Source organism: Sinorhizobium sp. GQ132 (genome assembly GCF_059758575.1).
Window position 1 is genome coordinate 112402 of the sequence record NZ_JCAXDX010000006.1, and the last position, 56577, is coordinate 168978.

General features: G+C 62.8%; 50 protein-coding genes and 1 pseudogene (2 of these 51 cut by a window edge). 25 read left to right on the forward strand and 26 right to left on the reverse strand.

From position 1 onward, the window contains the following. The 3 genes from ehuB to ehuR form a co-directional block, all read right to left on the reverse strand. Window positions 1-148, reverse strand: the beginning of a protein-coding gene (gene ehuB / locus AC6CIG_RS17115; RefSeq protein ID WP_498323119.1) for an ectoine/hydroxyectoine ABC transporter substrate-binding protein EhuB. 704 nt of this gene lie to the left of the window's left edge; 148 of the gene's 852 nt are visible here — the first part of the coding sequence; it begins with the start codon at window positions 146-148; its stop codon lies beyond the left edge, outside the window. Between the two features lie 58 nt (window positions 149-206). After that, entirely contained in the window at window positions 207-992 is a 786-nt protein-coding gene (gene ehuA / locus AC6CIG_RS17120; protein WP_018098470.1) for an ectoine/hydroxyectoine ABC transporter ATP-binding protein EhuA, read from the reverse strand. Window positions 993-1162: 170 nt separating this feature from the next. Beyond that, the gene (gene ehuR / locus AC6CIG_RS17125) at window positions 1163-2548 is read right to left on the reverse strand and encodes a MocR-like ectoine utilization transcription factor EhuR (RefSeq protein WP_498323121.1); all 1386 of its coding nucleotides are present in this window, start codon (window positions 2546-2548) and stop codon (window positions 1163-1165) included. A gap of 104 nt (window positions 2549-2652) precedes the next feature. Here ehuR and AC6CIG_RS17130 point away from each other — a divergent pair, with 104 nt between their 5' ends. The 4 genes from AC6CIG_RS17130 (at window position 2653) to AC6CIG_RS17145 (ending at window position 7382) form a co-directional block, all read left to right on the forward strand. Then, complete coding sequence (locus tag AC6CIG_RS17130) at window positions 2653-3147, forward strand: Lrp/AsnC family transcriptional regulator (protein ID WP_100672351.1); 495 nt, start codon at window positions 2653-2655, stop codon at window positions 3145-3147. 157 nt (window positions 3148-3304) lie between these two features. After that, complete coding sequence (locus AC6CIG_RS17135) at window positions 3305-4801, forward strand: NAD-dependent succinate-semialdehyde dehydrogenase (RefSeq protein WP_498323123.1); 1497 nt, start codon at window positions 3305-3307, stop codon at window positions 4799-4801. Window positions 4802-4920: 119 nt separating this feature from the next. Further along, a complete protein-coding gene (locus tag AC6CIG_RS17140) occupies window positions 4921-6297 on the forward strand; it encodes an aspartate aminotransferase family protein (RefSeq protein WP_498323125.1) in 1377 nt (458 codons plus the stop codon). An 11-nt stretch (window positions 6298-6308) separates the two neighbouring features. Beyond that, window positions 6309-7382 carry an alcohol dehydrogenase family protein gene (locus tag AC6CIG_RS17145; RefSeq protein WP_498323127.1) on the forward strand — a complete coding sequence of 358 codons (1074 nt, stop codon included), beginning with the start codon at window positions 6309-6311 and terminating at the stop codon, window positions 7380-7382. A 108-nt stretch (window positions 7383-7490) separates the two neighbouring features. Here AC6CIG_RS17145 and AC6CIG_RS17150 read toward each other — a convergent pair whose 3' ends face one another. The 5 genes from AC6CIG_RS17150 to ugpB all read right to left on the reverse strand — a co-directional run bounded on the left by AC6CIG_RS17150 (window position 7491) and on the right by ugpB (window position 12438). Beyond that, complete coding sequence (locus AC6CIG_RS17150; protein ID WP_437408160.1) at window positions 7491-8117, reverse strand: glutathione S-transferase family protein; 627 nt, start codon at window positions 8115-8117, stop codon at window positions 7491-7493. A gap of 123 nt (window positions 8118-8240) precedes the next feature. After that, window positions 8241-9290 (reverse strand): sn-glycerol-3-phosphate import ATP-binding protein UgpC, encoded by a 1050-nt coding sequence (locus AC6CIG_RS17155; RefSeq protein ID WP_437408161.1) that lies wholly within the window; start codon window positions 9288-9290, stop codon window positions 8241-8243. Further along, a complete protein-coding gene (ugpE, locus tag AC6CIG_RS17160; protein WP_018098462.1) occupies window positions 9290-10138 on the reverse strand; it encodes a sn-glycerol-3-phosphate ABC transporter permease UgpE in 849 nt (282 codons plus the stop codon). The genes AC6CIG_RS17155 and ugpE overlap by 1 nt, the downstream gene beginning before the upstream one ends. 8 nt (window positions 10139-10146) lie before the next feature. Continuing rightward, complete coding sequence (ugpA, locus tag AC6CIG_RS17165; protein ID WP_018098461.1) at window positions 10147-11028, reverse strand: sn-glycerol-3-phosphate ABC transporter permease UgpA; 882 nt, start codon at window positions 11026-11028, stop codon at window positions 10147-10149. A 117-nt stretch (window positions 11029-11145) separates the two neighbouring features. Beyond that, the gene (gene ugpB, locus AC6CIG_RS17170; RefSeq protein ID WP_437408162.1) at window positions 11146-12438 is read right to left on the reverse strand and encodes a sn-glycerol-3-phosphate ABC transporter substrate-binding protein UgpB; all 1293 of its coding nucleotides are present in this window, start codon (window positions 12436-12438) and stop codon (window positions 11146-11148) included. Between the two features lie 367 nt (window positions 12439-12805). Between ugpB and AC6CIG_RS17175 the strand changes: the two genes are divergently transcribed. Both AC6CIG_RS17175 and AC6CIG_RS17180 read left to right on the forward strand, forming a co-directional pair. Beyond that, entirely contained in the window at window positions 12806-14095 is a 1290-nt protein-coding gene (locus tag AC6CIG_RS17175) for an SDR family oxidoreductase (protein WP_437408163.1), read from the forward strand. After that, a complete protein-coding gene (locus tag AC6CIG_RS17180) occupies window positions 14095-14568 on the forward strand; it encodes a DUF2269 family protein (RefSeq protein ID WP_437408164.1) in 474 nt (157 codons plus the stop codon). The genes AC6CIG_RS17175 and AC6CIG_RS17180 overlap by 1 nt, the downstream gene beginning before the upstream one ends. A 140-nt stretch (window positions 14569-14708) precedes the next feature. Here AC6CIG_RS17180 and AC6CIG_RS17185 read toward each other — a convergent pair whose 3' ends face one another. From AC6CIG_RS17185 to AC6CIG_RS17195, 3 genes and pseudogenes are all read right to left on the reverse strand, one after another. Beyond that, on the reverse strand, window positions 14709-16949 hold the full coding sequence (locus AC6CIG_RS17185; protein WP_437408165.1) for a xanthine dehydrogenase family protein molybdopterin-binding subunit: 2241 nt from the start codon (window positions 16947-16949) through the stop codon (window positions 14709-14711). Beyond that, complete coding sequence (locus tag AC6CIG_RS17190; RefSeq protein ID WP_437408166.1) at window positions 16949-17446, reverse strand: (2Fe-2S)-binding protein; 498 nt, start codon at window positions 17444-17446, stop codon at window positions 16949-16951. Before AC6CIG_RS17190 ends, AC6CIG_RS17185 begins: the two co-directional genes overlap by 1 nt. A 2-nt stretch (window positions 17447-17448) precedes the next feature. After that, a pseudogene (locus tag AC6CIG_RS17195) lies at window positions 17449-18836 on the reverse strand (c-type cytochrome). A gap of 141 nt (window positions 18837-18977) precedes the next feature. Here AC6CIG_RS17195 and AC6CIG_RS17200 point away from each other — a divergent pair. After that, complete coding sequence (locus AC6CIG_RS17200) at window positions 18978-19151, forward strand: hypothetical protein (protein WP_100672369.1); 174 nt, start codon at window positions 18978-18980, stop codon at window positions 19149-19151. A 25-nt stretch (window positions 19152-19176) separates the two neighbouring features. After that, a complete protein-coding gene (locus AC6CIG_RS17205; RefSeq protein WP_102762793.1) occupies window positions 19177-19440 on the forward strand; it encodes a hypothetical protein in 264 nt (87 codons plus the stop codon). Window positions 19441-19451: 11 nt separating this feature from the next. Here the strand turns inward: AC6CIG_RS17205 and AC6CIG_RS17210 are convergent, their stop codons facing one another. Together AC6CIG_RS17210 and AC6CIG_RS17215 are read right to left on the reverse strand one after the other, a co-directional pair. Then, window positions 19452-20042: an alpha-ketoglutarate-dependent dioxygenase AlkB gene (locus tag AC6CIG_RS17210; protein WP_437408168.1), complete on the reverse strand. Its 591-nt coding sequence runs from the start codon at window positions 20040-20042 to the stop codon at window positions 19452-19454. A gap of 82 nt (window positions 20043-20124) precedes the next feature. After that, window positions 20125-20664 carry a metallophosphoesterase family protein gene (locus tag AC6CIG_RS17215; protein WP_437408169.1) on the reverse strand — a complete coding sequence of 180 codons (540 nt, stop codon included), beginning with the start codon at window positions 20662-20664 and terminating at the stop codon, window positions 20125-20127. A 126-nt stretch (window positions 20665-20790) separates the two neighbouring features. Here AC6CIG_RS17215 and AC6CIG_RS17220 point away from each other — a divergent pair, with 126 nt between their 5' ends. From AC6CIG_RS17220 to AC6CIG_RS17230, 3 genes are read left to right on the forward strand one after another with little or no spacing between them, the layout of a single operon-like run. Continuing rightward, window positions 20791-21357 (forward strand): (2Fe-2S)-binding protein, encoded by a 567-nt coding sequence (locus tag AC6CIG_RS17220; RefSeq protein WP_498323131.1) that lies wholly within the window; start codon window positions 20791-20793, stop codon window positions 21355-21357. Further along, entirely contained in the window at window positions 21354-22337 is a 984-nt protein-coding gene (locus AC6CIG_RS17225) for an FAD binding domain-containing protein (RefSeq protein ID WP_440853561.1), read from the forward strand. Before AC6CIG_RS17220 ends, AC6CIG_RS17225 begins: the two co-directional genes overlap by 4 nt. A gap of 1 nt (window position 22338) precedes the next feature. Next, window positions 22339-24630, forward strand: a complete 2292-nt coding sequence (locus tag AC6CIG_RS17230; RefSeq protein WP_437408171.1) for a xanthine dehydrogenase family protein molybdopterin-binding subunit — start codon at window positions 22339-22341, stop codon at window positions 24628-24630. A 38-nt stretch (window positions 24631-24668) separates the two neighbouring features. On the opposite strand, the gene AC6CIG_RS17235 is transcribed toward AC6CIG_RS17230, so the two are convergent. Both AC6CIG_RS17235 and oiaX read right to left on the reverse strand, forming a co-directional pair. Next, complete coding sequence (locus AC6CIG_RS17235; RefSeq protein WP_437408172.1) at window positions 24669-25997, reverse strand: four-carbon acid sugar kinase family protein; 1329 nt, start codon at window positions 25995-25997, stop codon at window positions 24669-24671. 23 nt (window positions 25998-26020) lie between these two features. Further along, complete coding sequence (gene oiaX, locus AC6CIG_RS17240; RefSeq protein WP_437408173.1) at window positions 26021-27277, reverse strand: 3-oxo-isoapionate-4-phosphate decarboxylase OiaX; 1257 nt, start codon at window positions 27275-27277, stop codon at window positions 26021-26023. A 137-nt stretch (window positions 27278-27414) separates the two neighbouring features. Here oiaX and AC6CIG_RS17245 point away from each other — a divergent pair, with 137 nt between their 5' ends. Then, complete coding sequence (locus AC6CIG_RS17245) at window positions 27415-28128, forward strand: transcriptional regulator NanR (RefSeq protein WP_437408174.1); 714 nt, start codon at window positions 27415-27417, stop codon at window positions 28126-28128. 34 nt (window positions 28129-28162) lie between these two features. Here the strand turns inward: AC6CIG_RS17245 and AC6CIG_RS17250 are convergent, their stop codons facing one another. Both AC6CIG_RS17250 and AC6CIG_RS17255 read right to left on the reverse strand, forming a co-directional pair. Next, window positions 28163-30157 carry a glycosyltransferase gene (locus AC6CIG_RS17250; RefSeq protein WP_018097870.1) on the reverse strand — a complete coding sequence of 665 codons (1995 nt, stop codon included), beginning with the start codon at window positions 30155-30157 and terminating at the stop codon, window positions 28163-28165. Next, complete coding sequence (locus AC6CIG_RS17255) at window positions 30139-31371, reverse strand: HlyD family secretion protein (protein WP_018097871.1); 1233 nt, start codon at window positions 31369-31371, stop codon at window positions 30139-30141. The genes AC6CIG_RS17250 and AC6CIG_RS17255 overlap by 19 nt, the downstream gene beginning before the upstream one ends. 322 nt (window positions 31372-31693) lie before the next feature. Here AC6CIG_RS17255 and AC6CIG_RS17260 point away from each other — a divergent pair, with 322 nt between their 5' ends. From AC6CIG_RS17260 to rpiB, 7 genes are all read left to right on the forward strand, one after another. Beyond that, a complete protein-coding gene (locus AC6CIG_RS17260) occupies window positions 31694-32719 on the forward strand; it encodes a sensor domain-containing diguanylate cyclase (protein WP_437408176.1) in 1026 nt (341 codons plus the stop codon). 16 nt (window positions 32720-32735) lie between these two features. Beyond that, window positions 32736-33716 (forward strand): NADPH:quinone reductase, encoded by a 981-nt coding sequence (locus AC6CIG_RS17265; protein ID WP_437408177.1) that lies wholly within the window; start codon window positions 32736-32738, stop codon window positions 33714-33716. Window positions 33717-34086: 370 nt separating this feature from the next. Continuing rightward, complete coding sequence (locus AC6CIG_RS17270; protein ID WP_018097874.1) at window positions 34087-34857, forward strand: FadR/GntR family transcriptional regulator; 771 nt, start codon at window positions 34087-34089, stop codon at window positions 34855-34857. Between the two features lie 23 nt (window positions 34858-34880). Further along, complete coding sequence (locus AC6CIG_RS17275; RefSeq protein WP_437408178.1) at window positions 34881-35873, forward strand: TRAP transporter substrate-binding protein; 993 nt, start codon at window positions 34881-34883, stop codon at window positions 35871-35873. A gap of 81 nt (window positions 35874-35954) precedes the next feature. Then, window positions 35955-36422 (forward strand): TRAP transporter small permease, encoded by a 468-nt coding sequence (locus AC6CIG_RS17280; RefSeq protein ID WP_018097876.1) that lies wholly within the window; start codon window positions 35955-35957, stop codon window positions 36420-36422. An 11-nt stretch (window positions 36423-36433) separates the two neighbouring features. Further along, a complete protein-coding gene (locus AC6CIG_RS17285) occupies window positions 36434-37711 on the forward strand; it encodes a TRAP transporter large permease (RefSeq protein WP_437408180.1) in 1278 nt (425 codons plus the stop codon). A gap of 23 nt (window positions 37712-37734) precedes the next feature. After that, the gene (gene rpiB / locus AC6CIG_RS17290; RefSeq protein ID WP_018097878.1) at window positions 37735-38181 is read left to right on the forward strand and encodes a ribose 5-phosphate isomerase B; all 447 of its coding nucleotides are present in this window, start codon (window positions 37735-37737) and stop codon (window positions 38179-38181) included. Window positions 38182-38226: 45 nt separating this feature from the next. Here rpiB and AC6CIG_RS17295 read toward each other — a convergent pair whose 3' ends face one another. Genes AC6CIG_RS17295 through AC6CIG_RS17305 form a run of 3 tightly spaced genes read right to left on the reverse strand, consistent with a single transcriptional unit; the run spans window position 38227 to window position 41173 of the window. Then, complete coding sequence (locus AC6CIG_RS17295; protein ID WP_018097879.1) at window positions 38227-38907, reverse strand: ABC transporter ATP-binding protein; 681 nt, start codon at window positions 38905-38907, stop codon at window positions 38227-38229. Next, window positions 38904-40145: an ABC transporter permease gene (locus tag AC6CIG_RS17300; protein ID WP_437408181.1), complete on the reverse strand. Its 1242-nt coding sequence runs from the start codon at window positions 40143-40145 to the stop codon at window positions 38904-38906. Before AC6CIG_RS17300 ends, AC6CIG_RS17295 begins: the two co-directional genes overlap by 4 nt. A 5-nt stretch (window positions 40146-40150) precedes the next feature. Further along, window positions 40151-41173 (reverse strand): efflux RND transporter periplasmic adaptor subunit, encoded by a 1023-nt coding sequence (locus AC6CIG_RS17305; RefSeq protein ID WP_164867013.1) that lies wholly within the window; start codon window positions 41171-41173, stop codon window positions 40151-40153. A 134-nt stretch (window positions 41174-41307) separates the two neighbouring features. Here AC6CIG_RS17305 and AC6CIG_RS17310 point away from each other — a divergent pair, with 134 nt between their 5' ends. Beyond that, a complete protein-coding gene (locus AC6CIG_RS17310) occupies window positions 41308-42000 on the forward strand; it encodes a TetR/AcrR family transcriptional regulator (RefSeq protein WP_018097882.1) in 693 nt (230 codons plus the stop codon). 635 nt (window positions 42001-42635) lie between these two features. On the opposite strand, the gene AC6CIG_RS17315 is transcribed toward AC6CIG_RS17310, so the two are convergent. Then, window positions 42636-43640, reverse strand: a complete 1005-nt coding sequence (locus tag AC6CIG_RS17315) for a LacI family DNA-binding transcriptional regulator (RefSeq protein ID WP_498323134.1) — start codon at window positions 43638-43640, stop codon at window positions 42636-42638. A 179-nt stretch (window positions 43641-43819) separates the two neighbouring features. Between AC6CIG_RS17315 and AC6CIG_RS17320 the strand changes: the two genes are divergently transcribed. The 5 genes from AC6CIG_RS17320 to AC6CIG_RS17340 all read left to right on the forward strand — a co-directional run bounded on the left by AC6CIG_RS17320 (window position 43820) and on the right by AC6CIG_RS17340 (window position 50062). Beyond that, the gene (locus AC6CIG_RS17320; RefSeq protein ID WP_498323135.1) at window positions 43820-44848 is read left to right on the forward strand and encodes an ABC transporter substrate-binding protein; all 1029 of its coding nucleotides are present in this window, start codon (window positions 43820-43822) and stop codon (window positions 44846-44848) included. A 171-nt stretch (window positions 44849-45019) separates the two neighbouring features. Next, on the forward strand, window positions 45020-47248 hold the full coding sequence (locus tag AC6CIG_RS17325; RefSeq protein ID WP_498323136.1) for an ABC transporter permease: 2229 nt from the start codon (window positions 45020-45022) through the stop codon (window positions 47246-47248). Next, window positions 47245-48306: an ABC transporter ATP-binding protein gene (locus AC6CIG_RS17330; RefSeq protein ID WP_102762830.1), complete on the forward strand. Its 1062-nt coding sequence runs from the start codon at window positions 47245-47247 to the stop codon at window positions 48304-48306. Before AC6CIG_RS17325 ends, AC6CIG_RS17330 begins: the two co-directional genes overlap by 4 nt. Window positions 48307-48336: 30 nt before the next feature. Beyond that, entirely contained in the window at window positions 48337-49137 is an 801-nt protein-coding gene (locus tag AC6CIG_RS17335) for an inositol monophosphatase family protein (RefSeq protein ID WP_018097887.1), read from the forward strand. A gap of 127 nt (window positions 49138-49264) precedes the next feature. Further along, window positions 49265-50062 (forward strand): potassium channel family protein, encoded by a 798-nt coding sequence (locus tag AC6CIG_RS17340; RefSeq protein ID WP_498323272.1) that lies wholly within the window; start codon window positions 49265-49267, stop codon window positions 50060-50062. Between the two features lie 89 nt (window positions 50063-50151). Here AC6CIG_RS17340 and AC6CIG_RS17345 read toward each other — a convergent pair whose 3' ends face one another. From AC6CIG_RS17345 to AC6CIG_RS17365, 5 genes are all read right to left on the reverse strand, one after another. After that, window positions 50152-50937: a COG3904 family protein gene (locus tag AC6CIG_RS17345; protein ID WP_498323138.1), complete on the reverse strand. Its 786-nt coding sequence runs from the start codon at window positions 50935-50937 to the stop codon at window positions 50152-50154. Beyond that, window positions 50924-52219 (reverse strand): hypothetical protein, encoded by a 1296-nt coding sequence (locus AC6CIG_RS17350; RefSeq protein ID WP_026168907.1) that lies wholly within the window; start codon window positions 52217-52219, stop codon window positions 50924-50926. Before AC6CIG_RS17350 ends, AC6CIG_RS17345 begins: the two co-directional genes overlap by 14 nt. A 122-nt stretch (window positions 52220-52341) precedes the next feature. Beyond that, window positions 52342-53904, reverse strand: a complete 1563-nt coding sequence (locus AC6CIG_RS17355; RefSeq protein ID WP_018097891.1) for an adenylate/guanylate cyclase domain-containing protein — start codon at window positions 53902-53904, stop codon at window positions 52342-52344. An 8-nt stretch (window positions 53905-53912) separates the two neighbouring features. Further along, window positions 53913-54278, reverse strand: a complete 366-nt coding sequence (locus tag AC6CIG_RS17360; RefSeq protein ID WP_018097892.1) for a response regulator — start codon at window positions 54276-54278, stop codon at window positions 53913-53915. A gap of 24 nt (window positions 54279-54302) precedes the next feature. After that, window positions 54303-56577 carry the 3' portion of a response regulator gene (locus tag AC6CIG_RS17365; protein ID WP_498323140.1) on the reverse strand. 479 nt of this gene lie beyond the right edge of the window, so 2275 of the gene's 2754 nt are visible here — the last part of the coding sequence; the start codon falls outside the window, past its right edge; its stop codon occupies window positions 54303-54305.

A 56577-nucleotide genomic window follows, 5' to 3' on the forward strand; every position in this document is an offset into this window, starting at 1 on the left:
GCGGCTCGTTGGCGATGGCGATGCGCGCGAAGCCCTGCTCTTTCAGTTCCTCGAGCTTGTTCTCGTCCGCGGCGGCTGGCGTCGCCGCAGCAACTGCCATCAACGCGGTGGCGCCTGCCGCCATTGCTATAAAATCTCTCAGTTTCATCGTTCCCAACTCCTCTGTTCTCTCGATGTTTTCCTTGAGGCAATGTCGGCCGTAAGGCTTAGACGCGGTGCCCTGCCGCTATGATCTTGCGCAGGAAAGTCTGTGTGCGCTCCTGCTTGGGATGCCGGAAAATGTCCTCCGGTTTTCCTTCCTCCACGATCTTGCCGCGGTCGAAGAAAAGCACCCGGTCTGCGAAATCATGGGCAAAGCCCATCTCGTGGGTGACGAGCAGCATGGTCATGTCCGTCTCGGATGCGAGCTTGCGCATGACGTTCAGGACTTCCTCCACGAGCTCGGGATCGAGCGCGGAGGTGACCTCGTCGAAAAGCATGATCTTGGGTGAGAGTGCCAGCGCCCGGGCGATCGCAACACGCTGCTTCTGCCCGCCGGAAAGCTGTGCCGGCATGCTCTTGGCCTTGTCGGCCAAGCCCACCATGTCGAGCAGTTCCATCGCGCGCTTTTCCGCCGCAGCGCGCGCCATGCCCTTGGTCAGCATCGGCGCCAGCGTAACGTTGTCGAGAACGCATTTATGAGGAAACAGGTTGAAGTGCTGGAAGACCATGCCGATCTTCTCGCGCATCTTATGAAGATGCCGCTCGTCGGCAGGGACGAGGTTGCCCGCCTTCTTCATGTGATAGAGATGCTCGCCGTCGACCTGGATGAAACCGTCGCTGATGGTCTCGAGGGTCATCAGAATGCGAAGGATGGTCGTCTTACCCGAACCGGACGGCCCGATGAGAGCCAGCTTCTCGCCCGGCATCACCTCCATCGACAGGCCGTCGAGCACGGTGAGGGAACCGTATCGCTTGACGATGTTGTCGATGCGAATGATCGGCTGGGACATTCACGCCTCTCCCTTTGAGACTGAAGCGCATGACGTCGCTCCAGACCGCTGCATACTTCTGGGCGCCATGCGTTAATGTCCTAACGATGATCCGGTTCCAAAATCATGTCAATCTGAATAATAATATCATGACAATTATTTGAAACATGCTCAAAAGCTGAGCATTCGCTTCAAATGACGAGGAGCAGCGCCTCGGGCTCACCGAGCGCCAGAGAGGCGACGATGCCGAGCCCGGACTTCAGCTCCAGCTCGGTCGTCGAGCCGAGCGATATCCTGACCGCCGGACGCCAGCCGCTGTCCGCCGTTCGGAAGGACGCGCCCGGCGCGATCGCGACCCCGCGCAAGCGCGCCTGGGAAACGAAAGCATCTTCCTGGTGCCCCTCGGGCAGCGGCAGCCAGACATGCAGGCTCTGCGGATGGGTGTGATGAGCAAGGCTTGCCAGAACTTCCTTGGCGATCGCATGGCGAGCGGCGAGCGCCCGGCGCTGCCAGTTCACCAGCTCGATCGCCGTTCCGTCGCTCACCCATTGCGTTACGATCTCTGCAATCGCGGGGGTCGCCATCCAGTTCGAAACCAGATGCCGGTTGGCGACGGCGGCCACGTAGCGGTCAGGCGCAACCAGATAGCCGATCCTGAGGCCCGGCACGGTAATCTTGGTGAAGCTCGTCACATAAAGGGTGCGCTCCGGCGCCAGTGCGGCGACCGGGGGCAGGCGTTCTTCCACCAGGGGTCCGAGAATGTCGTTCTCTATGATGGCGATGTCATGCCGGCGCGCCACCTCCGCCAGCGCTGCCCGCCGCTCGGCGCTCATCAGGGTCGCGGTCGGGTTGATGACCGAGGGCTGCAGAAAGACCGCGCGGATCACGCCCTTGCGGCAGGCTTCGTCCAGCGCATCCGGGATCATGCCGTCGCCGTCTATCGCGAGACCCTGAAGGTGGATGCCGAGATAGGTCGAAAGCGGCACGAGCGTATGATGGCTGACGGCCTCCGTCGCGACCGTCGAACCGGGCGGCGCGACACTCATCAGCGCCACGGTCATGGCCGAGGTGGCGCCGTTCGTCAGGTTGATGTTCAGCGGCGAAACATCGAGCCCGCAGCGCAAGAGCCATTCGGCCGCGACATTGCGGTGACGCGGGAACACCATGTTCGGGCGGAAGGAAAGCGCGGAACTCGGCGGCAGGTTCTCGGCAAGCCAGGCAAAACCCTGCCGCATCTTTTCCAGATGGTGTTGCTCGCATACGGGCTTCAAGATCGAAAGATCGATCAATTCGCCAAGGCGTTCCGGCAGATAGGGCGGCTCCGGCTCGCGCGGCCGCGTCTGTACGAAGCTGCCGCGCCCGACCTCCCCGGAGATCAAGCCGCGCCGTATGAGCTCGTCATAGGCGCGACTCACCGTCTGCACCGAGAGCTTCAGATCGTCGGCGAGCTTGCGATGCGTCGGCAGCCGGGTGCCGTTCTGGAGCCTCCCCTCCTGGATGGCGCGGGCGAACTGGTCCGCCAGAGAGAGATAGGCGGGGCGGCGCAGAAGTGTCGTGTCGGGCGTCCAATTTGTCATGATTTGAACAGTGATCAAAATCAGCTCAATTGACAATGTAAAAGTGAGCACCCAATGTCATTTCCCGGCTTTGACGTGACCAACACCGACGGAAGGACCTCTTTATGAAGCTCGATGCGATCGATCTGCGGATCCTCGAAGCGATCCAGGCCGACGGGCGTATCACCAAGCTGGCGCTCGCCGAGAAGGCCGGCCTCTCGCCGACGCCCTGCTGGATGCGGCTCAGAAAGCTGGAGAAAGCCGGGATCGTCACCGGCTATCACGCCCGCGTTGCGCTGCGCCGGGTGGCGCCGGTCGCCAGCGTCATGATGGAGGTGACGCTCGGCAATCACCGCCAGGCCGATTTCGACCGGTTCGAGCGCGCCATCGCCGCGATCCCCGAGATCGTCGCCTGCTGGTCGGTCGGCGGCGGGGTCGACTATATCCTCAAGGTCATGACCGCGGACATCGATGCCTATCAGCGGCTGGTCGACGGCCTGCTCGAACGCGAACTCGGCATCGACCGCTATTTCACCTACATCGTCACGAAAACGGTAAAGGAAGAAACGGTGCTGCCGTTCGGCTCGCTGCTACCGCACGCCCCGGCAGGGCAGGAATAGTCGGCAGCGGGTGTGGCCACCCCACCGGGACGCCACATAGACAATCTCTCTCCCCATTGCCCGCACTTTGGTCAAACTCTCTCCTCCGCCACCGCCGATTGGACAATCTATCTCGACAAGCATGGCACTCTTCCCGCAACAGTCGAGGAGAACCGATATGACCGCCGTCTTTGCGCGCACAGCCTTTCACGACGCGTTGAAAAACCTGAACGACCGGCAATTGCTGCGGGAGCTGGCCTATGTCGGCGGCCGCTGGGTTGCCGGCCGGGACGGCACATGCCTGGAGGTGAGCGACCCGGCCAGCGGCGCCGCCCTCGCCTTCGTCGCCTCGCTCGACGCTGCCCAAACCTCCGAGGCGATCGACGCGGCGGAAAAGGCGTTCAGGTCCTGGCGCAACATGCTGCCGCAGGCGCGCGCCGCCATCCTGCGCAAATGGCACGACCTGATGCTCGAAGCCCGCGAGGACCTCGCCTTGTTGATGACCCTTGAACAGGGGAAGCCGCTTGCCGAGTCGCGTGGCGAGATCGATTACGCGGCATCCTTCATCGAGTGGTATGCCGAGGAAGGCAAACGCCTCAATGCCGAAAGCGTGACGAGCCATCTTGCCGGGGCCGAAATGATCGTGCGCCGCGAAGCGCTCGGCGTCGTCGGCATCGTCACGCCCTGGAACTTCCCTTCCGCGATGATCACCCGGAAGGCGGCCGCCGCCCTTGCCGCAGGCTGCACCGTGGTGGCGCATCCTTCCTCCGAAACCCCTCTTTCGGCTCTCGCCCTGGCCGAGCTCGGCGAGCGCGCCGGTCTTCCGGCAGGCGTCTTCAATGTCGTTACCGGCAAAGCCGCAACGATCGTCGGACGAATGTGCGAAGACGCACGGGTACGCGCCATGAGCTTCACCGGCTCTACCGAGATCGGCCGCCTGATCGCCTCCCAATGTGCGCCGACGATGAAGCGGCTGGTAATGGAGCTCGGCGGGCATGCCCCCCTGATCGTCTTTGCGGACGCGAATGTCGAAAAGGCCGCCGATATTGCGATCGCCGCGAAGTTCGCGACATCAGGACAAGATTGCCTTGCCGCCAATCGGATTTACGTCGAGCGGCCGGTTCTCAAAGCATTCCAGGAAGCTTTTGCCGCACGAATTGCCGGCCTGAAAGTCGGCTCCGGGATGGAGCCGGACACGGATATCGGTCCGCTGATGCACGAACGCGCCGTCGCCAAGGTCGAGGAACAGGTCGCAGACGCGGTGAAGCTGGGCGCCAGGCTTGCCGTCGGCGGCAAGCGCCACGCCGCCGGGCCGCTCTTTTTCCAGCCCACTCTTCTGACGGATGTGCCCGACGACGCGCTCATCATGCGCGATGAGACCTTCGGCCCCGTCGCGGCCGTAACCGCCTTCGACAGCGAAGAGGAAGTGGTCGCGCGGGCGAACGACACGGAATACGGGCTCGTCGCCTATGTCGTGACCGAAAATGGCGCCCGCCAAATGCGGCTCGCCCGCGCCCTCGAATACGGTATGGTGGCAATCAATCGGGTGAAGATCACCGGCGGCCCGATCCCCTTCGGCGGCTGGAAACAATCGGGCCTCGGCCGGGAAGGCTCCCGCCATGGCATGGAGGCCTTTACCGAGCTCAAATATCTCTGCATCGACACCGCTGCCTGACCTGGGCTGTTTCCAGCAAAACTGCGTAGCGGTTTTGCGTCCGAATTGGGTAAAAACAACAGGATAGGGCGTTTTCGCGGTTCGGCCGAAATGCTCCGGATTTCATGAAAGGAAAGACCATGCTCGAAAGAAGCAACGAACTCACCGCCTGGGACCGCGACCACTTCTTCCATCCCTCGACCCATATGGGGATGCATGCGCGCGGCGAAACCCCGACCCGCGTGATCGGCGGCGGCGAAGGCGTCTACATCACCGACATTTCGGGCAAGCGCAGCCTCGATGCCTTTGCCGGCCTCTATTGCGTCAATGTCGGCTACGGCCGCCAGAAGATCGCCGACGCGATTGCCGAACAGGCTAAGAACCTCGCCTACTACCATTCCTATGTGGGCCACGGCACCGAGGCGTCGATCCGGCTTTCCAAGATGATCATCGACCGGGCGCCGGAAGGCATGAGCCGCGTCTATTTCGGACTTTCGGGCTCCGACGCCAACGAAACCAACATCAAGCTGATCTGGTACTACAACAACATTCTCGGCCGCCCGGAGAAGAAGAAGATCATTTCGCGTTGGCGCGGCTATCACGGCTCGGGCGTGATGACCGGTTCGCTCACCGGCCTTCATCTCTTCCACAACGCCTTCGACCTGCCGCGGGCGCCGATCCTACACACGGAAGCGCCCTACTACTTCCGCCGTCCCGATCGCTCGATGGGCGAAGAGCAATTCTCGCAGTACTGCGCCGACAAGCTGGAAGAGATGATCCTCGCCGAAGGTCCCGACACCGTTGCCGCCTTCATCGGCGAGCCGATCCTCGGCACCGGTGGCATCGTGCCGCCGCCGAAGGGCTACTGGGAGAAGATCCAGGCCGTCCTCCAGAAATACGATGTTCTGCTTGTCGCCGACGAGGTGGTCACCGGCTTCGGCCGTCTCGGCACCATGTTCGGTTCCGACCATTACGGCATCAAGCCGGACCTGATCACCATCGCCAAGGGGCTGACCTCCGCCTATGCACCGCTTTCCGGCACGATCGTCTCCGACAAGCTCTGGCAGGTGCTGGTGAAGGGCTCGGACGAGCTCGGCGCCATCGGCCATGGCTGGACCTATTCGGCCCATCCGATCTGCGCTGCCGCCGGCATCGCGAACCTGGAACTGATCGATGAACTCGGCATCGTCGAGAATGCCGGTTCGACGGGTGCCTATTTCCGGGCCGAACTGGAAAAAGCCGTGGGCGATCATCGCCATGTCGGTGAAGTGCGCGGCGACGGCCTGATGGCGGCGATCGAGTTCGTCGAGGACCGCGATGATCGCGCCTTCTTCGATCCGGGCCGCAAGGTCGGACCGCAGGTCGCGGCAGCGCTCCTCGAACGCGGCGTCATCGGCCGCGCCATGCCGCAGGGCGACATTCTGGGCTTCGCGCCGCCGCTCTGCCTGACGCGAGACGAAGCCGACATCGTCGTCAAGGCGGCAGCCGAAGCCATCCAATCCGTACTCGGCCGCTGAGGAAAATGCGCATGATGCATTCGGTTCCGAAGACCATGACCGCGGTGCTTCTGACGGGGCACGGCGGCTTGGAGAAGCTGGTCTACAGCCGGGACGTACCCGTCCCGGCTCCGGCTGCGGGCGAGGTGCTGATCAAGGTCACTGCCTGCGGCATGAACAATACCGACGTCTGGGTGCGCGAAGGCGCCTATGGGACGGAGGACGATCCGTCCGCCGTCTCGACCTGGCGCCGCCACGGCAACACCCTGACCTTCCCGCGCATTCAGGGTACGGACACGGTCGGCCATGTCGTCGCCGTCGGCGAAGGCGTCGACCGGGCGCGCATCGGCGAACGCGTCATGGTCGATTTCTCGATCTACAACCGCGACGACGACAGTCTTGCCGACATCGATTACATGGGTCATGGCCGCGATGGCGGCTATGCCGAATATATGGCGCTTCCGGCCGAAAATGCCCATGTGGTCGCGACCGACCTGACCGATGTCGAGCTCGCCACCTTCTGCTGCGCCTATCTCACCGGCGAGCGGATGCTGGAACGGGCGCGGCTTGCCGCCGGCGAGACCGTGCTCGTAACCGGCGCCTCGGGTGGCGTCGGCTCCGCAATCGTCCAGCTCGCCCGCGCCCGTGGCGCCGTTCCGATCGCCGTTGCCGGTCCGGGCAAGGAAGCGGCGATGCTCGACATCGGCGCGCAAGCCGTCGTCACCCGCGGTCAAGGCGACCTCGCCGAAGCGGTGGAGGCGGCAAGCGGCGGCCGGCCGATCGATGTGGTCGCCGATCTCGTCGGCGGCCCCCTCTTCAACGACCTCCTGAAGATCCTGCGCCCGGAAGGCCGCTACACCACCGCCGGCGCAATCGCCGGGCCGGTCGTGCAGCTCGATCTCAGGACGATGTATCTGAAGCAGTTGGAGCTGCACGGATCGAGCCAGGGCAGCCGCGCCGATTTCCGCCGCCTCGTCCGTTATATCGAGGAGAGAAAGATCCGGCCGCTCGTCGGCGGCGTCTATCCGCTATCGGAATTCCATCGGGCACAGACGGACTTCATGGCGAAGAACTTCGTCGGCAAGCTCGTGGTCGTGCCTGATTAAGGGCACAACGGAGCGAAGCGGCAGAGCGGGACCAAGTACGACCCCTCTGCCCTGCCGGTGGCCGGCAGGGCAGAGGGGTCAGCGCTCTGGATCATTCCTGATCCCGTTCTAGCTCTGAAGGCTCGCAACGGCCTCCGCAATGCGCTGCGGCGCCCTTGGACGCGCATACATCCGTTCCAGATATGCTTTGAGATTTGGAAAGCTGTCGATCAGCCCGTTTTCGTTGCCCCAGTCCAGAACATAGGCAGTGACGCAGTCGGCTACGGTTATGTTGTCGCCGACGATGAACGCGCGCCCGTCCATGTGCCGGTCAAGCACTGCTGCCATGGCCGCGAATTCCTCTCTGGCGAGAGCGATATCTTCAGGCAGGCGCTTGTCTTCGGGATAAAGAAATGTGTGCTTGGCTATCCGCCATAGCGGCTGTTCGAGTTCGGTAACCGCAAACAGAGACCATCGATATGCCTTCGCCCTTTCCTTCAGGTCCGTCGGCATAAGCCCTTTGTCACCATACTTTTCCGCCAGATACATGACGATCGCGGCGGATTCCGTGAGGACGAAGTCGCCGTCGACCAGCACCGGAAGCTTGCCCGCCGGGTTGAGGCGCAGGAAATCCGGGTGAAGGTTCTCGCCGGCCAGTATGTTGACGCGCACGAACTCGAACTCCGCATCCAGCTCCTGAAGCGCCCAAAGCGCGCGAAGCGAGCGCGTCGGACCTAATCCATATAATTTCATCATCTCGGGTTTCCTGATTTTTCGCCATCGTCGGCATGGCTACCCACAAGGACGTTGCAGGAAAGGCCGTGCCGACAAAGGATTGCAAAAAACTTGACGAGCGGGGGTGCCCCTACCCCTTTCGCGCTATGAACGCCGCCCGGCGGCGTCGAACCAATGCAGGCTTTCCGGCGCCGCGGCGACTTCGACCTCCTCGTCAATGGCTATGCGGGAACGGCCGGCAACCCTGAAGACGAGCGGCTCGCCGTTCGCCAGGGTGCCGTGCACGTAGCTTTCGGCGCCGACGAGTTCCACGGCGCCGACACGCACGCGGGCTCTGAAGCGGTCGCCGCCGTCCGTGGCACCGGCCAGGGTAATGTCCTCAGGTCGGATTCCAATCGTCGCAAGCCCCGGCTTCCCGACGAGCGCCGCCGGAGCGGACCAGGCAGCATTGCCGGTATCGACATCGAGAAGGTTCATCGACGGCGAGCCGATGAAAGTTGCGACGAATGCCGTCGCGGGCTTCTCGTACAGCTCGATCGGCGTACCGACCTGCTCGATCCTGCCCCCGTTCAAGACCACCAGGCGGTCGGCGAGCGTCATCGCTTCAAGCTGATCGTGGGTGACGTAGACGCTGGTCGTGCCTAGCGCCCGTTGAAGGCGCTTGATTTCGACACGCATCTGGACCCTGAGCTTGGCGTCGAGGTTCGAGAGAGGCTCGTCGAACAGGAAGGCCGCAGGCTCCCGGACGATGGCGCGCCCCATGGCCACGCGCTGGCGCTGCCCGCCTGAAAGCTGACGGGGCTTTCGATCCAGGAAGGGCTCTATCTCCAGGGACTTCGCCGCCTTGGCTATCCGGCGTTCGATTTCTTCCTTCGGCGTGTTGCGGTTCTTCAGGCCATAGCTGAGATTCTGACGCACCGTCATATGCGGATAGAGCGCATAGTTCTGAAAGACCATCGCAATGTCGCGCTCGGAAGGCTCCAGCCCGTTGACGACGCGTTCGCCGATGGAGATCTCGCCTGACGTGATGCTCTCGAGCCCCGCGATCATCCTCAGCAGCGTCGATTTTCCGCAGCCGGAAGGGCCGACGAGCACGATGAACTCGCCGTCGGCAATCGCAAGCGAAACGCCGCGGATCGCGGCGATGTCGCCGTGATAGGTCTTGTGGACATCCTTGAGAGTGATCGTTGCCATTACTTCTCCGTTTCGACGAGGCCCTTAACGAACCAGCGCTGCATCAGGACGACCACAGCGACAGGCGGGATGATCGCGAGGATGGCGGTCACCATGACGTAGTTCCACGGGGTCGACGCATCCGTGAAATCGACCATCTTTCTCAGGGCGATGATGATCGTGTTCATCCGGCTGTCATTCGTGACCAGCAGCGGCCAGAGATATTGCGTCCAGCCGTAGATGAAGAGGATCACGAAAAGTGCCGCGATATTCGTCTTTGAAAGCGGCAGCAGAATATCCCGCATGAATCGGAACGGCCCGGCATTGTCGATGCGGGCCGCTTCAACGAGCTCGCCCGGTATGGTGAGAAAGAACTGCCGGAAAAGGAAGGTGGCCGTCGCCGAGGCCATCAGGGGAAGCGTCAGCCCCGCATAGGTGTCGATCAGTCCGAGATCGACGATCACCTTGTAGGTCGGCAGGATGCGCACCTCCACCGGCAGCATCAGCGTGATGAAAATCATCCAGAAGAAGGCCATGCGCAGCGGGAACCGGAAGAATACGATGGCGAAGGCCGAAAGGAAGGAAATGACGATCTTGCCGACGGCGATCGCGATCGCCACCACGAATGTGTTGAACAGCAAGCGTTCCAGGCTGACGCCGACCACGCGCTCGACGCCACCGGAAAGCGCTTCGCCATAGTTCTCGGCAAGCCGCGTGCCGGGAACGAGCGGCATCGGCGGGCGGATGATCTCGACCGAGCTCATGCTCGAGGCGACGAAGGTGTAATAGATCGGGAAGACCACGATGATGATGCCGATGATCAGCATCAGGTGCCCGATGAGGTTGGATATGGGGCGCTTTTCAATCATTGGCGACTTCAACCATAGTGGACACGCCTTTCGACGAACCGGAACTGAAAGGCGGTAAGGCCTATGACGATCGCCATGAGGATCACGGACTGGGCCGCGGACGAGCCGAGGTTCAGATTGACGAAGCCGTCGTTATAGACCTTGTAGACCAGGGTTTCCGTCGCCCTCGCCGGCCCGCCGCCCGTCACCGAGTGGATGATGCCGAACGTATCGAAGAAGGCATAGACGGTGTTGACCACCAGCAGGAAAAAGGTCGTCGGCGCCAGCAGCGGGAAGATGATCGTCCAGAAACGCCGGGTGCCGCGCGCTCCGTCGATCGCCGCCGCTTCGATGAGCGACTTGGGTATGGCCTGGAGCCCGGCGACGAAGAAGAGAAAATTGTAGCTGATCTGTTTCCAGGCCGCGGCAACGACGATCAGGATCATGGCGTGATTGCCGTTCAGCAACGGATCCCAATGAATGCCGTTGCGCCTCAGCATGTAGGCGAAGGTGCCCATCGCCGGATTGAACATGAAGAGCCACAGCATGCCCGCGACGGCCGGTGCCACGGCATAGGGCCAGATCAGCAGGGTGCGATAGAAGGTCTTGCCGCGCACGACACGGTCGGCGGCCGTGGCGAGAAGCAGGGCGACGCCCATCGCCAGCAGCGCGGTGAGAATGCTGAAGATCACCGTGACCTTCAGCGAGTTGAGATAATTCGCCTCCGAAAGCACGGCGCTGAAGTTTGCAAATCCGACGAAGCCGCTTTTGAGGCCGAACGGGTCTTCACGGATCACCGATTGGTAGAGCGCCTGGCTTGCCGGCCAGAAGAAGAAGACGATCGTCAACACGATCTGCGGAGCGACGAGCAGGTAAGGGAGGATTTTGTTCGGAAAGACGACACGCTGCACGAGCAATCTCCTGGATCACGATGATCTTGGGCCGGATCGGCCCGAGATCACGTCAGGGTGGCATGACCGCAGAAAGCACGACGCCGTCGAACGACGGCGCCGGGCAACCTGCTTCGATCAATTGCTGATTGCTGCTGCGATTGCGGCGTCGCCGCGTTCGACCGCCTTGTCGAGGGCCGTCTTGGCATCCTGTTGCCCGGACAGCATCGCTTCGAACTCCTCGTTGAGGATGTCCCGAACCTGGGGCAGGTTGACCAGCCGGACGCCCTTCGAGTTTTCGGTCGGCGCCTTGCCCATCATCTGCAGAAGCGGCGTTTCGCGCCCGGGGTTCTTCTCGTAGAAGCCCGACTTCTTCGTTTCCTCGTAGGCGGCCATCGTGACCGGCATATAGCCCGAGACCTGGTGCAGCTTGGCCTGAATCTCGGTCTGAGAAAGGAAGTTGAAGAACTCCGCTACGCCCTTGTATTCCTCGTCGGACTTGCCGGCGAATACCCAGAGGCTCGCTCCGCCAGGGATCGTGTTCTGCGGACCGTGACCCTCGTAATAGGGGAGTTGACCGATACCGTAGTTCACGCCGCTCTTGGCGATGTCGCCGAGACCGCCCGAAGACTCGGTCAGGATGGCACATTCACCTGAGGTGAAGAGTTGCTTTGCCTCCGAGGTGCGCCCGCCATAGCGGAAGGCGCCCTCCTTGGCGAGATCCGCAATGGCATGGAAATGCTCCACGTAAAGCGGCGCATTGATCTGCAGCTTCACGTCGGTGCCGCCGAGGCCGTTTTCATTGGTTCCGTAGGGCACGTTGTTCCAGGCCGCGAAGTTCTCCGTCTGGATCCACGTCAACCAGGTCGACGTCATTCCGCAAGGCGCCGCACCGCTCGTCTTGATCTTCTTCGCCGCTTCGAAGACTTCCGGCCAGGTCTTTGGCGGGTTGTCGACGTTCAGGCCCGCCTTCTGAAAAGCGTCCTTGTTGTAATAAAGGATTGGCGAGGAGGAGTTGTACGGAAAGGACAGCATGGTTCCGTCCGGCTTCGAATAATAGGCGACGATCCCGGGCAGATATTGCGACTTGTCGAAGGTGAAGCCGCCCTTCTGGAGGATCTCCGCTGCCGGCACGATCGCACCCTCGGCGGCCATCATCGTGCCGCTGCCGGCATCGAACACCTGAATGATCGCCGGCGGCTGCTTCGACCGGAAAGCCGCGATCCCGGCATTCAGCGTCTCGGGATAGGTGCCCTTGAACACAGGCACCACCTTGTAGGTGCTCTGGCTCTCGTTGAACTCCTTGGTGAGTTCCTCGATCATTTCGTTGTTGGCACCCGTCATTGCGTGCCACCACTGCAGTTCCGTGGCGGCCTGCGCCTGAAAAGCGAAGCCGAATGCAATCGTCGTGGAAATGGAAATCAACCGCATAATATTCTCCTCCCTTGTACTCAACCACACCCGAGACGCTCGCAGACACTCCCGATGTCAAGCGAACCACTCGTCTTCCTCTCCACTGCGTCTTCCCTTGAATCCTGGTGATTGCAAGACAAAAACATGCAGTAAATCAAAGTGCTAGAGCCACCTTTTCGCATCCAGCACCGCCTCGAAACAAATAGAGTAGAGCTGGCCATTGTCGAGAGCCCTCGCGGAGAGGGTCTTAAGACTCCTCCACCGGGAGAGTGCCGCATAAAAAGCGCAGGTCAAGTCAAAAGGAACATCTTCCTTGCCGCAATTGTTTGGCGTCGGACGTAGGCGAGTGCGAATAGCGGCTCGCCCGGGAAGATTGTGAGGACGAATGACGAGAGTGCTTGTGGTCGGCGCGTCCGGCCTGATCGGCTCCGCCGTGTGCGCGGGGCTCCATGGCCGCGGAAGCGAGATCGTCCGCGTGGTCCGGCCCGGCTCGGCACCAAGCCCCCGCACGGCCGGCAGGGCCCTTGAACTCGACCTTCGGTCCGTCGGCCCTGAGGACTGGCTGCCGCATCTCTCAGGTATCGACGCCGTGGTAAACTGCGCGGGAACGCTCCAGGACGGTCCGGGGGACGATACGACGGCAGTCCATGCCCGCGGTCCCGCCTCCCTCTTCAAAGCCTGCGAGCAGGCGGGGGTGCGCCGCGTCATCCACTTTTCGGCAATGGGGGTCGACAGGGCCCAGCCGTCGCCCTTTTCGCGCACCAAGCTTCAGGGCGACGAAGCGCTGATGGCATGCGATCTCGACTGGATCATCCTGCGCCCCTCCGTCGTGCTCGGCCCTGGAGCCTACGGCGCCAGCGCTCTTTTCAGGGGCCTCGCCGCTCTGCCCTGGCTGCCGGTCATGCCGAATACCGGCTTGCTTCAGGTCGTGCGCCTCGAAGACGTAGTGCGCACGGTCGAGATATTCGTCGACCGGAATGCTCCTTCGCGGCTTATCCTCGAGGTTGCGGGACCCGAGGCCCTGTCGTTCAAAGACGTGGTAGGCGCCTACAGGCGCTGGTTCGGATGGCCCGCGGCTCGCGTCGTGAACATGCCAACGCCGCTCGCGAACCTCACCTACAAGCTCAGCGATATCGCCGGGGCACTGGGCTGGCGACCGCCGACCCGCAGCACCGCGCAGAAAGAGATCGTGCGCGGCGCCGTCGGCGACGTCCGGGCGTGGGTCGAGGAGACCGGAATAGAACCGGTAGCGCTCGCAGACGCGCTGGCGAGAACGCCGGTCTCCGTCCAGGAGCGCTGGTTCGCCAAGCTCTATCTGCTCAAGCCCGTCATCTTCGTCGTCCTCTCGCTCTTCTGGATCACGACGGGCGTCATCTCGCTCACATCGGGGTATGAGATCGGCGTCGATCTGATGGAACGGGGAGGCGCCGGCGTTCTTGCCGGGCCGAGCGTCATCGCCGGAGCCCTCGCCGATATCCTGATCGGCATGGCAATTGCGTTTCGCCGCACCAGCCGCATCGGCCTTTATGGCGCGGTCGGCCTCTCGCTATTCTATGCCATCGCCGGAACGGTCCTGCTCCCGGAATTGTGGAACGAGCCGCTCGGACCGCTTCTGAAGATCTGGCCCATCCTGGTACTGCATCTCGCTGCCCTTGCGATCCTGGAGGAGCGTTGATGCTGTACTTCGTTCTCAAGTTCCTGCATATCATCGGCGCCTCCGTCCTCCTCGGCACAGGCGCCGGGATCGCGTTCTTCATGCTTCTGGCGCATCGGACCGGCCGCACGGAAACGGTCGCGGCCGTGGCCCGCATGGTCGTCGTCGCCGATTTTCTTTTCACCGCCACCGCCGTGGTGTTGCAGCCCGTCACGGGGATCGCCCTTGCCTGGAACGTCGGCTATTCGCTCATGGAAGGATGGATCCTGCTTTCGCTTCTCCTCTACGTGATCACAGGTGCATTCTGGCTGCCGGTGGTGTGGATGCAGATGGAAATGCGCCGGCTCGCCGAAACGGCACGCAAGTCCGGCGAGCCGCTGCCGAAGCGCTATCATCAACTTTTCCGCCTATGGTTTGCCTTCGGCTTCCCGGCCTTCGGCGCCGTCGTCGCAATCTTCTGGCTCATGATCACGCGGCCGATACTCGACTGGTAAAGTCGGACGCGGGTACCGGCAAAGTGATTGGGTCGATGACTGCGTCATCCATCTATGAAAAGCTCGACATCACGACGGAGCGCGAACTCTTCCTGCAGGTCTTCCAGCAATACCGGCTGTCGTGAGGACCTGCCGTTAGATCACGCGCGCCCGACGGCGCTTCGAATTCGATCCCTGGTAAAAGGCAGATCGTAAAGGCGCTTGCCGGTCGCATCCCTGATCGCGTTGGCGACGGCTGCGGCCGCCGGGCCCTGGGCCGCCTCCCCGGTGCCGAGGAAAGGCTCCCCGGGACGCTCGACGATGTGGACCTCCACGCTTTCCGGTACACTGGCGAAACGCAGGATCGGATAGCTGGACCAATCGGTGCTGGTGATCCTGGTCCGGTCGAAGGCGACGGCCTCATAGAGCGTCCAGCTGATCGCCTGCAAAATTCCGCCTTCGGTCTGATTGCGGATGCCGTCCGGGTTGACGATCTCGCCGCTGTCGATGGCTGAAACGGCGCGGACCACGTGAACACGGCCCGTTTCGGGTTCGACATCCACCTCCATCGCCACCGCCAGATAGGCGGCAAGGTTCTTGTAGCGGGCGAAGCCGAAGCCGCGTCCGCGGTTACGGGGCATTTGCGCCTTGTCCCAGCCGAAGCGCTGCGCGGCCAGCTCGATCACGGCACGGGCTCGCGGGTCCTCCATGTGGCGTAGCCGGAATTGGACCGGATCCGCTTCGGCGATCAGCGCCAGCTCATCGATCGCGCTTTCGATCGCGAAGACGTTGGCATAGGCCCCAAGCGCGCGAAGCGCCGATACGCGGAGCGGCATTTCGGCCAGGAAATGCCAGAGCACGCGCTTGTTCGGGATCACATAGAGCGGATTGGCATTTCGGTCGCCGTTGCCCGACGGGCTGATATTGAGCTTGGCGGGCTTCGGCTGGAAGGCTTCGGCCTTGTGGCGCGCCGCCAGGAGCGCACCGGCTCCGCCCGGACGGGTGGAGTGGGTATTGCTCCAAAGGTCATAGGCCCAGCTTGCGATCCTGCCCTGGTCGTCCAGTGCTGCACTGATCTTCATGAGCATTGCAGGACCATAGGGCTCCCAGCTGTGCTCCTGCTCCCGCATCCACTGGACCCGGATCGGCTTGCCCGGCAGTTTGCTGGCGATGAGGGCCGCATCCGCAGCCGCGTCATCGGCGCCATTGTGGCCGTAACAGCCCGATCCTTCCATATGGATGACGTGGACCTTGTCTTCCGGCATGGCCAGCATCTCGGCGATCGCCGCCCGATCGGGAAAGACACCCTGCGTGTGGGACCAGACCTCTAACGCCCCGTCCGCGTTCATCCGCGCGACGGCGCAGGACGGGCCGATCGAGCCGTGGATCTGATAGGGCCGGCTAAACGTCGCCTCGAAGACCTTGCCATCGGACGAAAGCATGCCGGCCTCGGCGACCGTCCCCACCTCGCTCTCGAGTCTTTGCAATTCCGCCGGCAGATCGGTCTGGTCGGGGAGCGTCTCGCTTTCCTGCCACCGCGCGGCCGCCGCCAGCGCCCGCATGGCGCTCACCGCCTGGAACTCTTTCGAGGCCACCACCGCCAGGAAATCGCCGTCGCGCACGACCGAGACGACGCCCGGCAGCGCCTCGGCGGCGCTCGCATCCACCTCCGAAAGTCTGGCAGCGGGGCTCGGCGGGCGCACGACGCGCGCATGCAGCATGCCCTCCAGGCGAAGATCATGAACATAGGCCGCCTCGCCCGTCACCTTGCCCGGGATGTCGACGCGCGGCAGTGTTTTGCCGATCACGCGGAAAGTACCAGGCGGCTTCAATGCCGATTGCGGCTGGGCTTCCACGTGCAGCATCTGTCCGGAAACGAGCTCGCCGTAGGTCGCCCGCCGTCCGTCTTTTGTCAGCACCGCCTTGTTTTCCGCCCTGAGTTCCGTCGCCGCCATGCCGAAGCGCCTGGCAGCTTCGGCCAGAAGCAGGGCCCGCACCTGCGCTGCAGCGTTCCTGATGGCGGTACCGCTGTTTTGCATCGACTGGCTGCCGGCCGTGAACCCTTCATTCGGGGTTCGGCCGGTGTCGGCCGTTATCAGCCGGATCTCAGCGGGGTCGACTTCGAGCTCCTCGGCGGCAACCTGCAACAGGGCCGTTCGAATGCCCTGCCCGAGTTCCGCCTTGCCGGTGAAGACCGTGACCGAATTGTCGGGATCGATGCGTATCCATGAATCGAGGAAACGCTCGTCGTCAAGGCTGCCCGGCAGGGACACCGGCGCAGCCGGCGGCATTGCCGGCGGAAGCTCCTGGGCAAATGCACGGCCGAGCGAGAAACCGACGACAAGCCCGCCGGCGCCTGCGATGACGCTGCGGCGGGTGATTTCTTCCTGAAGCAGGCCCATCAGCCGGTCCTCCCCTGATCAGTGGCAGGCAGCGAGGCGGCCTGCATCAGTTCGCCGGCGCGCCGGATCGCCGCGAGAATCCGCATATGGGTGCCGCAACGACAAAGATTGGTCGCAAGCGCCTCGCGGATGTCTTCTTCGCTCGGCTGCGCGTTACGGCGCAAAAGCGCATGCGCGCTCATCATCATGCCCGGAATGCAATAGCCGCATTGCGCCGCCTGCAGCTCGATGAACGCCTCCTGCAGCGGCCCCGGCGCGTCGATCGTTCCCAAGCCCTCGATGGTGGTGATCTCCCGCCCTTCCAGCAGCATGATAGGCACCATGCAGGAAAGCACCGCCTCGCCATCGACGACCACGGTGCAGGAGCCGCACTGCCCAAGTCCGCAGCCGTATTTGGCCCCGTTGAGCGCCAGTTCGTCGCGCAGCACGTAAAGGAGCGGCGTCGCCGGATCTGCCTCGATCTGATGCGGGCTGCCGTTGACTGTCAGCGATACCATCTTCAATCCTCCTCGGCGCCGACATGGTGCGGCGCCCTTTCGATGCCGTCAGAGGGCCGGATTGCCACCTTGTAGGTCCCGGAACGGGTTCTGGCTGTCTGCTCGACGAGCCCGGCCCAGGGTGGCTCCTCCGAGAACCGTTCGCGCATGTAGGCAAGGAGATCGGCCACCTGCTGATCGCTGAGCAGATGGCCAAAAGCCGGCATCACCGCGCTCGCTTCGCCATCGGCCGGCGGTAGGCCGACAGCACCACGTTGACGATGTTTTGCGGGTTCGGCGCATTGACAGCGGTGCTGAGTTGGAAATTCAGCCCCCCGAAGGGCTGACGCCGCTCGCTCTCGTGACAGCTTGCACAGGCGGCAAGATAAATTGCTTCGCCGGGCTGGCCGCCTGCCCCACTGGCCAGTGAACGCTGGCTGTCCGCCGCCTGCTCCGGGCGCTGCCCTCCAAAAGCCTCGCGCAACTGTGCCGCCCTTTGCTCGCGTTCCGGCGTTGGGGCGCCCATGATCGACATTACATAGGTGGCGATCGCCGCGATATCGCTGTCCGGCAGGAAAGCGAGATTGCCCGTCACCTCGGCCATGGGCCCGCGCGAAACGCCATGGAATTCGTGCCAGCCGTTGCGAAGATAGAAGGCGAGGCTTTGCTCGTCCCAGGGGATCGGCGCCTTCGACTCCGTGTTGATCGCATAGGCCTGCCAGCCTTCCGCTTCGCCGCCGCCGAAATGCCGGTCGCGGTCTTCGGCGCCAAATGGGTTGCGCGGCGTATGGCAGGCCCCACAGTGGCCGAGGCCTTCGACAAGATAGCGCCCGCGGTTCCAGGCCTCGCTCTGGCCGGGGTCCGGCTCTCGCTCGCCGCCGTCGAGGAAAAGCAGCTTCCAGCCGGCAAGCAGAGGCCGGAACTGAAGGGGAAGCGGAAGGTCGTTTTCCGGCGCCTCGGCTTTCACCGCGACACGCGTCATGAGGAAAGCGTAGAGGGCACGATTGTCGTCTGCCGAAACACGCGTGAAGTGCTCATAGGGAAACGCCGGGTAGAGGTGACTTCCCTCCCGGTCGACACCTTCCCTCATGGCGCGCTCGAAGGCCGCCTCGCTCCAACCGCCGATACCCGTTTCGCGGTCAGGGGTGATGTTGGTGGAGTAGATCGTGCCGAAGGGGGTGGGCAATGCAAGGCCGCCGGCAAATGCCGGTCTCCCAGGCACGGTGTGGCAGGCGATGCAATTGCCTAGCGCCGCCAGTTGCGCGCCCTTGGCGACTAGCTCCGGAGCGAAGCGCGCCTCCGCCGCCGCGGTGTCTTCGGGTAACTCCGAACGCCACGCAAATAAAAGGAAACCAGCGGCAGCCACAAAGATGACCGCCGCGATGCCGATCGCCACCCTCAAAGCTCGCATCCGGAATCTCCGCCGATTGGGGGAAACGCCGCAATTGCCGATGGGTTCCAAGCGGCTTTGACGTTTGCCCGACGTAAACGCTGCCCCGGAACAGAAGCGCTCGCCTGTGGTTACACAGCAGCAATCAGAGGAGTTCCCAAGATGAGCAAGACCAATGTCGAGCAAGCCCAGAAGGACGCACGAAAACAGGCCGAGAAGACGAGCGCCGGGGGCCATTTGGGTGGCACCTATTACGGACAGGAGCCGGATGCCAAGACAGCGACGACGGTGAAGAAGAAGGGCGACAAGGCAAGGCCGAACGATGGCCGGAATTAGCTTTGCCGCGACCGAGGAGGTCTCGATGTCCGTCTATCAGCGGCTTCCGGAAGGACCCGTGCCGGGCGCCATGGTCGTGAAACTCTACCACTCCGGCAACGCCGTGCGGGGATATGTGCGAAAGGTCACCGATCCCTCCGAGGATGACGTCATCTTTCCCGGAGAAGAAATGGAGGCCGAGTCGGCCTTCAGGTTGGCGGCAAGCCACAGCGAAGCGTCGGCCCCGATCTATGTCGAGCTCGTGGAGGACGTCGAATGGGACCCGTCCTGGGGCACGTTGATCGGCTGATATCGACAGAGTCACGCACGGCCGCCGGCGGTAATCCCTGAGCGCAGCTCCCGGAAGGTGATCGAATAGCGCAGGCGCTCTACCGGCGGGATGGAATGCTCCCATTCGGATCTCGCACTGCCGGAGAGGAGATATGCCGAGCCCGGCTCGAGAATGACGGAAGCCCGCTCCCATTTGCCGGTCCGCTTTCGGCGCAACCTGAATGTGCAGGAAGCCAGCAGCGATATCCCGACGACATCGCCGAACACCGCCTTGTCCCTGTGCCAGCCGATCGGGGCCCCGACATCATATTCGGTGACCAGTGCCTGCTGGAGTCCCTCCGCCGGCAGTCCGGAAAAGTCGGCCGCCAGCTGCCTGAGCGGCAGAAGCAGCGGGGGAATGGCATCGATCTTCCGGACCGCCTCGGTGTCGAAGTCGTACTTCCAGCCGAATGAAACCACACGCCTCCTGCCCTCGTAGCCGTGAAAGTCGAAAGGCTTGAAGGGAAGCCCCGGCAGCGCCTCCAGAAGTACCTTCTGGAGCTTCTGCGGAACGATACCCGCCTGGTAGCGGAAGCCCTCAGGCAGATTGCCGGGCGGGTTTCCGAATAGGTCTCCTTGCATTGAAGCACCTCGCATTCGGGACGCAAGCCTGCCTTGTAGAACATTCGAGAAGCTCGCACGTTCCCGAGCGCCAAGCGGGAGTTTACCGCCCGGCTTGAGGGAGAATATCAACCAGCCGGACCGGACGCAGGCCTCTGGCATCCACGCCCACATCGAACTGCCGCGGGATCGGTTTCAATCTGCCATGGGAGTGCCCGTGCAGATTGATCGACTTCTTTCCCATCTGGTTCCATGTCCGGAACGGATAATGGCAAAGGACGAGCAGCCGTCCATCGACCATCAGCTCCGCGTAATGCTGCACGCTGTGCCAGCCGCTCGCCCCGGTCGTGTCGATCGGGTCGTTGTTGCCTACGATCAGGTGCTTGCGGCCGTTCAGACGGGATAGCAGATCTTGGGCAAGCCCGGTTCTCTTTGCCGAAAAGTCGCCAAGGTGCCAGACGTCGTCCTGCGGCGAGACGGTTTCGTTCCAATTGGCGATCAGGGCGGCATCATGTTCGGCCATATTGGAAAACGGCCGGCGGTCGATGTGAAGCACACGCGGATCGCCGTAATGCGTGTCGCCCGTGAAATAGATCATCTCGCCAATCGCTGTCCCTGCCCGGCCGCCGCGGTCGTGCCGCATGCGAACAATCTTCGGAACATTCATCCGATTGCCGGGTTCTGGCAACCCCTGCCGCCTCGCGCGACTGACCTGCCCCGCTCCGCGGCGAAAGATGCCGCGGCTGATGCAAATCGAGAGGGTGTGCTCATGCCATCTCCCCACCCAACGCCTAAGGCGGCACCCATCCCGCCTGCCGGCGCGGCGCTGATCCTGCTGAAGATCAACGGCGTCGATCATTCCCTGTCGATCGACCCGCGCACCTCTCTGCTGGACGTTCTGCGCGAGCATTTGAGCCTTACCGGGCCCAAGAAGGGATGCAACCAGGGCGCCTGCGGGGCCTGCACGGTTTTGGTGGACGGTCAGCGCGTCCTGTCCTGCCTGTCGCTGGCGCTTCAGCTTGAAGGACGGGAGATCACCACGATTGAAGGCATTGCCAACGGCGAGCTTCACCCGCTTCAGACCGCATTTATCGAGCATGACGGTTTCCAATGCGGTTATTGCACCCCCGGGCAGATCTGTTCGGCGATCGGAATGTTCCGAGAATTTCAAAGCGGCTTGCCGAGCGCCGTGACCGGGGACATGGCCGCGGCTGCGATCGAATTCTCGGACGCCGAGATCAAGGAACGCATGAGCGGAAACCTCTGCCGTTGCGGGGCTTATGTCGGCATCTGCGAGGCGATCCACAGCGCATTTGACCGCGAGGTGGCGAAATGAAGAGCTTCGCCTATGCGAGAGCGACTGATCTGGAAACCGCCGTGCAGCTCCTCTCCAAGACGCCGAATGCGAAGTTGCTCGGCGGCGGCACCAACCTTGTGGACCTGATGCGCGAGAACATCGAACAGCCGGACGCGCTGGTGGATGTGACCGGGCTGCCTCTGGACCGGATCGAGGAGCGGCCGGATGGCGGCCTTGCTATCGGTGCGACGGTGCGGAACACGGCGGTCGCCGGTCACCCGGTCGTGCGGGACCGTTATCCGCTTCTGGCCCAGGCGATCGTGTTCGGAGCATCGGGCCAGATCCGCAACATGGCGACCGTTGCGGGCAACCTCATGCAGCGAACGCGTTGCCTCTATTTCTACGACCACGCGGCGCGCTGCAACAAGCGTGCACCGGGAGCGGGATGCGATGCGATCGGGGGCTTCAATCGGATGCACGCGATCCTCGGAGCCTCGGACAGCTGCATCGCCACGCATCCGTCCGATATGTGCGTCGCCCTGGCGGCTCTCGATGCGAAGGTGAACGTCGTCGGGCCCAGCGGCGCGCGCACGATTGCCTTCGAGGACTTCCACCGTTTGCCGGAGCATACCCCCCATATCGAGACCGATCTGCAGCCCGGCGAACTTATCACCGGCATCGAGATCCCGCCGCTCGGCTTCGCCAGGCGCTCGCTCTATCGGAAGGTCCGGGACCGCGCGAGCTATGCTTTTGCCCTGGTCAGCGTGGCCGCCGCTCTGGAGATCGACAGCGGCAAGGTCAGGAACGTCCGCCTGGCGCTCGGGGGCGTGGCGCACAAGCCGTGGCGGGCTACCGAAGCCGAGCGCGTCCTGGCGGGAGCGAACGCTGGTGCCGAGAGCTTCAGACAGGCGGCGGAAGCCGAACTCGCGCCGGCGAGAGGCCTCGCCCATAACGCCTTCAAGGTCGAGTTGGCGAAGCGCACGATCGTCGGCGTGTTGGGCGAATTGGCCGGAGGGTAAGATGAGCGTCCTGCAGAAGCTTATGGAAACCGTCGTCCAGTTCATGCCCGACAAGGCGCCGGACCCGCTCATCCACAAACACGGTTACCTCGGCACGCCCGTCAGCCGCGTTGACGGGCAACGGAAGGTGAAGGGTGAAGCGCGCTTCGCCGCGGAATTCGAGATCGAAAATCTGGCCTATGCCGTTCCGGTCTGCAGCACGATCGCCAAGGGGCGAATTGTCGGAATCGACGCCTCCGATGCCGAGAGGAGTCCAGGCGTCATAACGATCGTCACTGCCGAAAACGCCCCGAAGATGAAACGGCCGCCACTCATGGACGTAAGGCACATGGACAAGGGGTTCGCGGCCAGTGATCTCGCTGTTCTGCAGGACGACGAGATCAGTTGGAATGGGCAGCCCGTCGCGGTTGCCGTTGCCGAAACGCTCGAACAGGCGGAGCATGCGGCTTCGCTCGTGCGCGTCGACTATGATGAGAAAGCAGCGCGGGTTTCGTTCGAGGACCTCAAGGCGGAAGCGACCGTGCCGTCCGCCGTCATGGGCGAAGATCCGGAACTCGAGATCGGCAACCCGGAGAAGGCTTTCGCGGCGGCGGCAGTCAAGGTCGACCATCTCTACCGGACACCGCACTACAACCACAACGCCATAGAGCCGCATGCGACGATCGCCGCCTGGGACGAAGACGGCAGGCTGACGGTTTTCGACTCGACCCAATTCGTAAACGGCTGCAAGCACGCACTCGCCGGCATGTTTGGCCTCAAGGGGGACGACGTGCGCGTCATCGCGCCATTCGTCGGCGGGGGCTTCGGCGGCAAGGCCGCCTTGTGGAATCACACCGCGCTCTGTGCGGCGGCGGCCAAAGTCGCCAATCGCCCCGTCAAAATGGCGCTCGCTCGCGAAGACGTTTTCCGCCTCATCGGCGGCCGCACGCCTTCGGAACAGCGCGTCGCGCTCGGCGCCGATGAGGATGGAAAATTCGCGGCGATCATTCACACCGGGGTGACGGCGACGACGACCCACGCCAAGTTTCCCGAACAATTTTCATTGACTCCGCGGCATCTCTACGCCTCGCGGACAATGTCCGTCGGTCAGAAGGTCGTCGATCTCGATACCGTCGCCAACACATGGATGCGCGCGCCGGGGGAATCGATCGGCACTTTCGCTCTGGAATCGGCCATAGACGAACTCGCCTACGCGATGAAGATCGATCCGGTCGAACTTCGCCGCTTGAACGAGCCCGAAAAGGATCCCACGAAAGGCACCGAATTTTCGAGCCGTCATCTCGTCGAGGCCTACCGGCGCGGCGCGGAAAAGTTCGGCTGGAGCCGGCGGCCGGCCGAACCGTGTTCGCAGCGCGATGGAAAATGGCTGATCGGACAAGGTGTCGCGACGGCCTATTACCCGGTCTTCCGCTTTCCCGCCGCAGTTCGCCTTCGCATTTCCGCCGACGGCAGTGCACTCGTGCAAGCGGCGGCGAACGAAATGGGCATGGGAACCGCGACGGTGCAGATTCAGCACGCAGCAGACCGTCTCGGCCTGCCGCTGGAGATGGTTTCATTCCGCTATGGCGACTCCGCCCTGCCGGACTCGCCGATCATCGCCGGCGGCTCGAGCCAGACCGGCAGCATCGCCGCGGCGGTGCAGGTGGCCGTCGAAAAGATCCATCGCGAACTCATCAAGCTCGCCGGTAACGGCTCGCCGTTGGCAGGTGCAAACGTAGAGATCGAGGCACGCGACGGCGGGCTTTTCCTGTCCGGCGAGGGAAGCAAGGGCGAGACCTATGCCTCGATCCTGAAGCGCGCCGGCCGTGATTTCATTGAAGTGGAAGAGACTTCGGGAATGCCGTTCGAGGTAATGAAGTACTCCATGGCCTCCTACGGCGCGCAATTCTGCGAAGCTCGCGTCAACCGGGAATCAGGCGAAGTGCGGATCTCGCGCTGGCTCGGCTCCTTCGATTGCGGCCGGATCCTCAATCCGAAAACGGCCGTCAGCCAGCTTCGCGGCGGGATCGTCATGGGGATCGGCATGGCTCTCGCGGAGGAAACCCTGCTCGACACGCGCCGCGGGCGGATCATGAATCCGTCACTCGCCGAATATCATGTCCCGGTGCATCTCGACGTGCCGCATATCGAGGTCATCTACAACGACATTCCCGACGAACATGCGCCGCTTGGCGCACACGGGGTCGGCGAAATCGGCATAACGGGCGCGGCGGCGGCAATTGCGAATGCCATCTTTCACGCGACGGGAAAACGCATTCGCGAGCTGCCGATAACGCTCGACAAGCTGCTATGAGAGCGCTTCGGAACGACGCACTTTTCCTCGGAAGCGCCTTAGCCCCGTCCATCCCGGATCATCGAAAAATAGTCGTCGAGCCCGACCTGGCCGCCCTTCAGAGCGACCTCCATGCCGTCCACCCTCGGATCGGCGCTATGCGCGGTGCAGAGAGGCGATCCCGGCGACTGCGGAAGCGGCAGCCGCAATGTAAGTGCGTCGACAGAAAGCTGGCCGAGGGCGTGGCTCGACGTATCGCCCCCGGCGATCACAGCGCGGCGGAGCCCGGCCCGCGTCACCAGTTCTCTCAGCAGCGATCCGAGCCGTTCGCCGATCCGGTGACGCGAGCCATCCTCCAGAGGAATGGCTTCGCCCCGATCGGCAGAGGGGCCGAGTGCGGTATAGAGAATGATGCTCCGGCCCTTCTTCAGACAGGCAAGCCCCCGCGCAACGGCATCCTCGAATGCCGAGCCGGCATCCGTCGCCGCGAGTGCGACTGCATCGAGCCCTATCCCCTCGAAACCGTTCTCCATCGCATGACGGATTTGCCGCTCCGTGGTCGGAGAGACGCTGCCCGAAACCACCGCGATCCGGTCGACCGGTCCGGGCGGCGCGAATGCCGGCGCTTCGCCGAGCAGGCCAAGGCGACGCCATTCGCGAACGAGTGCATATTCGATGCCGGACGAGCCGCAGACGAATTGCCCTTCCGTTGTTCGCGTCCGCCAGAGCTGGCGCCCGACGACGGCCTGGCTCCCCTCATCCGCGACATCGAGAAGGACGATTTGGTGATCCGCGAAAGCCCTGTCGGCGAACGCGTCCACGTCCGGCGATGCGAGTTGCACGAGGTCTACCAGAGCCGCGCTGAGCGATGTCTGACGCGAAAGGTGAAGGCGGATATCCGCCTCGTTCATCGGGGTTACCGGATGCCTGCTCATCACCGGATGGCGGTCTATGCGGTAGGTTTCGCCGCGAAAGGCGGCGAACAGATTGCCGAAGGCGGTGTAACGGCGGATCTGCGGTGCGCCGATGACGAGCGGTACCGGTGCGGCGCCGAAGACATCCCGCCCGATCTCGATCGCCTTGCCTATGTTGCCGACACCGGGGCTCGAATCAAAGGTCGAGCAAACCTTATAGTGGGCGATCTCCGCCTTCAGCGCCTTCAGCCACAGAAAGGCCGGAGGAAGGTATTCCGCCATCCAGCCCGGCGTCTGGCTGCGGCTGGTGCCCGCGAGCCCAAAGGCCCGGCAATGGCCGAAGCGCTCGAAGAGCGAAGGCTCAGGCACCTTGAGAAACAGCGCGGTTTCGACCCCGTGGGAGGAGAGTGCCTCCATCACGTCGGTCGAGCCGGTCAGATCGTCGCCGTAGTAGCTGAGCAAGGGAATGTGCATTGGGGTCTCCGGTCGCGCGGAAGTCAGGCGCCCTTGCCGTCGGCGAATTTTTCGAGCGATTGCGCCAGTTCGGGGTGATCCCTGGCATAATCGGCCAACGGGATCCCGGCGACTGCCGCCTCCCAGGCCTGGCATACGGCCCTGACGCCGGCGCCGGGTCCGCCCGGATGGCTGACGATGCCGCCGCCGCAGAGATAGAGCAGATCGGTCGTACGCCCGGTCCGTGCATAGGTCTCAGGCGCCTGTCCGCCCCATTGACCCGACGCCACGACCGGCAGCGGACAATCTTCCTTGGAAAAGAGCGGCGTGCTCACGGCCTCGAAGGACTTCACGAAGCTCTCGTCAGGTTCCCAGTATTTGACGCGGATGCCGTTGATCTGGAACTGGTCGACCCCGAGGAGGCGCCAGAATTGCTGCCAGACCGAAAACTCCATGCCCAAGCCGCCATGACGCGTGAGAATGTCCCAGCCGTTGCGATGGGCGTGGAGAACGAGGCCGGAGCGCTTGCGCAGGAAAGCGACGCCGCCCATTCCGACGGAATTGATGTTGACGACCGCCGCATTGCCGCCCGCCGCGACCACCAGATCGTGGTTTCGCATCATCTCGTCCGGATCGGTATGGGATATGCCGAAGGCATACATCACCTTCTTGCCGGTCTTCTGCTCGTGGTCGAGGATTCTCGGCATGATGGCTGCAATCCGCGCGCTCAGCGGCGAATAGGCCGGGCTCATCAGCTTCTCGTCGTCCTTGATGAAATCCACCCCGGAGGAAAGCAGGTCGCCGACGAGCATCGCCGTTTCCTCGGGCCGCAAACCCAGCGCCGGCTTGACGATCGTCCCGATGATCGGACGGCCTTCGACACCGGTCAGGCGCCGGCTGCCGGCAACACCGAACTGCGGGCCCGGATGGGCCGCCGCGAACTCCGGCGGCAGCTTCATATCCACGATGCGGATGCCGGTCATTCCCTTGATGGAATAGACGCCGCCGATCGCAATGGTCATCAAGGCGGAAAGATCCGTTCCCACCGCATCGAGCGGGAAGGCAATCTCCGCATCGGCCCGGTTGAAGCGCGTGGCACCTCCCGCCTCGTCCGGCCATGAGGCTCGATCGGCGGGTTCGAGGTGGCGGATAGCCATTACGCGCGCGGCCGCCCGCGCCTTCAGCTCTTCGCTTTCGCCCGGCACCGGCACGAACGTTCCGGTCGACTGGTCGCTTGCGATCTTTCTCGCCAGGACTTCGACATCGCCCGAGGTCTCGATGCGGTAGGTGATGCGTATCACGGCAGCGCTCTTTGCATTGGATTCAGTAGCGTCTCTCGCGCAACTGGTATAATGAGTATCTGAGTTAGGCAAGAGAAATCTCGCCTGCCGGAAGAAACCTGCCTATAGAGAATGATCCGCAAGCTGCTGGAGTTCACATGGTCATGCAATCCGAGCCCATCATCCGCAGGAAACTTTCCGACGAGGTGTTTGCCCGGCTGAAGGCGTTGATCGAAACCGGCGAGCTGCAACCGGGAGACGAAATGCCCTCCGAGCGGATGCTGATGGAGCGCTTCCAGGTGGGACGCCCGGCCATTCGCGAGGCGATGCAGGCGCTTGCCAATATGGGGCTGATCGAGATTTCGCATGGCGAACGGGCCAAGGTGCTGCAGCCGACGGCGCGGTCGCTGCTTCGGCAGGTGGATGCCGCGGCCAAGATCATGCTTGCGGCCTCCTCGGATTCGCTCGAACACCTGAAGAGCGCACGCATCTTCTTCGAACGCGGCATGGCGCGGGAGGCGGCAGGCAGGGCCGAGGCCGGCGATATCGCGGCGCTGGAGGAAACCTTGAAGCGGCAGCAGGCGGCACTCGAGGATCCCGATGCCTTCATCGCCGCGGACATGGCGTTCCACACCCGCATTGCCCAGATTTCCGGCAATCCGATATATACCGCCGTCAGCGAGGCGATGCTCGGCTGGCTCAAAGAGTATCATACGGAAATGCTGATCTGGACCGGCCGGGAGAACGTGACCCTCACGGAACACGAGGAAATAATCGATTGTATCCGCCGCGGCAATCCGGACGAAGCCGAGCAGGCGATGATCAGACACCTCGAGCGCTCCCGCACGCTCTATGCCCCGAAGGGCAGGTAGACCGGAGGCATCCCGCTCGGCTGCAGACCGCTGATCAGGCGGTTCGCGTGCGGCCGAATGCGCGCAACAGCAAATTCACCGAAACGGCGATCTTGTCGATATCGGGAACGTCCCGGGAATAGCGCCCGGTGTAGAGCTTGATGATCATCTTGTCCCGCTCGAAACCACGCAGGTCGTAGTGAAGATGAAGGTAGTAACGCTGCTTGTCGCCGGTGCGGGTGATGTCCCCGCGCCGCTGCGTTACCTGCTTCAGATCCGCTTCGAGCGGCGCGAAGCCTTCGATGTTCAGCTTGACCTTGGTCGATTTGAACCGCGTCTCCGTCGAAACCGCCACCACCGCCTTGTCCAGCGAGAGGCTCACGAGGCGGCCTTCGAGGCCATCCACATCCACCGGCTCGTCGAGCTTGAACGCCTGCAGCAGGCGCCGCGGCTTCTCGAAGCAGATAAGCGAGGCGATGATCAGCACCACGATGTTGATGCCCGACCAAAGCGCAGCAATGGCCGAGAACGAACCCTCTACCCGCGCCGTCTCCGGAACGATGTTGATCAGGAGGCCCAGCGCGGTAACCACGATGAAGCCGGCGATCCAGGTGAAAGTATAGGCGTCGAAGACGTTCTCCTCATTGCTGCTGCCCTTCGGGGTCACCTTGAATGGCTTGCCGAAGGGCCTGACCAGACTCGAAAGGACGGTCGGCAGCATGCGGAAGGTCGAGAAGGTACCGACGGCAGTGGAAACCACCGGAAGGTAGCGCGTCGGCGTGAGCCAAAACATCAGCAGGAAATAGGCCGCGAGCAGGGGCACCTGGTTCGAGACATAGTCGGCGACATCCGTGAAATAGAGCGGCAGGGCGCCGAACCACAGATAGATTATGGGAATGAGAAGCACGATGAAGCGGACCAGATATTGCACCAGCCACGACATGGGCAGGAACATGACGCGCTGAAAGAGCGAGAGACCCGGCCCGCGTAAGGGGCCGTTGTGCAGGTAGAGCGTCTGGATACCGCCTTGGCACCAGCGCTCGCGCTGGACGAAATAACCGGTGAGATTCTCGGCCGCCAGACCCATCGAAAGGCGCTCGTTGAGATAGCGCGTCTTGAAACCCCTGTTGAGCATCGACAGCGTCGTCAGCAGGTCCTCGGTGATCGACTCGGTCGGAAATCCGCCGATGGCGTCTACCGCCTTGCGCCTTGCGATCGAACAGGAGCCGCAGCAGAAGCTGACGTCCCAGCCGTCGCGGCTGGGGGCGATCTCGTCGAAAAACAAGCGTTGCTCATCGGGCCATAGGTTCTCCAGTCCGAGATTGGACTGGATCGGATCGACGTTGAAGAAGTGCTGCGGTGTCTGCACGATGCCGATGGTGTCGTCCATAAAGAAAGGCAAGGTGCGCCGGAGGAAACTGCGATAGGGCACGAAATCGGCATCAAAGACGGCGATGAAATCGCCTGAGCTGACGCGCAATCCGTTGTTCATGTTCCCGGCCTTGGCATGCGCGTTGTCGTTGCGCGTGACATGGATTGCCCCGCGCCCCTCGCAGAAGGTCCTGAGCCAGTCGCGCCGGCCGTCATCGAGCACATAAACCTTCAGCTTGTCCTTGGGATGATCGAGCGCAAGCGCCCCGACGATCGTCCGTTCGAGAACGTCGAGCGGCTCATTATAGGTCGGTATGAAGACGTCGACCGTGGGAAGTTCCCGTTCATCCCGCTCAAAAAACTGCCGCTCCAGCCGATCCCCCTCGGCACTGCGGTCGACGTAGCGGCTCATCAGGATGAGGAAGAGCACAACCTCTGCAAAGGCGAGGAACTCCACGATGAAGACGAACCAGACCCAATAGAAATTGGCACCGTCGTTCGGATAGGGCAGAACGGTTTCGGTGAAGCGCCAGATCAGGTAACGCAGCGCGAAGGCAGCGACGAATGCGCAGGTGACCGCGCGCGACCAGCTCCTGTGGCGCGGCCAGTTGAAAGGCCCGAGGAGAAAAAAGGCGATGACGAGTAAGGTCGGCGCAAGCGCTAGAAGAGACTGAACCACAAGCTTTGAACCCACTGCGCCAGGTGGAGGCTGCGCTTCGAGAAACGAACCTGGGCCGTTCGCCCGACCTGACAAAAATTCGCGAAATCGGTGTTGAGTGCCGACGGAGCGAGCGTGACGCGGATGCGGGCATTTCGCTCCTCTGTCTCCGGCTCGTTGGCGGCCAGCGTGTCCTTTTCCACGACCGCGGACGATCCCCTGACCGCCTGTACGCGACCCCGGAAGACATCTCCGCGACCGAAGAGCCGGACCTCCGCCTCGCGGCCGGGATAGATCTCGTCATAATCGACTTCAGGAACCAGAATATCGACGAACAGCTCGCGGCAGTCGAGGATGCGCATCATCTCGTTGTTCAGAATGACATTGGAACCGCTGACCACGTTACGGCTCCACACGACGCCATCGAAGGGCGACGGGATCGTCGCGGCTTCGAGACTGAGAACCCGCCTCTCCTCCTCGGCTATCTGCTGGTCCGTCTGTTTTGCCCGTGCCTCGTTCTCCGCGATCCGCGTATTGAGATCGTGGATGCGGACGATAACCTCGTCCTGGCGCTGCCTGGAATAAGGCACGTCGTTCTGGCCGTCGCCGACGATGAATATGCCCTGACGCACGGCGTTGAGGCGTTGCTGCAGCAGTTCCACCGTCAAATTGCTGATCTCGAGTTCGCCGCCGGCGGCAGCACCGGCGGCTTCCGCTGCCTCCACCATCTTGCGGGTGAATATCCCCTTGGCCTCGAGGTCCTGCCGCCGGACGAGGTCGACCTTCGCTACGACGTCCTGCGCGCGCGACACTTCGACCCTCTTCTGGAGAATCTGAACCTCGCGCTCCAGGCTGGCGATGGTCGCGTTCCTGAAGATGTCGAGCCGCCCGGCAAGATCATCCCGCAATCGCGCGAGTTCATCCCGCTCCCGCCGCAGCGCCGCGACGCGCTCGACGGCGGTTCGATGATCGGTGCGCAGCGACGCCAGGATCGCTCTGTTGACACGCTCGTTACGGATTGTCGCAAGCGTTTCACCCTCTGCCACCGGCGTTCCGATTCGAGGCGCCGGTTTCTCGATCTCGCCGTCGATCGGCGCATTTATCACGGCAAGGCGTCCGTTTACCGTCCCATCCAGGCTGCTGTAGCCCGTCAACCCCGGCAGCAGGACGGCAATTGCAAGCGCCAGGAGGAGAATGCCGACGGTAATACGTGTGAGCCGATGATTGAGGATCATGTCAAATTACTCACTGGGGTCAGCCGGTTCGGCTGATACGCTGCTGCAACTGTTTTCGCGACGCCGTGCCCGAACTCAAGTCCGCCTCGCCGCATCCCGTCACGATTGAATGGTATTCTTTGCTGAGCAACCCTCAAATTTGCATGTTTTCCGTGGTGAACTGCGCGAAACTTCGGCGAGTGACGGAGAGTGCCCGCATTACTCTAAGGTTTAAGGATAGCGCGCCGACGTTTTTTTGCGATAGGTCGGAAGGCCGCTGAGCCTCCCCTCGCAAGGGACGGGTCGCCGGGATCGCCATCCTTCACGAACGACGGAGACAGAAATGGGACAAGCCGTACGAATCCCCACGAACGAGCGTCAAAGGTTGCTCGCAGTCCGTTCGCTGAATTCAATCGGCAGCGCTCCCACACCCGAACTCGCAACCCTGGCCGAGCTTGCCAAAGGCATCTTCGACGTTTCCTACGCCGCTATCAACATCATCGACGAAGACTGGCAGCGGATCGCCGGTCAGGCGGGCTTGAGGATCGGCGAATGCTCGCGCGAGATGTCCATATGCACGCGGGTCGTCTTCGCGGACGAACTCCTCATTATTCCGGATCTGGCGGAAGACCGTGAACTGAAAACGAGACCGTATGTGGTCGGAAGCCCGCACTTCCGCTTTTACGCCGGCGCGCCCGTCTATCTCGAAAACCTGCCCGTCGGCAGCTTCTGCATCCTCGATGGCCGACCCAGGGATCTTTCCGACGAGCAGGCGCAGAACCTGCACCGATTTGCGGCGGTCGCCAGTGCGCTTTTGAGCCTGCAGAAGGCGAATCTCGTCATGGGCCTCGCCCATAACCAATTACAGAATGCGGCCATCACCGATCCGTTGACGGGCCTGTTCAACCGCTCGGCCCTGTCGTCGATCGTCGACGGGGCTCTCCACCACGCGATCGCGGCGGGTCAGACCTTCGGGGCTCTTTATCTCGACATGGATGGATTCAAGGCAATCAACGACGAGCTTGGCCATCACGCCGGCGACGAGGTTCTGTACGAGGCCGCCAACCGGATTCGCTCGGTCATCAGAGCAGGCGACATCGCGATCCGCATGGGCGGCGACGAATTCGCCGTTTTCATTCCAAATCCGCCCAATGCGCCGGCGCTCGCAGCGGTTTCGCAGCGGCTGGTCGCGGCCTTTCGCGAACCCTTCCAGGTCGACGGCAAGGCGGTCCTCGCACGCATCAGCATCGGCGGCGCCCTCGCCCCGTCCAACGGGCAGCAACGAGCGGAGCTGCTGAACAGTTGCGACAGGGCTCTCTACGCGGCAAAGCGTGACGGTCGCGACCGTTTCGTCGTCCTCGACGCCTGACGGAAAGGCAACGACAATGAGAGCTGCATGGTACGAGAAAAATGGCGCCGCCCGCGATGTCCTGGAGGTTGGCAGCCTTCCCGAGCCTATCCCCGGCCCCGGAGAGGTCCGCGTCCGCATACATGCGTCCGGCGTCAATCCGTCCGATGTGAAGGCCAGGGCGGGACGGCCGCTCATTGCCGGGCGAATGATCCCGCACAGTGATGGCGCGGGCATTATCGACGCCGTGGGAACGGGCGTCGCAGGCGATCGCATCGGCGAGCGGGTATGGACCTGGAATGCCGCCTGGCGGCGTTCGAACGGTACGGCTGCCGAATATGTGGTCCTTCCGCGGGATCAGGCGGTTCACCTGCCCGATAACGTATCTTTCGAGGAGGGCGCGTGCCTCGGCATTCCAGCGCTGACGGCACTTCGCGCGATGACCACGGACGGAGCTGTATTTGGAAAAACCGTGCTGGTCACCGGGGGTGCGGGCGCAGTCGGCGCTTACGCCATTCAGTTCGCCAGGCTTTACGGCGCGGAGCGCATCGTCACGACCGTCAGTTCGTCGGAAAAGGCCGAAATCTGCACGCGGCTGGGAGCCGACCACACGATCAACTACAGAACGGAAGATGTCGTCGACCGGATAGGGAGCATCACCAACGGGCGCGGCGTCGACCGAGTCATAGAGGTGGACGCCGCGACGAATGTCGAGATGCTGCCAGGCATTATAGCGCGGGACGGACTTTGCGTGATATACGGCTCCAGCAAGCCGGAAATCTCATTCGAGTTCTTTCCGATGATACTGGCCGGCGCTGCGGCGCGGTTCTTCATCGTCTATGAGATGTCGCCGGAAGTGCGCGAGCAGACCGTCGGCGCGCTGCAAGGGCAGCTGGCATCCGGGCTTCTCAGACATCATATCGCCGGAACATTCGCGCTGGACGACATCGCCGCAGCCCACGAGGCGGTCGAGAGCGGGAAACCGGTCGGCAACGTCATCGTTTCTCTCGCTCGGTAGGCCGCGGCAAGGCCAGGCGGTCTTCTGGTTGGTGCACATCCGGAGGACCCTGTCACCGGCGAGCCTTCGCGCCTGCCTTTCCCGTGCGGGCGACAGTCGTCACGGAGCTACTTTCACCCGGCATCCGCCTGGAAATCCTCGCCACTGCTGTCTGCTCCCCGGATTGAGCAGTTCAAGCGACAGCCCAAGCCGGCTGCACGCGTTGCTGCTGCAGCGGAGTCCCTCGCCGCATCTGAGATTCTTGTGATCCGCGGGCCTGGCCGGGCGGGCGGACCGACCATTCTCAACAATTTTCCGAGAATTCAGGCAACGCGGCTTGACCGGTAGGCGCATGTGGTGCTTACTGGTAATACCAGTTGGGACCATTTGCATGAACCCTGTGCTATCCGAAGGCGCCGACGAACTTGCGGGAACGGAAAAGGTGCTCTCCTTCTTCCGGGAGCAGCTGTTGTCCGGTGCGCTCAAGGTGGGCGACAGGCTGTTGGGCGAGAGGGAGCTTTGCCTCGCTCTCGGCGTATCGCGGCCGGTGCTGAGGGAGGCTTTGCGGTCACTCGCCAATCTGGGCTTCCTCGATATCCGCCATGGCAAGGGCGCCTTCGTGCGCAAGGCCGACGTGGGCGTCTTCGGTGATTTCCTGACGTTCTGCCTCGCCCAGCAGCCCGACATGCTCGACGACATCATGCAGGCTCGTGTCGCGATCGAATGCCAGGCTATCCGTCTTGCCTGCATCCGCGCGACGGATAGCGACCTCTCACGCATCGGCGGCCTGCTGACACGGCTGATGGACACGCTTCACGACGCCGAAGACGGGGGCGCTGCGGACTTCGCCTTTCACATGGCGATCGTCGAGGCCAGCCGCAGTCCCGCGCTCGTCACGGTTTACCGCTCGATATCCGACCTTCTGAAGCGCAGCCATGTCCAGCGGCGCGCCGAGACGAGCCACGCGCCCGGCATCACCGACTATCTCGTGGAGGCCCATCGGGAGGTCTTTCTGTCCATTCTCGCGCGCGATCCGGACAAGGCCGACAGGATGCTGCGCGAACATTTCGCCATCGGCGACGAGCTTCGGCGCAAAAGCTACATAGCTGCCTTCACCAGGAAGGGCGCGCCGCAAGAAGAGGAAAAAGAAGCAGACAGCTAGTTTTATCCAGGGAGGAGGAGAGCATGTTGAACTTTCTGAAACATGGCCGGATGGCCGGCGCCGTGCTGGGAGCCGCATTGTTTGCCGGAGCCGCGTCCGCAACCGAATTGCGCTATGCGCATGTGGGCGCAGAGGGGGACATCCAGACGGTCTATGCGGCACAGGCGGCGGAGGGCATCGCGGCCGCGACCGGCGGCGAAATCACCGTCACAGTCTATCCCGCCAGCCAGCTCGGCGGGGTCGCGGAAATGGTGGATGGCGTGCGCATGGGCTCGATCTCCATGGGCCATCATGATTTCGCTTCCCTCGCACGACTGGTGCCTGAGGTCGCCGTCTTCAACGCGCCTTTCATCTACCGCGACGGCGCCCATGCGCTCGCTGCGACGGACCCGCAGTCGTCGCCCGCCCTCCAGGCGATCAACGAAAAGCTCATCGCACAGGGCGTGCGGATCATCGGGCGCATCTATCGCGGCGACCGCCACATCTCCTCCAACTTCCCGGTAAAGACGCCGGCGGACCTTGCCGGCAAGCCTTTCCGCGCGGTCCCGCTCGAGCTATGGGTTTCCATGGTCAAGGGCTTCGGTGCCATTCCCACCCCGGTCGAGGTTGCCGAACTCCCGACAGCGCTGATGACGGGCGTGGTCGTCGGGCAGGAAAATCCGCTGACCATGATCGCCTCCAACAATCTCAACGAGGTGCAATCGCATCTGTCGATGACGGGTCACATGCGCGCCGTGCTCGCCGTCTTCATCAATGAGGACGTCTGGCAGGGATTGAACGAAGAGCAGCGGACGGCTCTGACGAAAGTCCTCGACGAGGAGGCTCAGAAATCGCTGAAGATGGCGACCGAATCCGAGGCCGATCTGGTGAAGGAACTCAAGGGCCGCGGCATGACCGTCATCACCGAGGCTGAAGGGCTGGACGTCGCGGCATTCCGGGACAAGGTCAGCGCCCAGATCCGGCAGGACTTCCCGAACTTCGCACCGCTCATCGAGCAGATCGAAGCGGTGAAGTAAACCGAACAGTTGCAGGGGCAAGCCACTGTCCCTTGTCCCAGCAGCGCCTGTATTTTTTCAGCCAGAATGGGAGGGGAGAAGATGCGTCTGCCCGAACGTGTCCTGACGATTGTCGTGGTTGCCGTGATGGCGGGGCTGGTCATCGTTCCGACGGCTCAGGTCGTCATGCGCAGCGTCTTCGGCCTGCCTTTCATCGGTGCGGAGGAACTGACCCGCTTCCTGCTCATCTGCCTGGTGTTCCTCGCCTATCCACTCGTGGTCGGGCATGGCGAGAATATCGTCATGGGCGAGTTCAAGGCGGCAATGTCGAGCAGGGCGCGCGCGACCGTGAATGTCGCGATCTCGGCCTGCGCGATCGGCGTCACGGGTTTCATCGGCTGGGTCACGGCCATGAACATCACCCGGAACCTGACCAACGCCACGCCGACCCTCGGCATCCCGTTCTGGATATTTCTGGGCGCCACGCTCTTCGGTTTCGCGGGTGCGGCGCTCGTCCATCTTCTGCATCTGCGCAAGCCGCCGCAGGCGGATAAGAACGTCGCAGTCTGAAAGGTTGGTTCATGGGTTTTCTGGTCGTTGCGGCCTTCCTCGGTCTGTTCATGCTTGGCTTCCCGGTGGTCTACGCTATCCTGCTGCCGTCAATTCTCTACGTACTTGTCGAGGGCTTGCCGTTCGGGCTGCTTGCCCAGCGGGTCACCTACGCGCTGGATTCGTTTCCGCTGGTGGCCGTGCCTCTCTTCATCTTCGTCGGCAACCTCATGAATCTCTCCGGCATTACCGATCGCATTTTCCGCTTCGCCTATACGCTCGTCGGGCGGATGCCGGGTGGCCTGGCGCAGGTCAACGTCTTCGGAAGCCTGATCTTTTCCGGAATGTCCGGGGCGGCGCTGGCTGACATCGGGGGCCTGGGGCGCATCGAGATCGACGCCATGAAGAAGCGCGGCTTCGATCCATCCTTCGCCGGCGCGGTAACTGCTGCTTCCGCGACGCTCGGGCCGATTTTCCCGCCTTCCATCCCGCTCATCGTCTACGGCTCGGTCACGAGCGTCTCGATCGTCCAGCTCCTCGTAGCCGGCATCATGCCCGCCGTGCTGTGTACCGCCCTGCTGATGCTCACGGTGCTGATCGTCGCCATCCGACACGGCCATGCGCGCGCGGAGCGCTGGCCGACGGCAGGCGAGCTGGTCGGCACGCTGGTGCCGGCGCTACCGGCCATTCTTGCTCCGGCGCTCATGGTCGGCGGCATGACGGCCGGCGCCTTCACACCGACCGAGGCGGCCGCGATAACGGCCGTCTATGTCATCTTCATCAGCGGCGTCCTGTACCGTGAACTGACGCTGGCGCATCTGTGGCATTCGGCGGTTCTGACGGCCCGCAGCTCCAGCGCGATCCTCATCATCGTCGCCTCAGCCGCGCTTTTCGGCTGGATTCTGGCGGTCGAGCAGGTGCCTCAGACCTTTGCGGCGACGCTGCTCGGCTGGTCGAAGGACCCGCTGATGCTGCTGATCATCGCAAATCTGATCTTCTTCGTCGCCGGCATGTTCCTCGACTCGACGACCGCAACGCTGCTTCTCGTTCCCATCATCGCCCCGCCGCTCGTGATGGCCGGTGTCGACCCGGTTCAACTCGGCATCGTGACGATCTTCAACCTGATGCTCGGACTGCTGTCGCCGCCGATGGGTTTGTCGCTGTTCCTCGTGTCGGATATCGCCAAGGTGTCCATCCGGCAGCTTCTGCGAGCGCTTTTACCCTTTTACGTTCCGCTGGTTTCCACGCTTGTCATCCTCACTTTAGCGAAGGACTTCACGCTGTGGCTGCCCCGCCTGATCGCCCAGTAACCTTTTCTCCAGGAGACACCAATATGCGTATCGTCATCGGTTCCGACCATGCTGGCTTCCACCTCAAGGCCACGATCATCGACCACGTCACCTCGCTCGGCCACGAGGTGTATGACGCAGGCTCGTACGATGCGAACCCGGTAGACTTCCCCGACATCGCAAAGACAGTCACTTCCTCGATCATCGAGGGCAAGGCGGATCGCGGGCTAATGGTCTGCGGCACCGGCGTCGGCGCCTCGATCGCGGCCAACAAGGTGAAAGGCATTCGCGCCGCGGTCTGCCATGACGTGCATTCCGCCCATCAGTCGGTGGAGCATGACGACGTCAACGTCATGTGCATCGGCGCCCAGATCGTCGGCGCATGGTTGGCAAGGGATCTCGTTGCAGCCTACCTCGCCGCCGAATTCTCCACCGACGAGGATTTCCGGCGCCGGGTGCGCAAGCTCGCCGAAATGGACGAGCAGCGCTGAGTATCCGCCGGGCCGGCTCCGCGCCGTCCGGCGAAACTCGCGCGTCTATTCTTCCTTGCTGACCTCGCCATCCACGAGGTGGATGCGGCGATCCATGCGAGCAGCCATGCCCAGGTCGTGCGTCACAGCGACGACCGTCTTGCCGCGCTCGCGGACAAGCCCGTCGAGAATTGCGAATACCTGCTCCGAACTCCTGCTGTCGAGGCTTCCGGTCGGCTCGTCGGCCAGGATCAGCGGCGGATCGTTGGCAAGCGCCCGTGCGACCGCCACGCGCTGGCGCTGGCCGCCCGAGAGCTGATCCGGCCGCTTGTCGAGATGATCGGCGAGGCCGAGCGAGGACAGCAACTCGGTCGCCCGGGCCCGCATCGCGTCGCGGTCGAGGCGGGCGAGCTTGCGCATCGGGATTTCGACGTTCTCACGCGCGGTAAATTCCGGCAGGAGGAAATGGAACTGGAAGACGAACCCCATCGTGGCGAGGCGGGTCTCCGCCCGCTCCTTCTCGCTCATGGGCTCCGTATCGCGTCCGCGGACGCGGAGCATGCCTTGCGTCGGCTGGTCGAGCAGCCCCAGCAGATAGAGCAGCGACGACTTTCCCGATCCCGAGGGGCCGGTAACGGCCACGAACTCGCCTTCGTCAATGATGAGGTCGATGTCCTTCACCAGCGTTACCGGAACCGTCTCATGCAATATACGCGTGAGGCCGCGAGCCTCGATCAGCGGGCTCATGTGGCACCCCTTATGATGTCCACCGGATTGACGCGTGCTGCCCGGCGGGCAGGCAGGTAACCGGCGACCGCTGCCGAGGACAGGGCGAAGGCTGTCGCTACGGCATAGTGAAGAATGCTCCACGCGATCGGCAGCCTGGTCATTTCCTGGCCGGTCGCGGCAATTTCGAACCGCACCCGGGAAAGAGCGTAGGTGATCGCAAAACCGAGCGCCCAGCCGAGAAGGGAACCCGCTATGCCGATCGCCAGGCCCTCGATCACGAACAGACGTCGCATGTCGGCTTGCGAAAAGCCCAGCGACTTCATGATGGCGATGTCGCGCGCCTTCTCGTGCGTGATGGTCGAAACGATGTTGAAGATGCCGAAACCCGCTACCAGCATGATCGCGGCGACGACCGTGTACATGATGACGTTGCGCACGACGAGCGCTTCGAGAATGGACTCGTTCGCCTCCTGCCACGCGACCGCCTTGTAGCCGAGTTCGGCCTCCACGCGACGCGCCACGGTAGGCGCGGCGTTCGGGTCGTCGAGCTTGATGCGGATCTCGTTGATTGCATTCGGCCTGTTGGACAGGATCTGGGCGTTCTTCAGCAGCACATAGGCTTCGCCTTCGTCACGCGCCGTGGTGCCGGTATGAAACAGGCCGACGATCTTGAAGTTGCGGGCAAGGCCTTCCGAAGACACGGCGGTAATCGTATCGCCGAGCCCGGAACCCAGCCTCGAGGCCATGGTATCGCCTATCACGACGTTGTTGCCGCCGGCCGCAAGCGCGCCGAAGCTGCCGGACTCGAAATCCTCTACGATGGGCGAGACCTTCACCTCCTTCTCCGGCTCGATCCCGATCACCACGGCGCCGACTTCCCGGCCCGAGTAGCGGATCACGCCCTGAACGTTCAGGACCGCGGCAAGCCTGCCGGGCATCCATTCTTCCAGCCAGGAGACCGCCTTCGTCGGATTGATGATGCCGCGCCGGTCGTCCCGCGGCCTCAGCCCGGATATGGCGACGGCTTCGAAGAGGTCTTCCGCCGGCTGCCGCCGCGCCGAGCGCTGTTCATCGGTGACATCGACATGCGGCATCGTGTCGACGAGCTGGCGAACGAAATCGTCCTGCCCGCCCTGCATCAGCGCCGCCATGGCGATCGAGAAGCCGACGCCGACGGCGACACCGATGACCGCGACGAGGGTCTGGCGGCCGCGGCCGGCGACGTGCGTCAAGGCGATATCGAAGATCAGGCGCATGGCGTTCAATTCGTCGTTGTTTCAACTACATCCACCCGAGTCCCGTCGGTTAAATCGGGGGGCAAGGGCGAGATTATGCGTGCGGTTTCCTCCAGGCCGGAAAGGATCTCTACGCCGTTCGTACCGCGGATGCCGGTCTTGATCTCGCGCAGTTTCGCCGTCCCGCCTTCTACCACCGCGACTCTAGTCCCGCTGACGGCTGCCGCGGGGATGACCAGAGCGTTGCGCGACACGCGGACCACGATGTTTACGTCTGTGGACATGCCGATTCTGAGCGGCGTGTCCTCCGGCAGCCGAAGGCGAACACGGTAAGTTTTCGTCACGGGATCGCCCTTCGGCGTGATGCTGTCGACAACCGCCTCGAGCGCGCGCTCTGGAAACGCATCCGACCGAAGGTAGGCATTCTGGCCCACTTCGACCCGCGGAATGTCCTCTTCGTTCACCTCCGCCTCCACGATCAGCGGTCGCGGCTCTCCGACCCAGAAGAGAACGGTCCCAGGCTCGGCGACCTCGCCGATCTCTCCATCCTGCCGTAGCACCCGCCCGTCGCTGGGCGCACGCAGCACATAGGCCGCAAGCCGCGCCTCCTGCCCCGCGATCAATGCCTCCAATTGAGCGACGTCGGTGCGGGCCCTGTCCACAGTCTGCTCGCTTATCGTGTTTCTTTCGGCCAAGGCGAGCTTGCGGCGGTATTCTTCCTGGGCAAGCGACAGGCGCGCCTGCAGCTCGCTCAGAATCGCCCGCGCCTCCGTATCGTCCAGGCGCGCGAGCGCGGCACCCTTTTCCACCCGGTCGCCCTCGCAGTTGCACTGCTCGACGATCCGCTCGCGCACTGTTGAAGTGACCTTTGCCCAAACGCGCGGCTCCACGACGCCGCTCGCATAAACGATCTCAGCCGCATCACCGCGCTTCGGCATCACGACCGAAACAGGCACCGCCCGGGTCGCATACCAGAAGGCAACCGCACCGACTGCGGCGGCTATCGCAATACCCGCCGCGTAGCGCCTCATCTGCCGCATAAGCCGCACGAACCACTCCTGAAACTCACTCGCATAGACTGTCAGGATAGCATTAGACCGACCGTCGGTCTATAATCGCACACAGGACTTCGCGCATCCTGCCAACACGTGTAGAACGTTCTTCTCCGGTTCAGGACAAGTCTATGCCACGAATCAAGAAATCGCCTGACGTCAGAACGAATGAGATCATCGGCTGCGCTGAACGCCTGTTCTTCGAGCAGGGATACGAAAACACGACCGTTAACGACGTGATCCGGGAAGCGAATGTTTCCAAGGGAGCGTTTTATCACTACTTCGTTTCGAAGGAGGCACTGCTGGAGGCAGTCGCCGCGCGCATGGCACGCCAAAGCCTGATGGAACTGCAAACGGTATTCGAGGATCCCTCCCTCGATGCCGTCGGCCAGCTGAATGCCCTTTTCGCGGGCTCGCGGCGCCTGAAAGTGGACATGGCGCCGCAATTGAAGAATACATTTAACGCACTTTTCAAGCCGGAGAACATCGTCCTCTATCATCGCATCGACGTAGCGGTCAGCGCTGTGACACTCCCCTTTCTAACCGAACTTCTGAGGCGCGGTCACAAGGAGGGGAGCCTCGACGCACCCGATCCTGAAGCCCTCGCGCCGATGCTGTTGTATTTGCGGCTTGGCGTCGCCAAAACGATGCATCGGGCTCTGCAGCAGACCGAAGCCGGCGACCTGGACGGCGCGGCGCGGACGCTGGATGGCTGGATGCGCACCTACGGGATGGCTGTCGAAAGACTGCTGAAGATCCCCGAGGGGACGATCGAAGTAACGGAACCGGGCTTTTCGCGCGCATTTCTGGAAGCTTCCGTCTAGCTCCTTGAGGCCGCATACTTCCGCACGGAAAACCGCTGCGCACCTTTCCTGGAAGTGCGCTAACCCCTTTAAGCTTCGCACTTCCGGACGGAAAACCGCTGCGCACTTTTCCTGGAAGTGCTCTAATCCTTTAAGTTCCCCACTTCCGGACGGAAAACCGCTGCGCACTTTTCCTGGAAGTGCTCCGGATATCCCCGATATTCACCGGCGATAGCCCTGATGGGTCAGTGGAGCCGAAGCATTATGCGTGCTAGTCCTTCGTCAGCCGTCTCGGACGGGGGAAGACGGTCAGAGGCCTCGCGCTTCAGCGACTGGCCTCGCCGGGGCTGGGGCACAGCACGCCGGCAATCCGAATGGGTTCGAAGCTCGACGCCCTGGCGGAATCAGGGCTTACCCGAGCGAAAGGCCCTGACCGTTATCGGCCAGGGCCCCATTCATTTCCCACCAGCTCAATAAGACAGCACGGACACGGCAATACGGTCTCCAGCACAGCCCATTACAAGCCATAGCGATGTAAGAAGATGTGTCGGTGCAAGTGGGATATTACACAAACGTATTACTATAACCAGTAACAAATTGGGGGTATTCGCATTAAATCGGGTCGCGAATACCATCTGTGCTGTGTCGAACCGGAGCTACCCTCCCCGGACGGATGAGCGCCAAATGAGATCAGGCCGGAAGCGAACCGATCGGTCGACCGGCTCCTGCCTCTCGCTGACGAGCCAAGCAACCGCCTCCCGGGCTATCCTGTCCACGGGTTGCGCGAAAGTGGTCAGGTCATAGGAGGACCAGGCGGCCTGTTCAATGTCGTCGAAACCCGCGACACAGAGCTGATCGGGAATGGAGACACGGAACTGGTGGCGCGCGGCATCCATGAAGCCGCATGCAAGGAGATCCGTGGCACAGAAGACCGCATCGGGACGCTCGACGAGTGTCAGCAGCCGCTGCGCCAGAACGCGGCCGCTTTCGTAATTTGTCGGCCCGTGACGCTCGACCAGAACCGGGAGGCCCGCTGCTTTTGCCGCCGCCACGAAACCGTGTTCGCGCGCCATCAGGCTCGGGGTGCCGGCTTGCGAATTCGCGAAGGCGAGACGCCTGCAACCCGCGCGCACGAAAGCGGTGACGACCCGCCCCGCCGCCTCCGCGTCATCGAGATTGATCCGAAGTGGGCCCTGCTGGTCGTCGTCGCGGTTGATGAGGACGAGGCGCTGGCCGTTCTTGAGGCAGAGCTGGGTAATCGACCGGTCGGGCATTCCGGACAGGATGATCGATGCATCTGCGCGGTACCGGATTGCCTGTCGCAACGCGAGATCGACGCTGCTGTCCGAGCGGTCCGTGTTGATCAGCATGGCGACCTTGCCGGCGTTCTGCAATTGCTGCGTCATCCCCCGGATCAAATTGGCGCGGTAGGGCGTGCTCATCTCGGATACGATAAGGCACACAATGCCACTCTCGTTTCGCATCAGTCCGCGCGCGAGATGGTTGACGTGATAGCCGAGCGCTTCCGCCGCCTCCACCACCCTTCGCCGGGTTTCGGGCGAGACGCTGGCGCCCGGCGTAAAGGTACGGGAGACGGCTGAGCGTGAGACGCCCGCCCGCTCTGCGACTTCCTGGGCGCTGACAAACGGCTTCTGCGGCATTCACGACCCTCCTCGATCCTGCACGCAGAATTGCACCATTTTGCAATTGCGTGCAACGCCATCATATCAAGCCCTATCGAACAAAATTATTGACACTCCCCATCTCATCGTGCAGCATTTGCACGCGCTTGCAAAAAGCGTCCGGCACGGAGGCGCCGGCACAATCTGGGAGGAAACCGATGGATTTGGTTAAACTGGCCGCGGCAGCGCTCGCCGCGGGTGCGACGTTCTTTGCCTTTTCCGCGCACGCCGACGGAAATCTCAATCTGATCTGCTCGGCCGACGTGGTGATCTGCGAGCAGATGAAGGGTGCCTTCGAAAAGAAGACCGGCATCTCCGTCAACATGGTTCGCCTGTCTTCCGGCGAAACCTATGCGAAGATCCGGGCCGAGGCGCGCAACCCCAAGACGGACATCTGGTGGGCGGGCACCGGCGACCCGCATCTGCAGGCCGCCTCCGAGGGACTGACGCTCGAATACAAGTCGCCGATGCTCGGCGAATTGCATGAATGGGCCGTCAAGCAGGCCGAGAGTGCCGACTACCGCACGGTCGGCGTCTATGCCGGCGCGCTCGGCTGGGGCTACAACACGGAGATCTTCAAGCAGAAGAACCTGAAGGAGCCGAAGTGCTGGGCGGACCTGCTCGATCCGTCCTTCAAGGGTGAAGTCCAGATTGCCAATCCCAATTCTTCCGGCACCGCCTATACCGCGCTTGCAACGCTCGTTCAGATCATGGGCGAGGACGAGGCTTTCGACTATCTGAAGAAGCTGAACGCAAACGTATCGCAATACACGAAGTCCGGGTCCGCACCGGTGAAGGCCGCGGCGCGGGGGGAAACGGCAATCGGCATCGTGTTCATGCACGATGCGGTGGCGCAGACGGTGGAAGGCTTCCCGGTGAAGTCCGTGGCGCCCTGCGAAGGCACCGGCTATGAAATCGGCTCGATGTCGATCATCAAGGGTGCAAAGAACCTCGAGAGCGCCAAAAAGTGGTATGACTGGGCGCTCTCCGCCGACGTGCAGTCCAGTATGAAGGAGGCAAAATCGTTCCAGCTTCCTTCCAACAAGACGGCCAAGGTGCCGGAAGAGGCGCCGAAGTTCGAGGACATCAAGCTGATCGATTACGACTTCAAGACCTACGGCGATCCGGCCAAACGCAAAGAGCTCCTGGAGCGCTGGGACCGGGAGATCGGCGCAGCCGCGAACTGATCGCGCGACGCGCCTTTCAAACGGGTTCGAGCCGTCGGGAAACCGTCGGCTCGAATCCGGCAATCTCGGCCAGATGAGCTGTTCCGCTCGCATCGCGTCCTTTGTAACGGCAGCGATCTCGCTTGTATTCGGAAGAACTCATCGTGACACGGCGGCACGGACAGCCCATCCATGAAAACCCACAACCGCAGACTGGATATCGCGCTGGCTCTCGGGCTTGCTGCCTTCCTCCTCCTTCCCTGGTACAGGATCGACGGCGGTTTCTTCGCCTTCGGCTGGCTTTCCGCCTTTCCGGAAGAACCGGCCGCAGCGCCGGGTCTGCTTCAGATCGCTTCCTTCGGTAAATGGTGGCTGATACTTCCGGCGCTGGCCATGATGGTCGCCGCCGCTGCTCGCCTCATCGGCGATCCCGCGCGGCGAGGAAGCTTCCTTGCCTGGACAGGCGCAGGCGGCATCGCCGTTTTGGCTCTTCAGGGCCTCGCCATCGGCTTTTCCGGCTGGAACTGGACGATCAGCGAATCGCTGTTCGGCGCGCTTGCGGACGGCCAGCCCTCGATGGGCGCGGGGGCGGTGTTCGCGGCGCTCGTCTTCGTCCTCCTTTTCGCCTTCGGGCTGGCCGAACGCGGCGTGATGAAGGGCGACGCCTTCGTCGTCTCGGCCATCTCGATGCTTGTCTTTCTCGTCGCCGTCTTCGTCTTCTATCCTGTCGGGAGCATGCTGGTCGGCGCCTTCCAGGATTTCGACGGCTCCTTCAATCCGGAAGGCTTCACCCGCAATATCGTGGATCCGTCGATCTGGAGTCTCGACTGCGTCGTCGGCGGCGGGCGCTGCGGGATCGCGTGGCGGACTTTCTGGCTGGCGGTGATGACCGCGGGCGGCTCGACCATCCTCGGCCTTGCCTTCGCCCTGGTCGCGACCCGTACCGGCTTCCGTTACAAACGGAGCCTCCGGCTGTTGACGGTGCTGCCGATCATCACGCCGCCCTTCGTGGTCGGCCTCGCGCTCACTCTGCTCTTCGGTCGTTCAGGCGTCATCACCGAAGCCCTGTCCACGCTGATCGGCGTCGAGCCCGGCCGCTGGCTCTATGGCCTCACCGGTATCTGGATTGCGCAGGTCCTGTCCTTCACGCCCATCTCCTTCCTTGTGCTGATCGGCGTCGTCGAAGGCGTCAGCCCGTCGATGGAGGAGGCCTCGCAGACGCTGAGGGCGGACCGCTGGCGCACTTTCTGGCGCATCTCGCTGCCGCTGATGAAGCCGGGGCTCGCCAATGCATTCCTCATCGGCTTCATCGAAAGCATGGCCGATTTCGGAAATCCGCTGGTGCTGGGCGGCAGCCATGGCGTTCTTTCGACGGAAATTTTCTTCGCCGTCGTCGGCTCGCAGAACGATCCCTCCCGCGCCGCCGTGCTCGCCATCATTCTCCTCTGTTTCACGCTGACGGCCTTTTTGGCGCAGCGCTTCTGGCTTTCGGGAAAGAGCTTCGCGACGGTTACCGGAAAGGGCGACAGCGGCAGTCACGCCGCCCTGCCGCGCACGGTTTCAATCGCGGTCCATGCCCTAGTCATTCCCTGGGCGCTCTTCACGCTCGTCGTTTACGGCATGATCCTCGTCGGCGGCTTCGTGAAGACCTGGGGGCTGGACAACTCGCTGACGCTCACCCACTACGTGAAGGCATTCTCCGTCGAGTTCCGCGACGGCGGCATCGCCTGGACGGGCGTTGCGTGGAACTCCTTCTGGACGACGATGGAGATTGCCCTGATCTCGGCACCGCTCACGGCAGCCGTCGGGCTCCTGACCGCCTATCTGATCGTGCGCCAGAGGTTCGCCGGCCGCGAACTCTTCGAGTTCGCCCTGATGATGAGCTTCGCCATTCCGGGGACGGTGATCGGCATCAGCTACATCATGGCCTTCAACCTGCCGCCGCTCGAAATGACCGGCAGCGCTCTGATCCTCGTTGCCTGTTTCGTCTTCCGCAACATGCCCGTCGGCGTGCGCGGCGGGGTGGCGGCGATGAGCCAGCTCGACCGAAGCCTCGACGAGGCATCTCTGACGCTCCGGGCCGATAGCTTCCGCACCATCCGCAAGGTTATTCTGCCGCTTTTGCGGCCGGCGATCACGGCCGCGCTCGTCTATTCCTTCGTGCGCGCGATCACTTCGATCAGCGCCGTCATCTTCCTGGTCAGCGCCGAGTACAACATGGCGACGGCCTATATCGTCGGGCTGGTCGAAAACGGCGAATACGGTGTGGCGATCGCCTATTCCTCCATGCTGATCGTGGTGATGATATCGGTCATCGCCTGCTTCCAGCTTGTCGTCGGCGAACGCAGGCTTCGGCGCGAAAACCGCGTCCAGGCCGTTGCCCGCGCGCCCGCTCCCCTTCCCCAGGAGAAAACCGCATGACCGTCGTGGCTCCCGGTTCCGTCGTCTTCCGGAACATATGCAAGAAGTTCGGTGCCTTCACCGCCATTCCCGACCTGTCGCTGACCATCGAACCAGGCACGCTCGTCACCCTGCTCGGACCCTCCGGCTGCGGCAAGACGACGACGCTTCGGATGCTGGCCGGCCTCGAACATCCGACATCCGGCCGCATCCTGATCGGCGGCAAGGACGTGACGATGCTGCCCGCAAACGAGCGCGACGTCTCGATGGTCTTCCAGTCCTATGCTCTCTTCCCACACATGAACGCCCTCGACAACGTGGCCTACGGCCTGGAGTCGTCAGGCATGAAGCGCAAGGAAGCGCGCGAAAGAGCCGAGGAAGGACTGGCCCTGGTCGGCCTTCCCGGCATGGGCCAGCGCCTGCCGGCCGAGCTCTCCGGCGGGCAGCAGCAGCGCGTCGCGGTCGCCCGTGCACTGGTGCTGGAGCCCCAGGTTCTCCTCCTCGACGAGCCGCTGTCAAATCTCGATGCAAGGCTGAGGCGCCGCGTCCGGACCGAAATCCGCGAACTGCAGCAGCGGCTCGGTTTCACCGCGGTCTATGTCACGCACGATCAGGACGAAGCCCTCGCCGTCTCCGACCGCATCATCGTGATGAAGGACGGGAGCATAGCCCAGGAGGGCGCCCCGCGCGAACTCTACGAAACGCCGGCCTCCGCCTTCATCGCCGACTTCATGGGCGAAGCCAATGTCGTTGCCTGCGACGTGATCGACGTCGACGGCCACGAGGCCACGATCCGTGTGGAACGGCTGACGCATCGCGTGAGCGGCCGCGGAATGCGCCCCGGACCGGCGAAGCTTGCGGTGCGCCCGAACGCGATCACGCTGGAGCCGTCCGCAGCCGGCAGTTTTTCAGGCGAGATCACCCATACGGCCTATCTCGGCGATCATGTGGAGTACGAAGTCAAGACGGCAGCCGGGACGCTCTTCGTGGTCGACCCGGCGGTGGAGCGGGCACTTGCGCCCCAAACGAATGTGGCAATCGCCTTCAAGGAGCGCGGCATTGCCCTCATCAACGGTTAGCCCCGGCAATTTGCAACCAAGGATTCCCTCATGACTTCTCACGTCGTCCCCGGGCTCGAAGCCCGCCTGGCACTGGCCGAAACCATCGGGCGCGAGGCGGGCGCAATGGCGCTCGATTTTTTCGCTCGCCGCGAAACGCTGATCATCGAAACGAAGCGCGACCCGCAGGACCTGGTTTCCATTGCCGATCGCGAAGTCGAAAATCTCATCCGCGATCGAATCGCGGAGGCGTACCCGGACGACGGCGTGCTCGGTGAGGAATATGGTCTCGTTCCCGGCCGCTCAGGCTTCACATGGGCGGTCGATCCGATCGACGGCACGAGCCCTTTCGTCAACGGCATGCCCAACTGGTGCGTCTCCATCGCCCTCGTTCATGCCGGCATACCGGTAGTGGGGGTCATCGCCGCACCATGTCACGGTGAACTCTACGCGGCGGCACTCGGCCTCGGCGCGCGTCTCAACGGCAAGGCGCTCACGCTCGATGGTTCGCGCACCATCCGCAACCACGTGACCGGGCTCGGCGCCAACAACTATGTCAAGCCGGCCTTCGTCGGACAGATGGTGGAAAACCTGCTGGAGGCCGGCGGCACCTTCATGCGCAACGGTTCCGGCGCACTCATGCTTGCCTATGTCGCCGCCGGCCGCCTGGTGGGCTATTACGAGCCCTATATGCACGCATGGGATTGTCTCGCCGGCTACTGTCTCGTCCAGGAAGCGGGCGGCTGGCACCTGCCCTTCCCCACTGAGGGAGAGAGTTTGACCCGCGGCTCGATCGTCCTTGCCGCCGCGCCCGGCGCAGTCGACGACCTGAGGAAGCTTGCGGGCGTCTGACACTCGCGACCATGCTGGATTGGGATTGCTGCCTGAACGGCACGGCTGCAACTTTGAGCTCGCCACGTTCCTGAACAGCCAAGGCATGCTCCTTGACCCGGGATTCGGCGTCCCCTATTTCAGCTCCATGGATATGACTGACCAGCTGCGGGCGCATTCGAAGTTAAATTCGACAAGGCTGGCGCTTCAGAGATTGGAACGCGGACGGGACCCGTGGGCGTTGCGCTGGCAGGCGCTGCTTGCCATCATCGACCTCAGCATCCTCGCCTTTTTCATCCTGGGCCCCTATCTGAGAGCGGGTCCGTCCTATCTCATCATCGACTACATCATCGCCGCATGGATCGGGTGCGAGCTCATCGCGAGAGCGTTGGCCGCGCCTTCGATCGAGCGTTTCCTCCGGCGGCCGATGACCTGGATCGATGTGGTCATTCTCGGCACGCTTCTCTTCCCCGACCTGCTGTTCAACTTCGCCTTCCTCAGGGTGATGCGCATCTGGGCGATCGGCAAGAGTCCGCTCCTGCTCGAAGGTCTTCGCCGCGCCGGGTGGTTGCATCTGCAGGATGTCTTCCGTGCCTGTCTGAACTTTCTCGTATTCCTCTTCGTCGTCACCGGCTTCGTTTACACGACGTTCTTCTATCACCGGGAAGGCGGCGAAGGCTTCGTCGATGCACTCTATTTCACGGTGGCTACGATCACCACGACGGGCTTCGGGGACATCACCCTGCCGGGCACGCTCGGCAAGCTCACCTCGGTCATCACGATGATCGTCGGCATATCGCTGTTCGTAAGGCTCGCCCAGGCCGTTGTCAGACCCTACAAGGTCAGTTTCCCGTGCCCTCAATGCGGCTTGCAGAGGCACGACACCGACGCCGTCCACTGCAAGGCCTGCGGTCATCTGCTCAACATACCCGATGAGGGTGACTGAGATGTACGAGGCGTGAGTCTTTCAGTGTCTCAATGAAAAAATGAAAGGCCTTTGGATACTACGCATCTCCGCGTGAAAAACCGCTGCACCTAGCCCTTCGTCTTGGCTGTCGCGACCGGCTCCGTGGTCAGATGAAAATCAACCATCTCCTTTTCAGTCAGGTAATAGAGCCTGTCCGGCGGTGTTTCGAGAGCGTTGATCCAGAGGCCCGGGCCGACTCCCATCGTATCGAGATGGCGGGCGACTCTGGCCGTGGTGGATTGTGCGAAAGACATGGCTTGGGCCGGTGTCGGCCGTTCCTCGCCGCCGCTGAAAACCTGATGCACGCCGATCAATGCGTCCTTTTCCGCCACACGCGCGACACCCCCGGCAAAAACGATCGGGCAGGAGGACGCGCAGAGCGCCTTCGATGCGACCTTGGTATCGAGCTTCTTCTCGCGGATCAGTTTCGACATCGCGAGCGCATCGTCCACCGAACCACCGGGCGAGTTGAGGGCGACGGTCCTCACATATTCGCCGCGCGCTTCGATCTCCTCGGCGAAGCGCGAACCGGCGCCGAGGTCGATCGTGCCCTCGGCGAGCAGGACGCCGCCGGATCGGAGATCGAACCTCATCGGCTGGCGCAGCACTTCGTCGGAGCTTCCCGGTTGGACTGGCGGGCCGTTGGGCGCAGCCTCGGTCAATGCCGGAGGCAGGACCGGCCGATCCTCGAGCATCGGATCGAAACCGGGGAGTCCGGCATTCATCGCGGAGATTTCGCGCAGGTCGATCAGCAGGAAGACACTCGCGGCCGCCAGCATCGCGAAGAAGGCGCCGCGCATCAGCACACCGTCGTCGATCCGGACCAGCGCCTTGATCGCTTCATCGATCCTCATGCGACCGATCCTTTGCACGCGTCCTCGGGTCGAGGCTGGTGATGTTGTTCGGCTCCTCCGCTTCCGCCTGAGCCACGATGTCGCCGAGTTGCCCGCCATTCGCCGTCACGGCGCGCTGCACTTCCAAGGCCTGCAGGAGCTCGGCCGCCGTAATGCGCTCGGCAAAGGGCAGCTTCTCCTCCTGCTTGCGGATGGCGCTGTGAACCGCGGCCAGAATGAAGACCAGCACGCCCGGCAGCAGGTCGATGGAAATGGCGCCTGCCCAGGCGGGAATGAAATCGGTCGCATAGCGCAGTACCGCCTCGGCGGATGAAAGCGGAACGAAACGCCGCTCCGCCACCGGCGCACGCGCCAGTATTTCGTCAGCCGCTTCGGAGAGGACCTTGGATTGCGCCGCCACCGAGGCTCGGACAGTCTCCATCACCCGGTCCTGGCGATTGACGAGATCCGCATCGCCGCCGTCGGCCACGGGTGCGATGAAGCCGAGCGACAGGTCGTCTGCGGCACGGCGGATCGAAGGCGCGATCGAAGTCTGTCCGAGCGACGTTATGACGCCTGTGAGCGCCACCACTTCCGAGGAGAACTGATCGGCACGCGGTGCGACCGCACCCGGCGCGGAAACCAGCGTCCGCATCGTCTCGAGCCGCTTCTGCCCCTGGTTGAAAAGTACCGTCACCTGTTCGCGGGAGGCGTTGATACCATTTTCCAGATCCTTCATCTGAGCCGACATTTGCGACAGAAGCTGCACCACGCTTCCGGACCCCGTCGTGCCGGTGAGCGCCCCCGATTGCCGCTCCGAAGCGGCAAGCTGGGCGAAGCGTTCGGATGCGCGCTGGATATCGGGCAGCAGGCTCTGGGCCGCAAGCGCGTTCTGATGCGCCTGGTCCAGGTCGGCGGTATAATCCTCCACCGTTTCCGCAAGATGCTGTTCGAGCGCGGCGGAACCTGCCAGTGCCGCCGCATTGAGCCAGCTCGACATGGCGATGATCATAGCCGCACCCAGAGCCATCACGCCCAGCATGGCGGCCCGGCCCGTATGGTGGGTCACATGCGGATAGAAGCGGGCCATATAGGACCAGAAGGCGTAGATACCGACGGAAACCGAGGCCGAATAGATGATCGCCGCGAAGAAGACCGACGTCGGGGAGCCGTCGAGAATGCTGCGGACGCCGAGATAGGTATAGACGCCCGAGGCAAGCGCCAGCACCGCAAGTGCAAAACGCGTCATGGTTTCCACGGCCGCAACACCGTCATGCAAACGTTGGGATGCGCCGAGGGCCATGAGCACCATCTCCTCAGAGGAATGTATTCCTTAACAGAGAATGAAGAAACGGGCGGAATAAAGGCTGCCCGCAGGGCGAAGAACTGGGATGCCGGAAAGAACCTTCCCGGAAACCGGAGGCGTCATCGAACGAGGTAGCTCTCGACTGCGCCTATGCCCCGTAGCTCCAGCGCGCAACGGCGCTCGAGCGTCCATTGACTGCGCAGCGCGCGCTTCGTCGCCTCGGAGATCTGTATGCAATCGGCCACCCCCTGGGATTCGAGCCGGCTCGCTATGTTCACCGTTTCTCCCCACACGTCGTAGACGAACCGGAGCCGCCCGATCAGTCCGGCGACGACTGGCCCCGTATGGATTCCGATCCGAACCCGAAAACGGTCGGGCCCGGCTTCCGTGTCCTGCAAGGATCGAAGCATGGACTTTCCGAGGGCCACGACCCGGTCGGCATGATCCGGCGCAGGCTCCGGGATCCCGCAGGCGGCCATATAGGCGTCTCCTATGGTCTTGATCTTCTCGACACGGTGCTGCTCCGTAAGCAGATCGAACCTCCTGAACATTCCGTCCAGGCGCCTGACCAGATCGGACGCAGTCGATCTTGCTGCAATGGGCGAAAAGCCGACGATATCGGCAAATAGAATGGAGACCTCTTCGAAGCGGTCGGCGATGATCTCTTCGCCATCCTGCAGCCGCACAACGATCTGGTCGGGCAGGATCGCGCGAATGAGGGAATCCGCCCGCAGCTTTTCCGCTTTTATCTCCTGGAGGTAGCGATGCTCCCGGTCGAGCCAGCGCTTCTTCTCGAGCGTGGAATTGATCCGCGCGCGCAGAAGTATCGGATTGAAAGGCTTCGTCAGATAATCGTCGGCGCCGGCCTCGATGCAGCGGGCTACCGCCGTGACATCACTCAAGCCCGAGATCATGATGACCGGGACGTGCTTCCATCGCTCCTCAGACTTCAATCGCGACAGCATCTCGATGCCGTTCATGTCCGGCATCAGAATGTCGAGCAGGATGAGGTCGAACTCGCCCTCGGCCAATTTCGCCAGCGCGGACAGTCCGGATTCGGCGGTGACCACGCGATGACCTTCGCGCCGCAGCCGCCGGGACAAGAGATCACGATTGCTGGCCACGTCGTCGACGACGAGGATCCTGCCCCCCTGCTCCGGCCATGCAATCTCTTGCGCCTTGAACAGAAGTCGCTCGAGCCCTGCCGCGTCGATTTCGGCGCGTTCCCCCGGTTGAAGCATCTCGACCGTTTCCCCGCGCGAAAGGCTGGCGAGGGCGTCGACCTGCCTCAGGAGCTCTGCCGCCGCCGACAGTATCACATGGAGGTCTTCCTTCAGCGCATGCTCCGGCGCATCGCCTGCCTCTTCGAGGATCATTTCGGAATAGCCTATGATGGCGTTGAGCGGTGTGCGCAGGTCGTGGCGGAGTCTTGCCTCCGCCTCCGCTTCTCCTTCCTCCAGAGCGCAGGCAGTGCCCTCGAGAAGGCGATCGATAAAGCCGTTCAGTTGCCTTGCTGCAGCACCGATCCGGTCGAGATCGCTCTTAATGTGGATCAAACCGAGATCCCGCGCCTGCTCGATCAGCAGTTCCTGGAAGCCCAGGATTGCCCGCGCCGGGCCGGCCAATCGCTGGGCCACGTGAGCGGCGATCGCCTGGTGCTGGAAGTCGTTGCCGGTGGTCATTTTCCCACCTATACCGCGAGCAGCTGCTCGATCTTGCGAACGAGTTTGGGCAAGTCGACCGGCTTGCTGTCGTAATCGTCGCATCCGGCTTCAAGGGCCATCTCCCGGTCGCTTGCCATTGCATGCGCCGTCAGGGCGATGACCGGTATTCCGGATGTCAGCGGATTGGCCTTGATCCGTCGTGTCGCTTCCCAGCCGTCCATCACCGGCAGGCTCATATCCATGAGGATCAGGTCCGGCTTTTCGGATGCGGCAAGTTCGACGCCGGCCTTTCCGTTTTCAGCAATCAGCACGTCGAAGCCCCGGCGAGACAGCCGCCGGGAAAGCATGTCGCGGTTCATTTCATTGTCTTCCACCAGAAGGATTCTCGTCATTTGCGGCTCTCCTCCTGCATATGTTCAGCCGTCCGCGAGGGCTTTGCCGACCGAAGCGCCCGTTCCGATCTGACGTTCGAGTGCCGCGACCAGCTGGGAGCGGCTGTTTGCGCCTTTGTTCACGACAGCGACCGCGCGGTCGCGCAACCATTTCAGCTCGTTTGCGGAGAGGTCCTTCGACGTGACCACCACCACCGGAATGTTCTGCAGCTCCGGAATCCTCTGCATTTCGCTGAGCGTCTGGAACCCATCCATTTCCGGCATCAGAAGGTCGAGCAGGACGAGACGCGGCAGAATCCGCTTCATCATTTCCAGTCCGCGGACCCCGTCGCCCGCTTCGTGTACGGTCCACTTTCTCTTGACCAGAATGCGCCTGAGAAACTCGCGGGAGGCCTGGTCGTCGTCGACGACCAGAACGTCGTGCTTGCCGCCCCCGAATGTCTCGATCGTCCGGACCAGCTTGTCGGTATCGATCGGCTTCGTCAGATATTCGACCGCGCCGAGCGAAAGACCCAGCTCGCGGTCTGCCAGGATCGTCGCCAGGATCACCGGGATCGTGCATAATTCGGGATCGTTCTTCAGAGCGCGCAGGACCGACCAGCCGTCCTGATGCGGCATGATGATATCGAGGATGATCGCGTCTGGCCGATGCTTGCGTGCGGCAGACAATCCTTCCTGTCCGTTCGATGCCTCGATCGAAGCGAGGCCCGCTTCCGCCAGTGCCTTTGCGATAAGGCTGCGGGCAGCCGGCTCGTCGTCGATGATGAGTGCGGTGCGGCCCGACCCGACCTGCGGTACGGGTTCGGCCGGCGGTCCGTCGGCCTCTCTCTCGCACTGCGCCGGCACCTCCATGGTGAACATGGAACCCTTGCCGAATTCGCTTTCGACGGTAACGACGCCGCCGATCATGCGGCAGAAGCTGCGCGTGATGCTCAAGCCCAGGCCCGTGCCGCCGTAGTTTCGGGTGGTTGAGGCATCCGCCTGGGTGAAGGCATTGAAAAGCCGTTCCTGCTGCTCCGGTGACATGCCGATGCCGGTGTCGGAGACCTGGAACACAAGCCAGTCGCGGTCCGATCTTTGCTCCCGCCGGACCCTCAGGGTCACTCGCCCGCCATTCGTGAACTTGGCCGCATTGCTGAGCAGGTTGAAAAGGTTCTGGCGCAGCTTGGTCTGGTCGGAATGCATCTCGCCGAGATCGGCTTCGAAGTCGTGCGTGAACTCGTTTCCGTTCCTGGCCATCAACGGCGCGACCGTCGCCGCAACGTCACGGAGCAGGTCGGCAACGCTGAAGGTCTCGAGGAAAACCTCCATCTTGTTCGCCTCGATCTTCGACAGGTCGAGAATGTCGTTGATGAGCGAAAGAAGATGGCGACCCGCGGACGCTATCTTGTCGAGGTCCGGGACGAGCTCCTCATCCTCGTGGTCGCGTGCCTCCTCTATCAGCATCTCGCTGTAGCCGATGATCGCATTGAGGGGCGTGCGCAACTCGTGGCTCATGGAGGCGAGGAACTGGCTCTTGGCCTCGTTTGCCGACTCCGCGTGGCTCTTCGCGCGCTCGAGTTCGACCTGCCGCTGCTTGAGCTCGGTGATGTCGGTGTAGACGGCGACCGTTCCGCCATCCGGAATCTTTCGTTTGCTGATGCGGACCCACTTGTCGCCGAACCGCTTCTCGTCAACGAGGCCGGCAGGGTCCCGATGCAGCCTTACGCGCTCGTCGACCCACTCTTGCGGCGACTTGCCTTCGAGATCCACCTGGCCCATCTCCAGGTTCTGCTCCACGATTTCGCGGAAGCTCCTGCCGCGGAGCGTATTCGGCTTGTGGCTCGGGAAGATTTCGCAATATTTGCTGTTGGCGACCAGGATTCTGTCCTCGGAATCATAGAGGACGAAGCCATCCGAAATCACCTCGAGCGCGGCTGCGATCGTCCGCCGCTGCCGCTCCGCTTCGTCTTCGAGTTTTTTCTTTTCGATGGCGCTTTCCCGGAAGAGCGAAAGCGTCCTTGCCATCGCTCCCAGTTCGTCGCCGCCCTCTTCGGGGATATCGACGTCGTAACGTCCCTCCGTCAGGTCGCCGATGACGCGATTGAGGCGCCGCAGCGGGCCGACGATAGAGCGCAGGACGAGGAGCGTCAGCAGCGAACCGATCAACACCACGCCGCCCACCAGGATGGCCGCGGTCGTGGCTGTCTTCTCGGTTTGCACGACGACCTCGTTGCGGGCAGCTTCCGCCTCGGCCTTTACCTGTTCCACGAGCCTGTTGAGATCCGCATCGACCTTGCCGCTGTGGGTACGCGCCTTT

Excerpts from the sequence above, each read along its gene's own strand:
- ehuA (WP_018098470.1), bottom strand. The coding sequence starts at position 992 with ATGTCCCAGCCGATCATTCGCATCGACAACATCGTCAAGCGATACGGT.
- ehuR (WP_498323121.1), bottom strand. The coding sequence starts at position 2,548 with ATGACAAATTGGACGCCCGACACGACACTTCTGCGCCGCCCCGCCTAT.
- AC6CIG_RS17130 (WP_100672351.1), top strand. The coding sequence starts at position 2,653 with ATGAAGCTCGATGCGATCGATCTGCGGATCCTCGAAGCGATCCAGGCC.
- AC6CIG_RS17135 (WP_498323123.1), top strand. The coding sequence starts at position 3,305 with ATGACCGCCGTCTTTGCGCGCACAGCCTTTCACGACGCGTTGAAAAAC.
- AC6CIG_RS17140 (WP_498323125.1), top strand. The coding sequence starts at position 4,921 with ATGCTCGAAAGAAGCAACGAACTCACCGCCTGGGACCGCGACCACTTC.
- AC6CIG_RS17145 (WP_498323127.1), top strand. The coding sequence starts at position 6,309 with ATGATGCATTCGGTTCCGAAGACCATGACCGCGGTGCTTCTGACGGGG.
- AC6CIG_RS17150 (WP_437408160.1), bottom strand. The coding sequence starts at position 8,117 with ATGATGAAATTATATGGATTAGGTCCGACGCGCTCGCTTCGCGCGCTT.
- AC6CIG_RS17155 (WP_437408161.1), bottom strand. The coding sequence starts at position 9,290 with ATGGCAACGATCACTCTCAAGGATGTCCACAAGACCTATCACGGCGAC.
- ugpE (WP_018098462.1), bottom strand. The coding sequence starts at position 10,138 with ATGATTGAAAAGCGCCCCATATCCAACCTCATCGGGCACCTGATGCTG.
- ugpB (WP_437408162.1), bottom strand. The coding sequence starts at position 12,438 with ATGCGGTTGATTTCCATTTCCACGACGATTGCATTCGGCTTCGCTTTT.
- AC6CIG_RS17175 (WP_437408163.1), top strand. The coding sequence starts at position 12,806 with ATGACGAGAGTGCTTGTGGTCGGCGCGTCCGGCCTGATCGGCTCCGCC.
- AC6CIG_RS17180 (WP_437408164.1), top strand. The coding sequence starts at position 14,095 with ATGCTGTACTTCGTTCTCAAGTTCCTGCATATCATCGGCGCCTCCGTC.
- AC6CIG_RS17185 (WP_437408165.1), bottom strand. The coding sequence starts at position 16,949 with ATGGGCCTGCTTCAGGAAGAAATCACCCGCCGCAGCGTCATCGCAGGC.
- AC6CIG_RS17190 (WP_437408166.1), bottom strand. The coding sequence starts at position 17,446 with ATGGTATCGCTGACAGTCAACGGCAGCCCGCATCAGATCGAGGCAGAT.
- AC6CIG_RS17200 (WP_100672369.1), top strand. The coding sequence starts at position 18,978 with ATGAGCAAGACCAATGTCGAGCAAGCCCAGAAGGACGCACGAAAACAG.
- AC6CIG_RS17205 (WP_102762793.1), top strand. The coding sequence starts at position 19,177 with ATGTCCGTCTATCAGCGGCTTCCGGAAGGACCCGTGCCGGGCGCCATG.
- AC6CIG_RS17210 (WP_437408168.1), bottom strand. The coding sequence starts at position 20,042 with ATGCAAGGAGACCTATTCGGAAACCCGCCCGGCAATCTGCCTGAGGGC.
- AC6CIG_RS17215 (WP_437408169.1), bottom strand. The coding sequence starts at position 20,664 with ATGCGGCACGACCGCGGCGGCCGGGCAGGGACAGCGATTGGCGAGATG.
- AC6CIG_RS17220 (WP_498323131.1), top strand. The coding sequence starts at position 20,791 with ATGCCATCTCCCCACCCAACGCCTAAGGCGGCACCCATCCCGCCTGCC.
- AC6CIG_RS17225 (WP_440853561.1), top strand. The coding sequence starts at position 21,354 with ATGAAGAGCTTCGCCTATGCGAGAGCGACTGATCTGGAAACCGCCGTG.
- AC6CIG_RS17230 (WP_437408171.1), top strand. The coding sequence starts at position 22,339 with ATGAGCGTCCTGCAGAAGCTTATGGAAACCGTCGTCCAGTTCATGCCC.
- AC6CIG_RS17235 (WP_437408172.1), bottom strand. The coding sequence starts at position 25,997 with ATGCACATTCCCTTGCTCAGCTACTACGGCGACGATCTGACCGGCTCG.
- AC6CIG_RS17245 (WP_437408174.1), top strand. The coding sequence starts at position 27,415 with ATGGTCATGCAATCCGAGCCCATCATCCGCAGGAAACTTTCCGACGAG.
- AC6CIG_RS17255 (WP_018097871.1), bottom strand. The coding sequence starts at position 31,371 with ATGATCCTCAATCATCGGCTCACACGTATTACCGTCGGCATTCTCCTC.
- AC6CIG_RS17260 (WP_437408176.1), top strand. The coding sequence starts at position 31,694 with ATGGGACAAGCCGTACGAATCCCCACGAACGAGCGTCAAAGGTTGCTC.
- AC6CIG_RS17265 (WP_437408177.1), top strand. The coding sequence starts at position 32,736 with ATGAGAGCTGCATGGTACGAGAAAAATGGCGCCGCCCGCGATGTCCTG.
- AC6CIG_RS17270 (WP_018097874.1), top strand. The coding sequence starts at position 34,087 with ATGAACCCTGTGCTATCCGAAGGCGCCGACGAACTTGCGGGAACGGAA.
- AC6CIG_RS17275 (WP_437408178.1), top strand. The coding sequence starts at position 34,881 with ATGTTGAACTTTCTGAAACATGGCCGGATGGCCGGCGCCGTGCTGGGA.
- AC6CIG_RS17280 (WP_018097876.1), top strand. The coding sequence starts at position 35,955 with ATGCGTCTGCCCGAACGTGTCCTGACGATTGTCGTGGTTGCCGTGATG.
- AC6CIG_RS17285 (WP_437408180.1), top strand. The coding sequence starts at position 36,434 with ATGGGTTTTCTGGTCGTTGCGGCCTTCCTCGGTCTGTTCATGCTTGGC.
- rpiB (WP_018097878.1), top strand. The coding sequence starts at position 37,735 with ATGCGTATCGTCATCGGTTCCGACCATGCTGGCTTCCACCTCAAGGCC.
- AC6CIG_RS17295 (WP_018097879.1), bottom strand. The coding sequence starts at position 38,907 with ATGAGCCCGCTGATCGAGGCTCGCGGCCTCACGCGTATATTGCATGAG.
- AC6CIG_RS17300 (WP_437408181.1), bottom strand. The coding sequence starts at position 40,145 with ATGCGCCTGATCTTCGATATCGCCTTGACGCACGTCGCCGGCCGCGGC.
- AC6CIG_RS17310 (WP_018097882.1), top strand. The coding sequence starts at position 41,308 with ATGCCACGAATCAAGAAATCGCCTGACGTCAGAACGAATGAGATCATC.
- AC6CIG_RS17315 (WP_498323134.1), bottom strand. The coding sequence starts at position 43,640 with ATGCCGCAGAAGCCGTTTGTCAGCGCCCAGGAAGTCGCAGAGCGGGCG.
- AC6CIG_RS17320 (WP_498323135.1), top strand. The coding sequence starts at position 43,820 with ATGGATTTGGTTAAACTGGCCGCGGCAGCGCTCGCCGCGGGTGCGACG.
- AC6CIG_RS17325 (WP_498323136.1), top strand. The coding sequence starts at position 45,020 with ATGAAAACCCACAACCGCAGACTGGATATCGCGCTGGCTCTCGGGCTT.
- AC6CIG_RS17330 (WP_102762830.1), top strand. The coding sequence starts at position 47,245 with ATGACCGTCGTGGCTCCCGGTTCCGTCGTCTTCCGGAACATATGCAAG.
- AC6CIG_RS17335 (WP_018097887.1), top strand. The coding sequence starts at position 48,337 with ATGACTTCTCACGTCGTCCCCGGGCTCGAAGCCCGCCTGGCACTGGCC.
- AC6CIG_RS17340 (WP_498323272.1), top strand. The coding sequence starts at position 49,265 with ATGGATATGACTGACCAGCTGCGGGCGCATTCGAAGTTAAATTCGACA.
- AC6CIG_RS17345 (WP_498323138.1), bottom strand. The coding sequence starts at position 50,937 with ATGAGGATCGATGAAGCGATCAAGGCGCTGGTCCGGATCGACGACGGT.
- AC6CIG_RS17350 (WP_026168907.1), bottom strand. The coding sequence starts at position 52,219 with ATGGCCCTCGGCGCATCCCAACGTTTGCATGACGGTGTTGCGGCCGTG.
- AC6CIG_RS17355 (WP_018097891.1), bottom strand. The coding sequence starts at position 53,904 with ATGACCACCGGCAACGACTTCCAGCACCAGGCGATCGCCGCTCACGTG.
- AC6CIG_RS17360 (WP_018097892.1), bottom strand. The coding sequence starts at position 54,278 with ATGACGAGAATCCTTCTGGTGGAAGACAATGAAATGAACCGCGACATG.